This is a genomic window from Amycolatopsis coloradensis, from assembly GCF_037997115.1.
In the GTDB taxonomy this organism is placed as follows: domain Bacteria; phylum Actinomycetota; class Actinomycetes; order Mycobacteriales; family Pseudonocardiaceae; genus Amycolatopsis; species Amycolatopsis coloradensis_A.
Window position 1 is genome coordinate 3,636,818 of sequence record NZ_CP150484.1, and the last position, 54,729, is coordinate 3,691,546.

A 54,729-nucleotide genomic window follows, 5' to 3' on the forward strand; every position below is an offset into this window, starting at 1 on the left:
CGAGGAAGGCGCCGAAGCCGCCGAACGCGCCGGCCACGCCGAGCACGAGACCGGTCAACAGGCCGAGATGGGTGGCGTTCATGAACGTTCTCCTTGTGGTCGGGCGCGAACCGGCGCCGATGGTCACTGGACGCGGGTGGATTCGGTGCTTTCGTCGGTGTCGTCGTCACCAGGGATGTGCACGTCGGACACGTTGATGTTGACCTCGACGACCTCGAGCCCGGTCATCTGCTCGACGGCGCCGATCACGTTGCGGCGCACCGATTTGGCGAGATCCGCGATCGCGACGCCGTATTCGACGACGATCTGCAGGTCGACCGCGGCCTGACGCTCGCCGACCTCGACGGAGACGCCCTGGCCCGCGGACGCGGTGGCACCGGGGATGCGCTCGCGCAGCGCGTTGAACGCCCGCACGGCGCCGCCGCCCAGCGCGTGGACACCGGTGATCTCGCGGGTCGCGAGGCCGGCGACCTTCTGCACGACGGTGTCGGCGATCGTGGTCACGCCCTGCGGGGAGACGAGCGCGCTGTTCTCGGCCGGGGCGGCGGAGTTCGAGTTCGGCTTGGCGGTGGTGGCGGTGTTCGTCATCGCGATCTCCTCGGGTTCGGATTCCGTTGCCTGCGGTGGAAGTTCTTCGCTTCCACACTCCATAGACCCAGCCGCGCGAAGATCGTCACGACCCGATCGTGTGGTCTGGATCTCACCGATCGTGGGTATGTCTTTCGGCCTGGTCCCGCGCGGTGACCAAAGTGGACGAACCGGAGCGCGGGGCGGCGCTGACGTCGTTCCTGCGACGCGACCCGGCCGGAGCCGCTCGGCACACTCGTCGCCGGCGGCCCCGGGCAGTCCGGCGTCGCCATGGTCAAGGACGTCGCGGGTACGTGGCCGGCCGCGGTCCGGAACGGTTCGACCTGGTCGGCTTCGATCACGGGGGATCGGCGGCAGCGAACCGCGGCTGCGCTGCGACACGGAGAGCGAGCCCACTTCGGAGGCGCCCGAGGGGCCGCCGCTGATCGGCGCGGAGGTCCCCGGCACGCGGATCGGGCAGCTTTACGCCGACCGGTTCACGAAGAAGATCCGCGTCATGGTGCTCGACGGCGTCGACAACACCTATCTCGATTGGCGTGCCGACACCGTCGAACAAGCGAAGGGGGTAGAAGACCCCCTGCTCACCCATGCGAAACAGTGCGCCACCAGGACCGGCAAGCCATGCCCTGGCCGGGACGAGTGGAGATCCTCGTCAGCCGGATCCTCGCCAAGCTGGGCTGCGCGAACCGTGTCCAGGCCGCGATCCTCGCCCACGACGCGGGCATCCTGCGCGGCTGAGCGGGCCTCTGGTCTTCACGCGGCTTCTCTGTTAGGAAAGGTTCCTAACTAATGGGAGGCGATGTGCGCGGACGTGGGCTGGCGGCGGCGACGGTTCTGGTGGTCCTGTGCGGTGGCTCGGCCGCCGTCGCGGACACGACAGCGGCGGGGTCCGGGGCGCGCTCGGCACGCAACATCATCTACATCCAGGGCGACGGCCTCGGCCTCGGCCAGCGTGACCTGCTCCGGCTGGCGCTCAAGGGAAAGAACGGCAGGCTGGCGATGGACGGGCTCGCGGTCACCGGCCTCGTGCGGACGTCCTCGGACGACCCCGACGAGATCGTCACCGACTCTGCCGCCGCGGCCACCGCCCTCGCGACCGGGCACAAGACGCGCAACGGCGCTGTCGGGGTGGACGCCCACGGGCGCCCGCTGGAGACAATCCTCGAACGGGCGAAGCGGGCGGGGAAGTCGACCGGCCTCGTGACGACCGCGCAGGTGACCGGCGCGTCGCCCGCGGCCTTCGCGGCACACGTGCCCAGCCGGGACTCGCAGAGCGACATCGCGAAGCAGTACATCGAGAACAGCCGCCCGGACGTTCTGCTCGGCGGAGGCGAGGACTGGTGGTATCCGAAGGGGAACCCCGGGCTCTGGCCGGACAAACCGGGGGAGGAGAGCCGCAGTCCGTACGGCAACCTTGTCGAACGCGCGCAGCGAACGGGCTACACCTATGTGCGTGACGGCGACGAACTGGGGAATACGCGGGCGAACCGGATCCTCGGCCTGTTCGCGAACGAGGACATGGTCGACTACGGACCGGACGGCGTCGGGAAGTACGCGCCGCGGGTGCCGCTCCAGCAGATGGCGCGCAAGGCGCTGGACACCCTCTCGAAGAACCCGCGCGGCTTCTTCCTGTTCCTGGAGGAGGAGGGAACCGACGGGATGTCGCACGAGAACAACGCGCACGGCGTGATCGACGCCGGCCGCGCGCTCGACGACACCGTCGCCGAGGTCATGCGGTTCGTCCGCACGCATCCCGACACGCTGGTGATCATCGGCGGCGACCACGAGACCGGCGGGCTGGCCATCGAGAACTACGACGCCTCCGGCACCGATCCCGACCAGGACGGGCCGTTCGACGTCCCGGGTTCGAAGCTCCGGTTCACTGTGGACTGGACGACCCACGACCACACCGGCTCCGACACCCCGGTCACCGCCGAAGGGCCCGGCTCCACCCGTTTGGGTGGCACGGTCGAGAACACCGACGTCCACTGGGTGATGCGGGCGGCAAGCGGCCTCTGAACCGGAAAAGGCCACCTCCGGCGACGGGAGGTGGCCTTCACGGGCGTCGGGTCAGCCGATGCTTTCGACGACCGCCTCGGCGACCGCCTTCATCGTGGTCCGGCGGTCCATCGCGGTGCGCTGTATCCAGCGGAACGCGTCCGGCTCGGTGAGCCCCTGACGGCTCATCAGCAGCCCCTTGGCGCGGTCGATGACCTTGCGCGTCTCGAGCCGGTCCGTGAGGCCCGCGACCTCGGACTCGAGCGCCTGGAGCTCGGCGAACCGGCTCACGGCCAGCTCGATGGCCGGCACCAGGTCACGTTTGGCGAACGGCTTGACCAGGTACGCCATCGTGCCCGCGTCCCTGGCCCGCTCGACGAGGTCGCGCTGACTGAACGCGGTCAAAATGACGACCGGCGCGATCCGGTCGCCGGTGATCTTGGAGGCGGCCTCGATACCGTCGAGCTTGGGCATCTTGACGTCGAGAATCACCAGGTCGGGCTTCAACTCGGTGGCCAGGTTGATGGCCTGCTCGCCATCCCCGGCCTCACCGACCACCTCATAACCCTCTTCGCGGAGCATCTCGACGAGATCCAGACGGATGAGGGCCTCATCTTCGGCCACGAGCACCCGCCGCTGGGGTGCGGCGACGGCACCGTTGGCCTCGGCAGCCTGCTCGGTCACCGGGGTCCTCCTGAAGGTCGTCGGGCAGTTCGGCTCGCGGTCTGTCCGCGAACCTGAAGCCTACCGGGAACGATCCAGACGGCTAGATGGCGTTCACCACGTCAGACGGTCGTCACACTCCAGGCCCGGCGAACGGCGCGCTCCCGTGATCCCGTAAAGTTCACGGGGCACCGCCCCCGTAGCCCAACTGGCAGAGGCAACGGATTCAAAACCCGTCCAGTGTGAGTTCGAATCTCACCGGGGGCACGCAGAACGACCAGCGAAAACCGGCCCCTCACCAGGCAAAACCAGGTGAGGGGCCGGTGTCGTGTTGTCCGGCTGTATCCGGCTGAAACCGGTGTCCTACGGGTGACCACCCCCATTACGCCCCCAAATTTCGCGGCACGCGGCAGGAGGCGGCGTCATTGGTCCTCGTCCATGCCCTCCGTCCAGCCCAGGGCTTCCTCGATCCGTTGGTGGGCGGCGGATTCCAGCCCGGCGATCACCTTGGCGTAGATCTGGTGCAGCACCGCCACGGAATGCCCGGCCCATTCGGCGCACTGGGTGGACGGAACGCCGCCCGCCAGCCACGTGGACACGCACGCGTGCCGGAGGTCGTACGGTCGCCTGCCCAGGGGTGAGGCGTATTCGGCCTCGGTGAGCACTGCCCGTCGCGCGTTGTCCCAGACCCTCGCGATCGTCGACTCAGCGAGATCTCCACCGACAAGACTCCGGAACAGCCGGCCGTCCGCCGCCACTCCGTGCTCCGCCAGGTGTGCGTGCAGGATCGCGGTGAGCGGCGGAGGAGACGGCACGGTGCGAACCTCGCCTCGCCCGCGCTGCTTGAGCTGCCGACGGTCACGCCGGCCACCGGAATCGGTCCACGCGGCACCGGCGATCGGTGCCGTCTCGGACAGCAGCAGTTCACCCCATCCGCGTTCCGGCAACTGGAGGTCCGGTTTGGACAGCATGGCGGCCTCTTCCGGTCGAAGCGCCGCGTAGTACATGACCGCGAAGAACGCCTTGAGCATCGGGCCGGACGAACGCCGCGGTGCTGTGTCGACCTTCTGCGCCCCGACTGCTGTTAGCAGCTTCCGCGCTTGAGAGGGATTGATGACCACGCGCTTGTCGATCGCTCGCACGGTCTTCGGCGCCGTCCACTTCACCTCGGAGAGACGGTTCGCCGTCACCAGCTTCAACTCGTCGGCGTACTCCAGCATGTTGTGGATGACCGCGCGTTTCCGGCCCACGGTCTTGGCCGCGGCCTGCTTCCCGTCGAGCTTCAAGGAGATCTGGTCGAGGACTTCACGCAGCTTCGCGAGATCGCTCAGCCGCGACGTTGGGAGCGTGTTCGAGGCCACCCACTTGAGCGCGTCCTCAATCTCCGGGGGCTTGGCGTCATCCCGTCTCTTCATGTTGAACGCCCAGCCGGTTAGCGCACGACGGAGAACCTTGTCGTCGGGCATTCCTCGTGTGGTCTTGAGCATGGCCGGTAATGCCGACGCCAGCGCATCGGCATTACCGGCACGTGACTTCGCCGCCGCTCGCGGCCATTTCATGTCGATGTACTTGCACGCGAACGCGAAGAACGGCATGTCTGCCTCGTTGCGCAGCATCGACACGGGCAGCCCTCGCGTGCAATGGAACGCTTCGCCACGTCGAGCGGCGGCCACGAGATCCGAGCGGACGCTTTCGGCGTGCGCGTGTGTGTCGAGCTTCTCGTCGAAGCGTTGTCCGGCGACGAACCACACCACGCGATAGGAGGTCTTGGTCTTTCCCCGCCGTGTCTCGATATTCCAGATTTTGACGTCGTAGCTGGTTTCGCTCATGCGGCCTCCTCGGTGCGACCCTCAAGCCAGCTCTCGAAATCGGAGCGGCGAATGCGGATCTGGTTGTTGGGGAGCTTGATGCAGCGGGGCGCCACCTTCTTCGCCCGCCATTCGTTGAAAGTGGAACGGGCCAGACCGCCGCCAAGCTCGGCGAGCACTTCGGCGATGGTGAGCCACTCGGCGCGTTTCGGATCGCGTGTGCGGGACATCGAAGAGGCCTTTCGTTCAGGCACGCCAAACCGGCCCGTCGGTGGTAGTCCGGCGACCCGTTGCGGCGTGACTTTGTGTGTTCGGTGGCGGGTGCTGCTGGGCGGGGGTACGCACAGAACCCACAAAACCCTCAGAACCTCCGGGGGTGGCGGGTCTGTGCAGATCAGGGGTGGTTTCTGGTGTGTGCTGGCCGCGTCCACAAAACCGTGCACAGAACTTCTGTGTGCGCACAGAACCCCCGGGGCAGGGTCGTGGGACTCGGCCCCGGGGGCGGTTTCGGTGGCTGTCGGTGACGGTCGGTCGGGTTGGTGTTGTGGTGGGCGGCCGGGGGTTTTGTGTGCACACAGAAGTTCTGTGCCAGGTTTTGTGTACTCCTGGGACACCTGCCGGGCGGGCCGTTGACCTGCGCAAACGGGTCGCCCGGGAGGTTGTGAGGGTTTTGTGGGTTCTGTGCGCACCCCCGGTTCTGGTGGGTTGGGTCAGGTGGTGCGGTAGATGGGGTGGCGCCAGTAGTGCGGGCTGGGCGGTCGTCCTCCTTTGCTGGTGCGTTCGGGCTGGGTTTCGGCGGCGACGTGTCCGAGGTCTGCCAGCAGTTCGAGGGCGCGTTTGAATTCGTCGGTTTTCATCTGTTTGGTGCGGATCTTCTGGAATGCCTGGCGGATGGTGAACCGGTCTCCGAGTTCCCAGTCGCGGCGGCTGATGCGGTCGAGGATGCGGCGGGCGATCCGGATGGTGTCGTCTTGGCCGATGTATTCGAGGGTCGCTTGGGCGTGGGTGGCGTAGTACTGGGTGATGCGCCACGCGTTCGCGACGGTGGTGTCGGAGATTTGTGGGTTGTTCCACGCGGTGCGTGGGTATTCGGCGAGGTGGAGCAGGGCGGCGATGCGGGCGGTTTGCCCGGCGAGTTTCCCGGCCCAGTCGGCGATGTCGGCCCATTCCCCGCCCTGGGGGTCGAGCCGCGGTTCGATCTCGGCTTCGATGTCGGCCATGAGGTCGTCGGCGGCCGGGGAGAACTCCAGCGTGACGGGTTCCTCGAAGCCGTGGAGCGCGGTAGCCATGGCGAGCATCTTGGCGGTGTAGGCCTCGGCGACCTCCTGCGGAATCGGGTCGGGCCGGATCTTGCGGCGGCCGGACAACGGGATGGGGCGGGCGAACAGGATCCGGGCGAGGAACCCGTTTCCGCGCAGTTTCGGCGGCAGGTCCTCGATCACGGTGGGCTGGATGGTCAACCCCAACGTGAGTGCGGGGCGGGCGACGTATTCGGAGCGGTCGCCGCGGTCGACCCGGAGTTCGGTTCCGCTGTAGCCCTTGAGGAACACTTCGGCGTTGACGTTGCCGCTGTAGCGTCCGGCGACGATTTCGAAGATGGTGCCCTCATCGGAGAGGACGGCCAGCCTGCCGTCCTGTTGGGCGAGGATGGTGGCGACCTTCTGTGGTGTGACGTCGTCGGCGATCAGCTGGGGCGGGTGCGGGATCGCGATCGCGTCGGCCTGCAACGCGGCGTCGACCGCGTCCGCGATGGCTTCCTCCTGGGCTTGCTGGTCGGTGAGTTCCTCCCCGGTGATCGTGGCGGCTTTCTTCTGGGCTTTGTCGCGGGCGGATTCGGCCATCTGCTGCTGCATCCGCGCGGTCTCGATGCTGTGGCGGGCTTCCTCCCGCAACGTCCGTTCCAGGGTTCGGATGGGTTCGGTCATCAGCGTGAACACCGGGGACTTCCGCGCGGACGGTTCCATGATTACGACGGTGAACAGGGTGGTTTGCTCGGCCCAGCCGTCACGGACCTTGACCATCACCCGGCCCCCGGCCGCCGTCGACAACGTCGCGAGGGCGAGCGCGCCGGGCAGATCGACCGGGGTCTGCATGGTTTCGGCGACCGCGTCGGTGAAGTCCGCCAGCCACCCCGGCAGCGCCTCGCTCGGGAACCGGGACAGCGCGTGCAGGTTCGACAGTGGCGCGGGCCGGTCCGGCCACGGCGAGGCTCCGTCTTCGCTGGCAGGCACAACGGTTCCGGTGGGGGCGGGGCGTCCCGGGAAGTCCCGGATGTTGGTGGCGGGTTCTGCGGACACGACGTACCTCCGCGATCGTTGTGGTGCTGTGGTGCGGGTTCGAGCCGCACCAGGTCATGCGGCGGGCTCCAGCGGCTCGCCGGAGAAGGTTTCGATCAGGGCTGATGCGAGGACTTCGGCCATGGCGGGCGGGACGGCGTTGCCGTAGCCGCGGACCTGTGCGCGTTTGACCTTGCTGGACATCTTGTAGCCGGACGGGAAGCCCATACCGGCGCCGATCTCGTGGGGTTCGAGCATCCGGAAGGTGCACTTGTCCACCGGCGGGCCCTCGCCTCCGAGCAGGGCGTAGCGGTCCTTGGTGGTCAGCGTCCCGATCGGCTGGCCGGTCGAGTGGGTGCCGCCGTTGCCGTAGTAGGACATCAGCAGCGCCAGCTCCCGCCCGTCGGCCGGGGGCCCGACCAGGCCGTGGTGGTTGCCTCCGGCCGACACGGTCGGGATCGGCCCGTCGACCGGGTAGGCGGTCTTGGCGGAGCCGCCGTTGCGCTGGATGGAGATGAACGGCGGCACCACGACCGCGGTCTCCCGGCGGCAGGTCTGCGATCGCATCGGCCGGTCGATGGTGATCGCGGTGCCCACCCCGGCCCGCGCCGCACAGGACACGAGCAGCGGCGGGCACACCAGCCCGTCGGTCTCCCGGGTAGTCCTGGTGGGCAGGGGCTCGTCGACGGAGGTGGCGTGCTGGCGCCAAGTACCTCCGGCCGGGGCCAGCAGCGCGCCCATGTGCCGCTCCAGACCGGCTTCGATCCGGGCCATCGTCTTCGGCGTGAGCGGGTCCGGCCGGCCGCGCTCGTCGACCCGTTCCCCGATCCGCTGCCCCGGGTCCAGGCTCCAGTCGATGATGGTCGACGCGGCCATCACCTCCGGCTCCACGATCTGGTTGCGGCACTTGCGGTGCGGGCACTTGTAGACGTACTGGCCGTTGCGAATGCCGTAGACCCCCATCACGTCACCGGGCTTCTTGAACACCTGCACCGCGGCCACGATCTCGTCACAGGTGCTGCAATAGGCCTTGGGGCGCAGCCACTTGTCCCAGTCCGGGACCCGTCCGAGGCTCTTGTGGCAGTAGCCGAGGAAGAACCGGTTCCGCGACTGCGCGACCTTCCCCAGCGTCGGGCCGGTGACGTGCATGGCGTTGAGCGCGATCACCCAGGTCCGGTAGCCCTCGGCCTCGATCTCGCGGCGCCAGCGCTTGAACTCCGACCACTTCACCACCTGCACCACGTTCTCCACCACGCCACCGAGCACGGGTTTGCCGCGCCGGTTCATCGCGCGCAGGTAGCGCGGGACCTCCTCCATCAGCGCGCGGGCCCGCGCCACCGACGGGTCGAGCGCCTTCGGCCCGGTCTTGGGATCGAACAGGACACCTTGCAGGTTCTGGTCGAAGTCCCGCTTCACGCCGCGCGCGTCCGTCCACGGTGGGCACGCCGGTGAGGCCCAGAAGAAGTCCACGCGCGGGAACCCGCCGATGTCGGCCTTGGCGATGTCCCCGCGGTAGTGGTCCATCCCCGGGTGGTTCAGCCCGTGGGTGGCGATGGCGATCTTGTCGTGGTTCGCCGCGAGGATGCCCTCGGTGCCAGGGACGGCGAGCACGCCGGTGGTGTCGCCGCCGAACCCGGCGAACTCGTGATACGTCGTGAACATCAGCTCTCCTCGGGTCGGCGCGGGCGGGTGTGCAGGTACGGCGGCAGGTCGTCGATGCGGCGGGCAATGAGAGGCGGGATCATCCGGCGAGCTCCCATCCGATGGCGATGTGGTCATGGGTGGACAGGGCGGCGTGCCCGGCGGCGTCGAGGGTGGGTTCGCCGCGCAGGAACTCGTGCAGGTAGGAGTCCGGTTCGAGCCCGGCGCTGTAGAGGCAGGCTTCGCAGGTGCGGTGTGCCTTGGGCAGTTCCGCGTAGCCGGTCTCCCGGCATTCGCGGCAGGTGCGGCGGGCGGCCATCGCCTTCGCCAGCGCCTCCCGCCGGCCAGGGGTCATCGGCCGGACTGGCTTCGCGGCGTCGATGAGGTAGAGGTTGGCGTAGACGGTCTTCCCGGCCTTGCGGCACCGGAAGTACAGGAACGCCACCGGATCCTGACCACCCGGCCGTTTCCCCGACGCGCGCAGCTGGCGACGGGTGGCGAGCAAGTGCCGCGGTGCGGTGTTGCGCGACAGCAACGGTTTCCCGTACAGGCGGCCGCGCGTGTATTCCAAATCGGGCGACCACGGCACCGCCGCGAGCACCCACGGGTATTGACGTGCCATCGCTGTCCTCCCGGCCAGCACGGGCAGGGCCCGCGCAGCGGGTGGCTGCGCGGGCCCTGCAACGAACGACTGAAGGGGGCTACTTGCTGGCCTTGACCTTGGCGGCGATCTCCCGGGCGAGCGTGTTCTTGGTAACGGAGATCGTCTCGCCGCTGACGCTGATCGTGGCCGAGTCGATGGTGCTCTTGAGGTGCCCGGCCGCGCGCTTGCCCGCGATGGCCCACGCCTCAGCGGCGGTGCGCCTGACGCCGCCCTGCGTGGACTTGCTGCCCGTGACGGTCCACTCGAAACGGTTGTTCGCCATGATGGTGATTCCTTCCGGCGTGAGGATTCCGACCACGATCGCGGCCGCGGTGTGTGGGTTGGTGGTGCGATCGGCCCAGGGGGTTCAGGCCGCTTTTCCGGTGACGCGGCGGGGGTTGCGGCTCCCGGCGCGCAGGGAGGTGTCGATGACCCCGAAGTCCTTGGTCATCGATTCGGGGGTGTTCCAGGCGGTGACCGCGGCCTGAAGTTCGGCGCGGGCGTGGGCGACGTCGAGCAGCTCGGCACCGACGAGCTGACCGAGGGCGTAGGCGGCGGTCGACAACGCCCTGTTTCGCTGCCCTGACGGCGCCGCACGGACACGCTCGGCCTCGCCCTGCACCGCGCGTGCCACGTAGGCGGTCGGCGCCGCTACGGGCTTCTTCTTGCGCCCTGAGGCGGCCGTGGAGAGGGTTTTCAGCGAGGCCTGGACCAACCACCCCGGCAGTTCCGGCGGGTCGGTGTCGTCAAACAGCTCATAGGCCCCGTCTTGACGTACCGATCCCGGCGCGAGCGCGTAGCCACCCCAGCCGCGTGTGTCCACATGGGGCGCGATGTGCTTGACCGTGCAGGGAAGACGGCACCCGGGGGGTGTCGCGTACCAGAGCTGGCGGCCGCCGGTCGGGGTTGTGGTGGTCCACGCCTCCGGCAACGGCCCGCCCCGGCGGGCGGCCAGTGCTTGGAGTTCGTCCCAGCCGTCGGGCCCGGCCGGCTCCGCAGGTTTGCGGACGTCGCAGTCGATGACGTGCAGCCCGGACTTTCCGGGATAGACCGCGACGTTGTACGGCTCCCTCGACCACACCCGTTCGATCACCTCGGGGTCGGTGGTGGCCAGGGTTTCCGGGACCACGTGCCCGGCGCCGCACGGCCCTCGTCCCGGACAGCGCTCCTCGCGATGCCAGGCGGGCGGCCACTTCCGGCCCGGCATGATCGGGAACACGAACCACCCTCTGCCAGCCATCGTCAACGCGATGTCGAGGAGCGCGCGCCGTTGGGCGTCGTGCATCGGTCTGCCTCCTTTCGCCAGAACACATCCCGCTCCCAGTCAGGCCAGTCGTGCAGATACACCCCGAACCTCCGGGCCAGCGCGAACATCAGCTCGTCGACCAGCGCTCCGGCACGTCTCATTCCGGTGGCGCGCAGGAACGCGATGATCGGAAGACCGGTGGCGGAGGCGTAGAACTCGCGGTTGTTCCACGCCTCCGCGATCGCCCGGCCACACCTGTGCGCGACGACGGGATCGGCCTCGCGACGTGTGCTCAGCCACGCCGTGATGTCGGCGGCGCGGTATTTCCCCGTCTCACCCATGACCGGTGTTCACCAGCCCAGGTCAGAACGGCGGTTCGTCGGAGAAACCCGCCCCGCCCCCGGCGGGCGCGGCCGGCGCCGTCTCCCACGGCCCCGCACCGTTCCCGCCGCCCTGCGCGGTGGAGCGTTCGGCGCGGATCGCTTTGGCGGGGTGGAACTTCGTCGACACAGCGGCTTCGGTGACCTGCACGTCGAAGCCGTAGCGCTTCTCGCCGGTGGTCTTGTCGTTCCATTCCGACTGCCTGAGTTCTCCGGTGATCAGCAGCCGGTCGCCCTTGTGGCAGTGGTCGGCGATGTTCTCGCCCTGGCGACGCCACACGGTGCAGCGCAGGAACGTCGCCCCCGCGTCCTCCCACTCGCCGGTCTGCTTGTTCAAGCGGCGGTCGTTGGCGGCCAGAGTGAACGAGCACACCCCGGCCCCGGCCGGGGTGAACCGCATCTCGGGTTCGGCCACCAGGGTTCCGGCCATCGTGATCTCGGGAAGTCCAGCCATGACAGTGGTTCTCCTTCGGGTGCGGGCACGAACGCGCCCCGGCCAATCGAGGCCGGGGCGGGAGGTATTCGCGCGCGGTGTGCACGGGTATTCGGTTGTAGACGGAGCCGGTCGGCAGTGTTGGCAGATGAGGACGGATTTCCTATCACCGGGGCAGTCGTCTTTTCGAGTGACGTTTTCGCGCCGAAGGCCCGAAATCCTGATTAGAAGGGTGAGCGCTGACCAGCCCGGTCACCGCACGTTGGAAGGTGGTGTCGTGTGATGGCGTGTGTAGTGGGCCCGGTCCGGCCGCAGGCGGCAGGTTCGGCGGGGGTGCGTCGGGTCAGCAGCGGCGAAGCCTGGAGGCGATCGCGTCGTGCTCGGTCTGGTCGACGGTCATCTGGTAGCGGTGTTTCGTCTCGACCCAGCGGGCGAGGTAGCCGCACTTGTCCTTGCCGGGCAGCCATTTCGCGGGGTCGGAGTCGCCCTTGGACCGGTTCGACTTCGCGGTGACGGCGACCAGCACGCGCGGGTCGTTGGCGTAGCGGGTGCGGTCGGCGCGGGACCAGGTGCGGGTGCCGGAGCGGGCGGCTTCGGCGAGCGGCACCATGTGGTCGACGTCGCGGTGCCCTGGGTTTTGAGGATGTGTTCGCGGGCGTCGCAGGCGCCGGAGACTGGTTGCCAGTGCGGCCAGTCCGCCCGCCGGTACGGGTTGCCGGTGTCCTCGACGGCGACGCGCAGTTTCTCCAGCCGGGCGCGTACCGCGGCCGCGTCGATCTGGGTGGTGCTGCCGGGGCTGACGTCGGCGGCGACGGTGTCGGCGGGACGGGTTCTCGAGTTCTGGCATCCGGTCGGCGTGGCCGCGACGGCGGCGGCGAGGGCGAGGGCGAGGGTGCCGATGGTGCGGGCGATCACGCGGCCACCGCCAGAGCGTCGAGCGCGGCGACGTGCACGGCGCGGGCGGTGTCGATGTCGACCGCGCGCCAGACGATGACCGGGAACGCGCCGTCCTCGCCGGGTGCGGCGCGGCGCATCACCGGGTCGTCCTCACGCCAGGCGTGGGTGTAGGCGAACCACACCAGCCGGAACAGCGCGGCGTCGTCCCGGGTAGGCAGCGGCACCCCGATGTCGAGGGCGATGTCGGCGATGGCGTCGCGGGCGACGTCGGGCCGGGTGAAGCCGACCGCGAACACGCTGCCGTCGTCGAGGACCAGCACGGTGGGATGGCGGATACCCAGGCAGGCGAAAGCATCGGTGGCGGACAGGTCGGGCATGGGCAGGAACATGAAGAACCTCCTTGCGGTGATGGGTTTCGTCGGACCGGCGGGGCGACGGTGGCCTGCCGCCGGTCCGACGGACGGTGTGTGGTGAAGGGCCCGCAGCGGGCCCTATCGGGGACAGCCGGGTCAGATGGAGATCCGGCCGTCGCGGACCAGGACCGGGGCCTGCCGGAGGATCTGCGACCAGCGTGGCGCGATGCGTTTGCAGGCCAGCGAGCGCGCGGTGCTTTCCGAAGGGGGCTTCTTCATGCCGCGTGCGACGTGCTTGAAGTTTCCGATGTCGTAGGAGGCGTGGCCGCGTTTGGCGCGTCCGTGTCCGTTGGCCTTGCGCCAGCGGTCTTCGGCCTCGAACCCGGCCCAGCACCCGACGCTGTACGCCAGCGCCAGCTCCGGGCCCCAGTCCTTCTCGCGGTACGTGAACTTCACGTGGCCTTCGTCGCCCTTGTGCCGGATCTCGGTGATGGTCAGCCCGCCGTCCTTCCAGACCCACGCGTGAGCCAGTTCGTGCACCGCGATCGCGAGCTGGTGCGGGTCTTCCGGGTCGCGTTTCGCCTCGAACAGCAAGACCATGACCAAACCTCCAAACGGTTACGTCGAGTAGCCGCCGGTGATGCACGACAGCGCCCGGCGGGAAGTGAGAAGCGAGTGAGACGGCAAGTGAGGCCGGGAAGGGGAAGTGGAAATCCACTTCCCCTTCCACTTGGCGACCTCACTTGCCCTGATCAGGCACGATGATCGGAAAAGTGGAGAAGTGATGAAGTGGCCCGGCCCCGCGACGGGGCCGGATCGGCCCGGTTTCACGTCCTGGTGAGGGTGTGTCCTGGGCTCACTTCTCCAGTTCGCGCTGTGCGAGCGCTTCGACCACCTGACGGTTACGTACGGTGAGAACTCCGTCTTTGAAGCGGACCGGGACACGGACCTTGTCCAGGGCCTCACGGACCTTCTCCGCGCTCAGCCCGGCGTAGGGCTGGTAGCCAGGGGCCAGTTCACGCAGGCGGGCGCCGACGTCGGTGGCCTTGACGTCGCCCCCGGCCAGCACCTCAGCCACATCCGCCAGCAGATCCCGCACTATCGGGGCCTCGACCTGCGGTTTTCCGGTCTTGGCGCCCCGGATGGCGACGGCGCGGTTGATCACGGTGACGGAGTCGTCACCGTCGATGAAGTGCGTGCGCACGGTCATCGACGGCTGCCCGGGAGGCAGCGGAACCCCTTCCCCGGACACCACCAACGTGCCTTTGTCCAGGCCAGAGCGCAGTTCGTGCGGTGCGGCCCCACCGTCAACGGCCTTGTCCCCGAGAGCCATCCGGGACTGGGACTCGGTTCCCAGCGCCAGCGCCGCGCGGATGTGCGCGCCCTCGCGGACCAGCTTGGGCAGGTTGTCGTTGGTGGGATCCTGGGTTCCCTGCCACAGCACGACGTTCACCGCGCGCCCCTGGTTGTGGATCTTGCGGGCGGCCATGAAGTACCGTGATTTGCTGGTCTGCCCGCCGTAGGGGTTGTTCTGCTCGTCCTTGGCGGGATTCATGAACGCTTGCTGCGCCTCGTCGACCAGCAGCACGATCGGCGCGAACGGCCCGCCGGGTTTGGCCAGCTCACGGGGCACACCGTTGCGGTATTTGTCGCCGTCGAAGGCCATCAGGCGGCGCTCCATCTCCTTCACACCCCACTCCAGCATTTCGGTGGCCTGGATGCAGTGCGCGTCGGTGGGGCCTTCGATCAGTTCCTCGGCGACCGGTTTGAACATCCGCCAGTCACCGATGCCCTTGAGGTCGGCGATGTAGAGCTGCACCGACGGGTCCAGGGCCAGCCACAACGCCAGCGCCCGCAGGGACGCGGTCTTGCCCTGCTTGGACAGGCCGGTGACCAGCAGGTGGCATTGCAGCAGCGCCATGAGCACCGCGTCCCCGCGCAGGTCCATGCCCCACGGGACGCGTCCGGTGTACAGGTCGGCGGTGAGGGTCGGGTCCGTGACCAGCGGAGACGGCCCGATCGGCTTGTCCAGTTCCCCGGAGTCGGCCGCCCACACCCGCACTGTGCGCGGCGCGGGCGGGGTGGTCAGGAACACCTCGTGTTCGTGGCGTCCCATGTTCTCGGCGAACTTCCGCCGCTTGCGCTTGACCTCCTCGGTGTCCACCCCGGACGGCAGGTGGATGTCGAACTCGACACCGCAGCCGGCCAGCCGGATCGGGGACAGCATCGCCGCGCCGCCGTCCTCCATCGCCTCGATTTTCTTGCGTAGCTCGGAAATCCGCAGGTCACGCAGGGCGGTGACCACGATGGACGGGGTGATCACCACGTCGTCGAGGTTGCGCTGCGAGGCCGGGCGGAACAGGTCCGGGACGGCCTGAGAGGTGCGGCCCAGGTTCCACAGCCAGGTCACCACCCCGGCGGTGACGCCGGTGACCAGCAGCGCGCCGTAGGTGATGACGAACCAGACCGCGAACGCGATCGCGTCGACCACCGCGGTGATCGGGCCCAGGAACTCGCCCTTGCCGCCGACCCACAGGATCAGGCCCAGCACCAGCAGCAGCACCGCCGCGCACACGGTGACCGCGCCCGCGGCCTTCGCCAGCTGCCACGGGGACCGGATCCAGTCCATCGCCCGGTCGTGACGGCGCGCTTTCTCCGCCACGTCGCGGGCCTCCCAGTCCGCGAGCTTGTCGTGATCCCCGGCCAGCTCGGCCGCCCGCATCATCCGCTCATAGCGGCTCGATCCGTGCGTGTCGCGCCATCGCTTGAGCGCCACCCCCGCCCCGAGCGTCGGGTAGACCAGCGCGTTGCGGCCGACGAACTTGAGCGTGGACACCGTCCGGTCGTGGGCGACCGCCGTGCGGGTGGTGCGGGCCAGCCACGCGGCCTGTTTGCGGTAGTCGGCGTAGCGCCACTCGCGCTGTGCTTTCTGGTCGGTAAGCAGCCGGTACTCGTACTCGGAGATGATGCGCCCCTCCACGACCTGAGGCGCGGACTCGTCACCGGCCGAGGTGGTGGACTCGTGCTGGTCGGGACAGGTGCGCAGCGGATGCACGGTGGCCAGCTCGCTCGCCGTGGAGACGGACTCCCGCGCGGACTCGGAACCGGTCGCGGCGACGGTCTCGGGCGTGGACTCGGGGCGGTCGTTGTGGTCGGTGGGGTTCATCGCGAATAGCCCTTTCGGTGCGGACTCGTGCAGCACCGGGCAGGACCGAACCCGCACCGGGAGGTGGGGTCGGCCCTGCCCGGTGACTGTGCGGGAGGGTGGTCAGGCATCACCGCCGGACGGGCGGTTCAGGTACTCGTCACGCAGCTGGTTGGCGTACTTCTTCGCGCACTTGAGGGTGCGCATGATCGACGCGCCGTTGCCGGGGTCGAACCCCTCCGGTGGCGACGCGAGCGCCTTCTGAAACTCGGCGCGCAGTGCCGTGATGTCCCGGCGCTTGGGTTCCGGGATCGTCGCCCGCGCCGAGCGTTTCGCCGGAGTGCTCCGCCGAGCCGGGGCGGCCCGGACGGCGGCCGGCTTCTCCGTCGCCGGTTCGGTGGCCGTCACCGCGGTCGCGGCGCCAGGTTCCGGGTCGTCGAGGTCGATGGTCAGCTCCCGGAACGCGGCTAGCAGCCGGGGCAGCGCGCGGACCACGGCCATCGCGACGATGGGCCCGAGGATGTGCAGCACCAGCGACGACACCGTGAACTGCTCCGTGATGCCGGGCAGGTGCGGCCAGGCGTTCATCCCCAGGGTGAGGGACAGGAACACCCACTCGGCGCGGTCGAGGCCCTTGTCGGCCACCTCGTGGCCTCGGGTGGCGAGGTAGGCCTTGCCGCCGACGACCATCAGCAGCGCCAGGCTGCAGAACGGTTCGACCAGCCACGCGAACCACCACGACGGCGACCACTTCGGCGCGCCTTCGGCGGCGAACACCTGGACTCCGGCGGTCGACCAGGCCAGCGCGAGCACCAGCGACACCAGCGCCAGCCTGGTGATCAGCCGGACCATCCGCGCGTCGCGGTAGGCCAGCACCCGCGGGTCCCGGTCGAGCTTCCACAACCTTGCGGCCTCCACGACCGCCTTGCGGCGGGCGCGGACCTTGTCGGAGGTGACCTCGAACGGCGCGTCGTCGTGCTCCAGCGTCAGCAGCTGGTGCGCTTCGGCGTGTTCGGCGATCCGCCGCTGCACTCGCCGCGTCGAGCCGGGCCGCCGACGAACCGGCCCCGCCACCTCGGGGGTGGCGGGGCCGATGTCAGGGATCTTCTCGTCGGGCACGGGCGGATCCGGCGGGGCGGTGGTGGCGGGTTGGGCGGCGACGTCGGCCAGGTGTTTCTCCAGCGCGGCGAGCCCGGCGGAGAACTCCGGGTCCCCGTTGTCCCCGCCGTCGTGGTGGTCGAGGTTCGTCGTGGTCATCGGTGTGCCTCCTTCCGTTCAGGGCTCCCAGCTGTCTCGGCCTGGTCGCCGTCGCCGGTGGCCTGCTGGTCGTGGCCGGGTGGTGCGGTGGGCAACGCGGGCGGGTCGGCGCTGGTGATCGAGGTGCGGGCGGTGCGGGTCGTGCGCCGCAGCCGCAGTTCGCTGGCCACCCACGCCGCTGCACCCGGTGCCGCCAGCAGGCACAGCCACGGCGACCAGACCGCCCCGCCGATCAACGGAGCACCGACGCCGGCCAGCTCCCCGGCGTGCGTGGCCGCCCACGCCACCGCCTTCTCCTGCCTGGTCCGGCAGGTTCGTTCCTGCTCAGCCATGGCGCCACCCCCTTCCCTCGTCCGGCCCGCCGAACGGCGGCTGCGGTTGTTCCGGCGGGACGATCCAGCCCCGCACGACCCCCGTGCGGAACCTCAGCCACCGCCAGGTGTTCCAGGCCAGCCACAGCACGACGGTCCGGACCGGCCAGACCAGCCAGAAACCGTTCAGGATCAGCAGGTCCAGGCCCAGCAGCGCCAGCGCGACGATGAGGTTGCGGCGGATCGCGTAGCCCGCGTCGCCCAGCGCCGTCACGCGCCACGCCTCCACATAGGACAGATAGGGATTACGTCCGAACACGTGCGTGCTCCCAGCTCCCCGCCATCGTGGTGGCGGGGTCGTAGTAGTGGTTGATCGGCCCGCGCGGCGGGGTCGTGATCTGCCGGGTGGTGTAGCCGTCCAGCTCACCGATCACCCCGGCCAGGATCCGCACCAGCAGCACCAGCGGGATCCGGACCAGATGCAGCGTCAGGAACACCGCGAACGCGGCGAACACCTTGCACAGCGCCCAGGTTCCGTTGCGCTCCAGCAGCATCCGCAGCAGCGCCATCGTCGGGTTCAGCGCCAGCGCGTCCGGTGTGGACGGACGCGCGCCACCCGGGGTCATGAGTCCCACCCACCCTTCGGGGTGGCCTCGCGCAGGGCGGTGAGGATCTCGACGGCGCGGCCCGAGGTCACCGGGCGACCGTCCTGGTCGATCGGCCCGGTGTAGCCGGATTCGCGCAAGTCGAAGAACCGGCTGTCCGCCGCGCTTTCGGGCTTCCCGTCGAAACGGCGGCTCCTGTTGGCGGTCATGGTCAGCACTCCTTCCCCGCCACGGCGATCCAGCACTCGATCACCTGGTCCAGCGGCACGCTCGTGTCGAGCTGGTGGGCGTAGTGGGCGGCGAGGTCGCTCTGTACCTCGTCCTTGGTGGTGTGGCCGTCGTTGAGCGCGTACTCGATGTCGTTCACGAGCCGCACGGCAAGGTCGACGGGGATGTCGAAGCGATCCGCGATGGTGGCAGCACTTGATGGTGTGAACACTGGTGTTTCCCTTCCACAGAGCGGATAGCGGGTTCGGGTCAGCGGCGCCGGGGCGGGCGGTTGATGGTGGCGACCTTGGCGCGGCCGCGTTCGACGTCCTGGCGGCCGGTGTAGCGGCCCAGGTGGTCGACGGTGGTGGTGTGGCTGACGCCGGTCGGCAGGCCGTCCGGGCCGATCAGGACGACGTTGATCGTGTCGCCGGGCTGGACAATGCCGGACATGTCGCCGATCGTGCGGGTCACGCGTCCTCACCCGCCAGCAGCGCCAACTCGACGTCGAGGTCGAGGACTTCGCTGCCCTCCGGCACGAGCTGTTCGGCCTCGTCCAGCAGCCGGTCGACGTCGGCGCGCGGCAGGCGCAGGATCGCGTGCCCGGACGGGGAATCCAGCTCCACCAGCACGTGCGAGCCGTGCGCGGTGATCTGGACGTCGCCGTCGCCGACCGGGTCGAGCGTCGCCCCGCCGGCCACCATCGCGTCGGTGAGCAGGGACCGGGCGAACACCCACGGCACCCAGTTGTCGTCGCCGGTGCGCACGGTCAGCGTGACCGCCCACGGGTCATCGACATCGAAAGCAAGATTCGCGCGGGTGGTGGCCAGGACCATCTCCAGGTCCATCGCCATCACCTCAGCCCACGTGGGGACCATCGCGATCGGTAGCATGGGAAACCCTTCCTGTTGATGGCCGCCCTGCTGGGCGGCGTGGGTTGGTGGGAAGGCCCGGCCCGGTGGCGCGTTCTTGGCGGGATGAACCACCGGGCCGGGACCCTGTTCAGCGGGCGGACACGTTGCCGGGTGTGCCGTTCGCTGTGCGGCGAGTTCCGGCTAGCTGTCGAGGATTCGGCTGGTGATGATCCGGCGGCACGTCCCGCTTCCGCAGTGGCCGTATCCGGCGTGGAGCCTCTTGCCCTTGCGGCCACAGCCGCCGTAGCAGACCTTCCGCGACGTGGCGCCCGGATCCACCGGCTTGCTCCGGTCCTTCGCGACGAAGTCGGCGGCCTTGTCCAGCGTGCTGAAGAGACCCATGGCGATTCCTCCTGTACTCGATGTGGGTTGGTGGTGGTGTTTCTCCCGGGGCGCGGCGCGTTCGTGGCGGGATGAACCGCGCCCCAGAGGTGGTGGTGCGACTACGTTCGGTGTGATCAGCCGTGGGGTACGGGCGAGTCGTACTCGTCTCGGGTGGCTCCGCAGCGGCATTCCCAGCGGACGATGGTGGGAGTGATCTGCGACCCGCCGTCGAGGGTGTGCACGTGTTTCGGGTCGTCGGCGTAGGAATTGATCGACACGGGTGAGCGGTCGGGCTTGGTCCAGTTGTTCTTGAACTTTCCGGGCATGGCGCCCTCCTTTCAGGGCAGGGATTGCTGGCTGGAACGGTGTTGGTTCAGCGGCCGACGCCGGTGGCGCGCACGGCGTCGGCGAGGATGTCGGCGTGGTCGAACGCGAACCGGCCACTGCGGGCCATCTGGACGGCGACGTCGAGCGGAATCCAGGACGCGGCGGCAGCGTCGTCGGCGGCGACCGGGGCGGGCATCGTCGGCAGCACCGCGGTGTAGGCGACACCGACGTAGCGGCCGCGTGGGTCCCGGTCCGGGGTGTCGTAGACGTCGACCAGCCGGAGCGGGATCCGGCCGAGGTCAAGGCCGGTTTCCTCGACCGCTTCACGTTTCGCGGCCGCCAGCGCGGTCTCCCCGGCGTCGACGTGCCCGCCCGGGAACGCGGCCTTGCCCTGGTGCGGGTCCCAGCCGCGTTCGATCAGCAGCACGTGCGGCACACCGTTGCGGTGGGCGAACAACACCACATCGGCCGCGTAGAAGACCGGTGCGCGGCGGTCGAGCCGGGTCGCGACCCGACCGGCCAGCGCGGCTGCCCAGTACCTCATCCTCGCCATGATCTGACTCCTTCCATAGTGGACAGTGCGGATTGCTGTGTTGCGGGGCCGGATCAGGCTCCGACCGGGGACGGCGATGTCAGAGTCGACCCGCTTGCCGCAAGACCCAGGAGACGAACTTGGCCTGGGCACTGGGGTTTCGTGAGCCGAGGAAGCCTTGGCGGCTCTTGGTGATGTCGGCGGGACCGAGTCCGGCGTCGTAGGAGTCCGTGATGCTGTTCATCGCCATCACGACCTGGTGCAGCCCCATCCCGGTCTTGGTGATTCCTTCCCGGACGGCCTTGTGGTTACTGTCGAAAACCGGTCGCACGATGTCCTCCTGGTTGTTGGTCAAGGGAGAAGAGCTGGCAGGGATGGGGTTCAGCGATTGGTGCGCCGGTAGGCGTCGGCGATCGCGGTGGCGGTGCGGACCACGCGGTCGGTGTAGCCGCGCTGGTGGAGGTGTGTGGCCAGCGAGTCCAGGACGGCGGCCCGGCCGGCGAGGCTGCCCGGCTTGGCGTAAGTGCTGAGCAGGTAGACCGTCCAGTTGTCGGCCTCCAGCCCGTACCCGCCGAACCGGTAGCTGCGGCCGTGGTCGGCGGCGTGTTCAGCGGTGGCGACCATCCCGGCCAGATCAGCGACCCACAGGTGCCCTTGGATCCGGTCCTGGACTGCGCTGTCGTCCAGCAGCCGGGAGCCGAGCGGGACCAGCTCCGCCAGGTAGTGCTCTTCACCTGCCAGCCAGTTCAGCGCGGCGATCCGGTCGCATCCGGTGCTGGCCCCGGGCAGGTAGTCCGTGGTGATCCGGCTGGATCGGCGGTCAGCGTCCCGGTAGGCGCGGGTCGCGGCCCGGATCGGTTCGTCGCGACGGAAACGGAGTCGCATCACGCCACCGCCCGTCCAGCCGTGGCGGGCACCGTGGCCCCGGCCAGCAGCCCGACCACGTAGGACACGAACGCCTTCTGGGCACAGGGGTGCACCTGGTCGGTCTGAGGATCGCGCAGCGTGGTCCGCAGCCACAGCGTGAGCCGCGCGACCGACCAGCCCTGACGGCGTCGCTTCGCGATCGCGTCCACCAGCTTTTCGACGAACACCGCCCGCACCCGGGGTGCGCGGGTCGCGGCCTGCCGCGCCACCTGGTTCGGCACCACCGCGAGCACCGTCGACACCGGGCGCTGGGACCGCGTCCGGCGGGCCGTGGCCTCGTCGGCCTCGTGCCGGGCCAGCGCCCGGACCTGCGAGGCGACGTCCTGGTAGACCCGGGCGCGGCGGCGCATCACCGGCTCCGACGTGCCCTTGAGCAGGACGCGGGCGTTCGCGGTCAGCTGGCCGGCCAGCCGCTCGAACCGGCGCACCACCAGCGCCTCGACATCGCCGTCGCGCAGCGGCACCACCAGCGGGTTGCCCGCGGCCTGCTCCACCTCGACCTCGACCAGCGCCGCCAGCTGGGCGGCCACGTCCCGGTAGACCGTCGAGCGCAGCGCCACGACCTCGCCGGGCAGCCCGGAGGCCTCCAACACGGTCGCGTTGCGGGTCAGCAGGGCGGCCAGGTCACGGAACCGGGCGGTGATCGTGGTGGCCGGGTCGGCGTATCCAGGCATGGCGGTACCTCCACAACAATGCGAGAAAGCGAGAAATAGCGGGAAAAGTGAGCGGAAAGTCAGCTCAGAAGCTCGTGCGGCGAACGGTCACCAGCAGCGGGATCAGCCGCATGGCCTGCACACCGTGCGGACCGGAAATCTGGGAGCGGAGCGCGGTCTCCGTGGCCTCCAGCCACTCCCGGCACCGCGACGCCGGGGCACTCTTCGGCGGCATCGACGCGAACAGACCAGCGAACGCGGCCGGAACGAACAGGCGGCCCATCACGCCACCTCGCCGAAGTCGTACAGCTCGACGGCCGACGTCGACATGCCCCGGTTAGCGAGCGGGAGCGGGATCACCGGCGCCGGGGTAATCGCCACCTCGAACTCCGCCAGCGAACGCGTCTCGAAGTCGAACTCAGGCAGGTCGAACACCTCATACCCCCAGCCCGCCGGGGCAAAGGAATCCATCGCCAACGCGTCGTAGTCCAGGCCATCCGCCGCGGCCTCGATCTGGCGGCGGGTCGGTCGTGCAGTCCTCATCGGAAGTTCCCTTCGTCGTACTGACATAAAGCAGATTAGAGCGATATATAGCAGTTGTCTCTAGACCGTTAGAGTGATCTAGGTCGGTATGGGTCGGTCCAGATAGGATGTGCGCATGACCGCCAAGTACGAGCAATTCGCGGAGACGATCCGGCGCAGGATTCGCAGCGGTGAGCTGCAACCTGGCGAAATGCTGCCTGGCTACCGCGTCCTCGCGGAGCAGGTGGAGGGGTTCTCGACAGGGACTGTGCAAAAGGCCTTACAGGTCCTGTCGAGTGAGGGCTGGCTGTCGGCGACCCCTGCCGTTGGCTATTTCGTCAACGAGCCCCCGTCAGGGACTCAGGACGCCGTGGACATCGCGAGCGAGCTAGCCGCTCTCAAGGTGATGGTCGGCGAGTTGGCTGAGCGCGTCGGACGACTCGAAGCTGGTGCTACCCATTCCTGAGCGAGCGGAAGAAAGTGACCAGGGAGTCGATCACGCCTTCCCCGCCGTCAATGGCGTCGTTGGCGACGTCTGCGGACTCCCCGGGCGCTTTGAGAACCATCATGATGACCGCGCCGATGATCGCCGCGATAACGAGCTTCTTGAGGATTCCGGCGCCGGTCTTGAAGTTGAAGGGGTTGTTCTTGCTGGACATGTCCGCCTCCTGGCGATTCGGTTGGAGTTCGTTGCTTGCTGTCTGGAATCAGCTTCGCGAACTGCGTCACATGTCGGTGACCTCCGACACATGTCAGTGACACTGGGCCGACAATCCCAACCGACAACGCCGACAAGTACCGACAACGCCGACAAGCAGTGCCACCTGTCAGGGTCGAGGAGTGAGGATCGATGACTCAGCAACGGGAAACCGTGCTGGTTGCGCAGCAAGAACTGGGTCGCGTGCTAGCACATTGGCGCGGCTCTGCTGGCCACGGCCAACACGGCCTGGTCGACTTGCTCAAGCGGGCCGTTCACGACGGCAAGGCGCCGGGCGTGCACCCCTACACCCGATCCTCGCTGGCCAATTTCGAAGCAGGGCGCCAGCGGCCGGACCGACTCTTCTGCGAGTGGGCCGATGTGACGCTCAAGGCGGGAGGACAGATCTTGCTGGCATATGAGGCGATGGAACAGGCCGTCGCGACGTTGCACGAACGCTCACGGCCGGCCGCAACGGCCACCGCGACCGAGTGGCGCCGGGCGGATCACCACGTGGCGCAAGCGCCAGTCGTATCACCGTTAGACGACGTTATTCTCAACGCGTTCGCGGGCTCCGAAACGTCCGGATCAGACGACATGCTGGAGGGTCGGGTGCTGGCTGCGCATCACTCCGCTGCCGAGCAGGACAACGGCCTATCCGTGGTGGTCGTTGGCGGGTTCGCGGGCTCGGGAAAGTCAGAGTTTGCGCGGTTCCTGTCGGCGGCGGCGCGATGGGCGCGACTGAATAAGGACACGATCACGCGCCCGGTTGTCGAACAGCTTCTCATCGCGCTCGGTAGCGACCGTCACGATCGACATTCCGACCTGTACCTCACGAAGGTCAGGCCATGCGAATATCGCGCGCTCATGGACGCGGCCATGGAGAACCTCGACGCAGGGGTCTCGGTGGTACTCGACGCGCCGTTCATCCGGGAGCTGTCCGACGAGGCGTGGATGACCCGGCTGACCAACAACTGCAAGGCGCGTGGGGCCAAGCTGTCGGTGGTCTGGGTGCGCTGCGACGTCGAGTCGATGTACGACTACCTGTCGTACCGAGGCGCTGCGCGCGACGACTGGAAACTCTCGAACTGGCAGGACTACATCGCTACGATCGACCCCGACTTCCGACCCGCCGTCCCGCACTACCTGGTGGACAACCGGCTGAACGCGGCCACCACCCTGGTCGAGCAGGCTGACCGGATCGTGAAGGCGATGCGTCATGGCGAATAGCCGTGGCGTCCTGCTCTACGGTCCGCCGGCCGCGGGGAAGGACACCATCACGGAGCAGCTGCTCACGATCGGCCCATACACCCATTTCCAACGACTCAAGGTCGGATCGGGACGGACCAGCGGCTACCGCATGGGCACGTCCGAGCAGCTGACGGCGCTGCGTGAACGCGGACAGGTCATCTACGAAAACCAGCGCTATGACGCGACCTACGTCATCGACCGGGAAGAGCTGGACACCATCGTGCGCAAGCACGAGCGGGTTCCGGTGCTTCACGTCGGCCAGGTCGACGCCGTCCACGCGGTATGCAGTAGCTACCCGCTGACGTGGACGATCGTGATGGTGTTCTGCCCACGGGGGGAAGCGGAGAAGCGGCTCATCGGGCGGAACGACGCGCGGATCGTCGAGCGCCTGGCGGTGTGGGACGACACGCTCGCCGAAGCTGACCCGACGCTGTTCGACCTGGTCTTGAACACCGCCGCATTCGAGCCCGCACACGCGGCCGGTCTGATCGATTGGTGCCAGCGCCACCGTCGATAGTCCACTCCCAACACCATCACACGCCCCAATTTCCCTTCCGTCACAAGGAAAGGTGAGTTTCGCATGCCTAAGATCCTCGCGAGCTGCGAACCCGACGATCGGACGGTCGTCGACCTTCTGCGTTGCTTCGACGGTGTCGAAGTCTTGCTCTACGACCCGAACGAATCTGCCCTGACCACAGTGCAGCAGCATGCCGACATTCTCGTGGTCCCTTTCCGGGGCAGCCATCGGCCAATTCCGCTGCTCGCGCAGCTACCTCACCTGCAGATGGTGCAGCTGCTGTCCGCCGGAACCGACGAGTGGGCGCCACACGTCCCCGGCGATGTGGTTCTCGCCAGCGCGCGGGGCGGTCACGCGCATTCCGTCTCCGAGTGGGTCCTGTCCGCGGTGCTCTGCCTATATCGCGGCTGGCCCGCCCTGTTGGACTACCAGCGCACGGGAGTGTGGGCGCACCGCAAGGTCGACCCGGAGACGGTCGCCGGAAAGCGGGTCCTCGTCATCGGCGCCGGCCACATCGGCACCGCCTCAGCCGAGCGACTTCGCAAACTCGACGCCACCGCCACACTGGTCGCAAGTACCGCACGGGACGGGGTCCACGGCGCTGCAGACATCCCGAACCTGATCAGCGACCACGACATCATCGTTATCGCGGCGCCACTCACCCCCGAGACACGCCGCCTAGTTGACCAGGACTTCCTGGCGGCAATGCCCGACGGCGCGCTGCTGATCAATGCCGGACGTGGCGAGATCGTCCACACCGACGCGCTTATGGCCGAGTTGCAGAGCGGGCGACTGCGCGCGGCGCTGGACGTCACCGACCCCGAACCCCTGCCAGCGGGTCACCCACTCTTTACCTGCCCCGGCGTCATCATCAGCCCGCACATGTCAAAGAACGTCCCTGGCACTGCACAACGTTGCTGCGAGGTCGCCGTCCAGCAGATCGCGACCTTCATCGAGGGCGGCGTGCCGTCGAACATCGAACGACGCCGCTGAGCACTGTTTGTGCAGATACTGCCAATCTTTTGGCTCAAGGAGCTAGCCCCGCAAGGCAGCCCAGGTCACAGGATGCATAATCGAACACATGTCCGACTCGGTGAGGCCTGCTGGCGAGACCCCCTACGTGCACGCGGTCGAGCCACCCAAGCCGGTGTGGGTCGACTTGCGGGCGGTCTTCCCGGTCGGCGCCCCGCGCGGAGCGGTCCCTGAAGGGCTTGACCTGACCGGGACCGTGCCCGGGACGCTGAGCACGTGGGCGGCTACGGTCACCGGGCATTGGGTCGGATGGGTCACCTTCCCCCTGGGCACGCCCGGCGAGGGGGCCACCTGGCACCACCAGTGGGTCCTGTCGGATGCATTGAACCCACAGTCCGACTGACGGTCAGGGTGCAGCCGACTGCTACTGGGTTCTTTCAAGACGTAACAGCTTGCCTTCGGCTGACGTCTCCTTCTTGGGGGCATGGAGCTAGGGGAGGACGCTTTGACGGCAATCGCATGGACACGGCTCTCAGGAGACGACATCGAGCAGATGGTGGCGGTCATGCTCCTGCGAAAGCATCCGATTGGCCGCCATGTCAAGGCCAACCCTGGTGATGGCGGGATCGATGTATTCATCCCCGACGGCCCTGGCCTCCGGACTGGCGTCAACTATCAGATAAAAAAATTCTCCGAAAAGATTACAAGCACTCAGCAGGCGCAGATCCGAAAGTCGCTGAAGGCTGCTCAAACGACAACCGACGAAGGCTATTTTGTTATTCGCGAGTGTTTCATTACTTGCCCGCTGCTTCCGACGAGCGCCGACTATAAGTGGTTGTCAAGGACCTCGACCGGACTGACATTCGATACCGACTGGTATGGACTGTCTCACATCGAAGGCTTGGTCGCCGAATTTCCGGATGTTGTTGACTATTATCAAAATAACCGTGCGGAGTATTTTAGTCGCATCATCGAGAATGCCTACGATTTCGCGCGTGAAGCCCTTCGGATAAATGGTAAGGGTGAGATCGCGCCACATGAACTAGTGTCCCATCTGGCTCAGTTGCAAAGAATTGCCAATCAAGACCCTCTCTACTCGTACGACTTTGCAACGATGTCATCGCGACCAGATTCGGATGCCCTGCTTGTGTCCAGTAAGCCCGGACTGGTGGCGACGACAATCCAACAGATTGATGACGATCTATATGTTTCGGTTGATCTCTCTGCGAAATTTCCGGATGCTGTTAATATTCGGCCTTGCACGATTACCGTCCGGAGTTCACGGCAGAACGAGGCTGATGAGTCATATGACGACTTCTTGCAATTCGGTACGGCGGCCGAGTTGATCGCAGACGTCAATCTAGATCTTCCGGGCGGACTGGGCGGCGAGTTCTCCAAGGTTAACCTCAAGATTGGTCCCTCTAGGCCTACTTCCGCCAGGACATATAAGTATGAGGTGGTCGACAGTCAAGGGGATGTGCTCTCGGAACTCCTGATTGAGCATGGGATACAAGGAGTGGGGGCACTTCGGACGGGCGCACACATTCGAGGTACAGATTTCCAAAACATAGTCGGCGTCGAATGGCGATTTGACAGATCTGGGGAAAACTCTTCACTCGCCTTCTCGTGTGAGAGCTTTGAAGGACGCCCGCTCCTGGAGGTGTATCAGTCATTCATGTTTCTTGCTTCTCTAAGCAGGGGAGTGATGTTGCGACTTACGGACACGTTGATTCCGCGTCGCGTGATCAGGCATCCACTTGAAGGGTTTGACAGGAGTAACCAGTGGACGGTTGCTGAACCCTTAATGCAAAACCTGCGCAAAATTCAGCAAGTAGTGGATGTGCCTGTGTTAATTCCAGACCTGCTGGAGATTGGCAAAGAAGGAGTCGAATCCATAATTGTCGCCGGACGCTTGCTCGATGGCGAGACGATCGTCGGCACCTGGAATAAGATTGAAACAATCCTCCCGAATGCTGACAATATTGTCAGCACTCCGCAACCAGTTGTACTACGCGCTCCACATGAGGTAAAACTTGGCGATCAGTCTTATGCAATCGGCACCGTCGAGGCGATTCATGATTCTGCAGTCGGTGAAATTATCGAGACTGAGACGGACTTCGTAGTCCGCTTTACTCCAAGCGGCTCTAATTCGATGTCGATTCGTTTGATCGCAGAATTGGACTGAGATTGGGCGCAGCGAGCCCACTTGCGGGGAGGTAGGCGGCACGTTCGTCGGTCCCGAAGATCAGGCAGCCCGGGGCTGACGACGAGTCTGGGGCGGCCGGTCGCCAGTTGACGGTGGCGCTCGTAATGGTCGGGCTGGCCGCTACGGGCGGGGTGACTTACACCTGCTAGAGCGAGTGTTGGCGCGTAGTGAAGCCGCGGTGCATCTTCGTCGTTGAAACTGTCCGGGCCAAACGCGCGGCGCTAGGTCCTCGGTTGGTTGGCTTTGCCCACTGCATGTCCGGTGCGGCACGCTGAGGCACTCGGCGGGAGAGTCCTACCCCCGCCTCGCCCCCAAAATGGAGAGCGGATCGACGTCTTCGCAGGTAGGGGGCTAGTTCCTGGCCGGATTCAAAACCCGTCCAGTGTGAGTTCGAATCTCACCGGGGGCACTCGCAACATCCCCACAAGCTCAGGCGCGGCTTCGCGCTGGAGTTCGTGGGAGGGCGCCACGTCGGTGATCCTTTCCGCTACGTGAGTGATCTCCGGCAGCTGGTCTGCCGGGAGCTTGATCGTGATTGTCGCATGTTCGCCGTCGTCGTGGACCATGATGGCGAGCTGGACGGCTTCGAACAGCGCTTGAAGGTATGGCGCCGGCGCCAACGCGAGGTTCATCGCGAGGTAGGGCAGTGCGTCGATCAGAGGCAGATCGTCTGCCGTCATCTCCTTCGGTGTCGCAGCAAGGTCCGCTTCGTCCAGTTCGGTGATCTTGGCTAGGAGCCGCTTCTCCTCGCCTGCCAGGTTGTTGTAGCTGCCACGCAGCGCGGTGGTGAAGGGGTCGTCTGGGTCGCCTTGCTGCGCCTGTTTCAGGATCGATGCCTGTTGTTTGTCGATCTCGGCCAGCTTTCGCCGGATACGGTCCCGTTCGGCCTCGCGTTCCGTAGCCACGTGATCGTCGACGCGTTCGAGGTCGGCTTCCAGGATCGCCCGGCGGTCAGGGCCGAATACTCGGTCGGCGAACAACTTGGCCACCGCGTCCAGTACAGAGTCCTCGCGAAGGTAGAGGACCTTTTCATGGTCTGCGAATCTGTCCGGACGGCCACGGTTGTTGTTGTTGTTGTTCGGCCTGCAGAGGTAGTACGCCCGGCCGTGGCGTGGATCGCCAAACATCCGTCGTCCGCATTCGTGGAACATCCGTCCCCGGAACAGGTAGGTCCTGACTGTGGCCGGGTGCTTGTTCGTGGGTTCGGTGCCGTCTCGCGAGCCCTGGTTGGACTTCCACCCTGCGTTGATCGCGTCGTACATCCACTTCGGGATCAGCGGCTCGTGCACCGGTGCCGGCGACCAGACCCACTTGATCGGGTCGTTGTGCTTGCCTCGGCGCGATCGCGTGGCGCGTCGATTGAAGACCTGGTAGCCGGTGTACTTGGGGTTCCGCAGGATGTCGTACACGCTGGATCGTCCCCAGACGCCGCGTGCACGTCGCTTGCCCGGAGGCTCGGGAGGCGGGTACTTGTCCAGGTCCGCGTTCAGCCGGTCGGCGATCGTGTCGCAGCCGAGGCGCTCGTAGTACCGCCACAACGCGATCTGAGTGACTGTCTCGCCTTTGAGGTCGTCAGGTTCGAGTCGTGACTTCGTGTAGCCCTTGGCCGCCTTCGCTGGGTTCGGATGCTTGAACACTTTCGCTTTGTAGCCATGGCACGGCTTGCCGATGTTCCAGCCTTCGCGCACATGGGTGCAGAGGCCGCCCCAGGACTGTTCGAGGGTGTTGAGGACCTCGTACTCGGCTACCGACTGGTTGATCCGGCGTTGCAGGATGCGTTGAGCGCTGCTGCCGGAGTCCGTGATCGGCTCGTTCGAGCCGAACAGCGGCACGTCGTTTCGCTCGAGCTCGCGCTCGACCGACAAGCCTTCGAAGGCCCGCCGGGCGACCCGTGCGATGTTCTCGCAGATGACGACGTCGAACCGGCGTTTCGGGCTGGCGGCCTCGGTCAGGAGTTCGGTGATGCCGCCGTCTCGCGCGATCGGGATGTCGAATCGTTCGTAGTTCTCGCCGCGTCCGCGGGACGCGAGGTCCATGCGTCCAGACTCGACGTCGTAGAAGTGCGCGACGATCACCCAGGATTCGGGGATGGCGGCCTTGGAGTTGCCGAGCTGACGCAGGATGGATTGGCGGGGATCCTGCTGGTCCTCAGTGGAGGTTCGCGCGAGGAAGGCGACACGGACTTCGTTGCGGAGGAGAGCGGTGGGCATGCCCAGCGGCGACACCGCGTAGTCCGACAGGCCCGAGGGACCTGATACCGGAATCTGCGTCATGCGGCCATCTGGTGTCGACAGCAGAGCCGGTGCGGCCGCGGTCAACTCGTCAGGTGAAATCATGCGGGATCGCCGTCCTCAGGTAATCCGCTGTGGGCGCTTTCGCGTGCCCAGCGCAAGAGATCAGTGGTGGCGGCGGCAAGTCGTTTCCGAACCATTTCGGCTTCGGTTCCATGGACTCGGTCAATGTGCCCGGAAAAGGTGCGATCAATGCCGCGCTTTCTCGGTTGGGCGTAGCACCACGCGGGCGCTCCGAACGGAGACGCTGGTTCGCTTACCTCGTCGCCGGATGCTTGCCTCATCAGCCCTCCGAGACCGCGATCCCGGCGGCCAACGCGGTAGCGAGACCTGCGCTGGAGCGGGTCTCGCTGGTCTCGCGGCCAGTCTCGCCGGACCGAAGATGTCTCTGAAGACACGTGCATTACAGGCGCCGAACAATTCATCGGCGTAGAACTCTGCTATTTGCGCCCGCGATGAAATCTCGAGGTGACGTCGAGAGCAGTCCCTCTCCCGGACGACGCAACTTTGAGACGTCGCATCCGGTGGGGAACGCCGCATGGCGGTAGTTCAACCATCGACGGCTTAGCTGCCAGCCTGACGTCGCCTAGGCAGCTCTGGCTAACGGCGAGACCTTGTCGCCGTTAGGGAGACCTGTCGAAAGGATCCCTGGAGACTCCACCGCCGAGTGCATGCAGGCCCGAATGTCGCCAACAGAGGGGCGCAAGGCCCCGCACGCCCCAGGTCTCGTCAGCTTTCGGAGAGTCGAGACCGTAGTCGATGTTGATCTCGGGGAGGTGATCAAGTCTCGCTCGAACTGCGTCGTGTTCCCGCCGTGGCGGCCACGGAGCATCATCCTGTACGCCCGAACGAGTGACATACCTACTTGCCCCAGCCCAGGGCAAGCATCTGGGCCAGGGAAAGGGCGAGGGGTGGGTTCGAGCCTCGTGGCGATCTTGTCGCCGCTCGAAAGGACCCGCGATGTCCGCCTTCGCACCTGCCTGCAGCCCGCTCACCGCGCTCCAGCGACAGCTGACTCGCCGTAAGTCGCTCGAAAGGTTCGACGCAGCATTGAGCTCTTGGTCAGAGGACGACCCGGCGCTGGCCGGTGTCAGTTCACATAGCCGGCTTACTGAGGTTCTGGACAGCCGCGACTACGACCATCGCGACGAAGTCCTGTACGCCTTGCTGCAGCGGGCCTCTATCGACGGCAACGGAGGATCCGTTGCAGCGGAACTCGTACTGAACGCCATGGTGGCCGCCGTGCCCGGCATCGTCGCCAGGGTCATTCGCGCGAGCCGGGCCGCGGTCGGGACTTTCGGCGCTCGCCGTGGGGTGACCGGAGGTGGCGTCTCTCTGAACGAAACGAACGCCGATATCCAGGCCGCTGTCATCGGGCATCTGTGGGAGCAGATTCGTTGTTACCCCCTTCGTCGACGTCACCACGTCGCCGCCAACCTGGTCTTTGACACCCAACGGTCAGCTCTTCGAGCTTCGGCGTCGCCGCGCGAGGAGCTCTATCAGTGCATTATCCAGGACAACACGCCACTTTGGTACCACGGTGTAATTCTCCGGTACTCCAACAAAGGGCAGGGTCTGTACGACATACACGACTTCGGCGGTTTTCAGATCTGGGCAACACTCTGGGGCGGTGGCGTGTCGTACCAGATCGACCGGTGGAACGTCGGCTGGTGCTAGGGCTGCGTAGGGGACTCTCCGGCGTTCAACGCCGGAAAGTCCCCCTCGGCCACGGGAAGATGCACTTTGGCAACGGTCGGCCTTGGGAGCGCAGCGCTACCTCTCTGGCGAAGTTGCTCTGAGAGGGGAGCGAAGGCAAACGGCTGGCGGTGGCCGCATTAACATATGAGTCTCGATGGCCTGATGCTGGCCTGGCTGCGAACCCGCTGGTTAAGAGCCAGCGACACTGTGTGTCGGATGGTGTCGAGTGATGCCGAACAAGACCTTTTCATCTGGTCACAGCGTGTCCGCGGTGTCGGGGTGTGTCGCTTGGTGTCGGACTGTTTCGGACCTCTCGGGCTCGTCTCGGGCTCGCGAATGCCGGGTTCTGTCGCTTAATCCAGCCGCTGATCTGCACCTGGGGCGAGGGTTACCGTCTCGACCCACCACTGGAAGACCTCATCGCCTACGAGATGAAGCAGTTCGATGCGAACTTCACCCGGATCTCGCGGCTGCTGAGCGGGACAGTCGATCCGCACTTCGCCCGCGGCCCGAAAGACGAGTGGATCACCAGCGTCCACGACCAGATCAACGGCGTGCGAGCCGGGATGAAGATGCTCACGATGCTGCGGCCGCCGCCGGAGGCCGAGCCGGATGAGGGACGCCGGAAACCCCGGCCGAGCAGGCCATGACCACATCGCGCCACCGGCAATGCTATTGCGATGTCCGGTGGGGTAACAGGGGGGCACCGGTTCGTTCAGCGTGGTCCATCTACTGCTGTGCCACGCTTGTTCGGCGGGAATACGATCACTGTGCCGATCATGCAGGCTGTTCGCCCAACTCGACCTTGATGCTGGAGCCGATCTCCCGCGATGCTAGGGCGGAGGATGTTCCGTGGAGTGGTCCGATGGGCGCGCGTGCTGGCGAAGCTGCCAGGTTCCGGTGTCTGGCGGCCCGGACATGGGCGTCTACTCCCCCGCGAACCCGGCCGTCTCCTGCTGGAGCTCTTGCGTGTACTTCTGCGTGGTCGCCGGCGAATCCGATTGCTAGCGTGACCTGACGGGGTTCCGTGTTCACGAAGACTCTCGGAAAGAGGGTGGCAGCTGTGCAAAACAAGTTCGCTCTTTTGCCTGCCGTGATGGGGCTGTTCCGTCACTTCTGTTCACCGGAACCGGGACAGCCGCTGCCGTATCCGCGGATGACTGTCAACACTACAGTTTGTTGGGGCCGAGGCAGCCGGGTCAGGTCGCCGTTCTGTGCATGAGGATCAGTCCTTACCGCGACACCGCCAAGTATGCGGCCCATTGGACGGTCACGAGCGCGACGCTCAACACCAAGGTTCTGGGCTATTTCGATAATAAGCTACTCAATCTCAGTACGAGTTATTCCTGGTGGACGTTCGACAAGGTCGTCACGGTCGGCGCTTGCGTGAACAACGAGTGTGGCACCTGGGTGGACGTCTGGAGGAATGGCTATTGAGGGGCAAACGAACATGGCGCGTTCGCCTATCCTGCAGTGAAAACCTTTGTGGCACGCCTGGCTGGACACAAGAGGCACATTTCCGGATGGCAGTTTCCGACTGCGTCCTTCGCGCGGTTTCGCGAGGGGGTCGTGAGTGGCGAGCGAGGTTGGAACCCGAAACGCCACACGTGTCCCCTTGCGGAGCTGTACATTCAGGTAGTAATGGCTTTTGCAACACGCCACCTCTGCGTTACCCCTCAATGGATCCCCGATCCCAGAGGATTCCTTCCGTGGTTCTGCAGGTGTTTCCTCATGGTGGTCGCGGTTGTTCTCCTGTTAAGTGGAACGAAGTCGCGGTGCCGTTCGACCGGAGGAGTTGCTATGGCGTTACGGATCAAGGAATTCCCCCGTCGTCCGGCGGGAGGCGAACGGGAAACGGTGACCGTCGATCTCGACGTGAGTGAGTCCGGCGGGATCCGCCCCGTGTCCCGGCACACCATCCAGGATGTCCTTCTCGGACACATCACCTGGGAGGAGCTGACGGTCGCCGCAGCGCCGCGACTTCGTGCGTCGCGGATCGCGGAATCGGCATGAAGCCGTCGATGGTGATCATCGTCGTTAGGAAGAACCGGATTCCGGTCGCATAGCAGGGAGGCGAGTTTGGAGCCCACTCGGCCGCGGGCAGGTCTCGGTCGCATACTGGAGGACTTGGGCAGCACGCTGGTGGAACTCGTTTGCGGCGACCCGGCAGGTTCCCCCGAGATCGGCGGCGTCGTCATCTACGACCCGCGTGACGAACTGACGCTTCCGCACAGCGCCCTCGTACTGGGCGTCGGCGTGCACGATCGCGCCCAGATCGCCGGTCTGCTCGCCCAGCTGGGTGAACACGGCGCGTCGGCGCTTCTGGTGCGGTCCCCGGTGCGGGCCGACTCGGTGATCAAGGAAGCGTCACGGCGGTCCGGTGTCGCGCTGCTCGGACTGGCACCGGGAGCGTCCTGGGACCAGCTGGCCGCGATGATCCGGTCGCTGGTCGACGACGGTGATCGAGGGGAGATCGAGCGGGAAACCCTTGGCGGGCTGCCTTCGGGTGATTTGTTCGCCCTCGCTAACGCGGTTTCCGCGCTGGTCGGCGCCCCGGTCACCATCGAGGACCGGGGTTGCCGCGTCCTGGCCTTCTCCTGCGGGCAGGAGGAGACCGATACCTCACGTATCGCGACCATCCTCGGCAGGAAGGTGCCGGCACGGCTCGCGAGAAGCCTTGAGGAGGGCGGCATTCTCCAAGAGGTCTATCGCAGCAGCCAGCCGGTGTACATCCGGGCCCTGCCAGTCGACGAGTCGGTGCTCTCCTCGCCGCGGGTCGCGATGGTGGTCCGGGCGGGGGACGAGGTGCTCGGGTCGATCTGGGCGGCCGTGCGCGCACCACTGTCGGAGGAGCAGGGCGCCGCGCTCCGTGACGCGGCGAAACTCGTGGCACTGCACATGATGTGGCTGCGGACCGGAAGTGACGTCGAACGCCGCTTGCGGGCCGGGCTCGTCGGCACCGCGCTGGAAGGCGGTTCCGGGGCGGCTGAGGCGGCGCGCAGGCTGGGGCTGGCGGCGCACCCCTGCGTGGTGCTCGCCTTCGCGCTCGCCGCCGTCCCCGGCGACGAGGCGCAGTACATCGCGGAACGGCAGCAGGTCGTCGACGCACTCGCGCTGCATCTGGGGGCAGTGCATCCCCGAGCGGCCACGGCTTTGGTCGGCGATGTCATCTACGCCGTCCTGCCCGTTCCCGGCGATGACGAGGCGGCGGAGGACCGCGCGGTGCGGATCGCGGTGGACTTTCGCAACCGGCTCGGCGAGCGGTTGAGCGTGCTCGTCGGCGTCGGGCCCAGCACGCTCGGCGGCATTTCGCTGGCCAGGTCGCGCGCGGGGGCCGATCGCGCGCTGCGTGCGCTCCGTGAAGGGGTCGGCGGCCGTACGGTCGCGCGTACCTGCGACGTGCTCAGCGAGATTCTGCTGCTGGAGATGGCCGATCTGATCGAGGAGCATGACGACACTCCCGCAGGGCCGGTCGCGCGGCTGCGTGCCTACGACGGTGCGCACAATACGCATCTCGTGGAGACGCTCGACGCCTGGCTCGACGCGTTCGGCGACATCCCGGCAGCGGCCAACGAGATCTTCGTGCATCCCAATACTTTCCGATACCGGCTGCGCAGGCTGGCGGAGATCAGCGGGCTCGACATCGCTGATCCGGAGGCCCGGTTCGCCGCGATGCTCCAGCTGCGCTTGTGGCGGCACACGCGCTAGCGGAGCGAAGGGGTCGCCACCGGCATCGAGCCTCGCTCGAAGGTGGTACGTCGGCATCCGCCGTCGCTCGGCCAGAGCGCGGCCGGAGGCGGTGCGACTCGAAAGGCCGGAGTGGCCGGGCTTTCTGCCACGGGGAGAAGGCCGAGGCGGATCGCCGCACGGGTCAGCGCCTGGATACGGGCACGATGCTCCCGGAGCCACGCGGCGGGATCACCCATCGCGGAATCGCCGGTGCCGAGCGCGGCCACCGCCCGCCGGACGGCCACCGCGTACCGGCTGTACAGCCGCGCCACTGCCTTCCTGGACAGGTCGTCGGAGCAGGCTTCCGCCGCGACCGCCAGCCGCACCAGGCCCGCCATCCGGTACGCGTCGCCGTCACGCTCGAGCAGATAGGCGTCCGCCAGGCGATCGAGCACGTCTTCCGCTTCGTCGTCGGAGAGTTCGCCCAGTGCCGCCGCCATCCACGGCACATAGGACGGCGCGTCCGCGATCGCGAGCGCGGCGACGAGCCGTCCGTCCCGTTCGCCGAGCGCCCGGTACGCGGACACCGGCTCGTTCCGCAACTGCGGGTCGCCGGCCGACAGCTCCGCGAGGCGGCAGCCAGGGTCGCGCAGCCGGGCGACCAGCCGGGTGACCGTCCATTGTGGCCTGCTCGACAAGCGGGCGGCCGCCGCCTGCAGGGCGAGGGGGTGGTGATCGCACAACGCCGCCAGCTCGTCGAGTGCGTCGTCCCGGGTGCCGATCAGCTTGTGTAACAACTCGGCAGAATCTTCAGGGTGCAGTGGTCCGATGTGGACTACCGTATCCGGCATGCCGTGCAGGCGTTCGCCGGTGGTGACGACCATGGCGCAACCCGGCGCCGCCGGTAGCAAGGCCCTCAGCTGTTCTTTGTCGGAGGCGTTGTCCACGAGCAGCAGCACCCGGCGGTCGCGCAGCGACGACCGGTAGTGCGCGGCGGCCTCGTCGGCCGAGTGTGGTGCCACGGAGGTGCCGACGTCGAGCGCGCGCAGTACGCGCATGATCGCTTCTTTCGCCGACAGCCCGGCGAGATCGAGGTAGACCTGACCGTCCGGGAACGCTTCGGCGACCCGGTGGCACGCGTGCACGGCCAAGGCGGTCTTGCCGATCCCGCGTTGCCCCGTCAGCACCACGAGCGAAGGCCTCGCGAGTCCGGGGCGTGCCACCGCGTCGATGACCCGCGCCAGTTCGGAGGAGCGGCCGGTGAAATGCGGGACGTCCGGGGGAAGCTGAGCGGGCGACAGCCGTGACTCGGTCTTGGCGCGTTTCGGGGTGAGCAGTTCCTCGCTGGAGCACAGAATCGCCCCGTGCAGGTCTCGCAACCGCGCGGCGGGTTCCAGACCGTGGAGGGCGAGAAGGTGCTGGCGATAGCCCTGATAGACCTCCAGTGCCTCGACCTGGCGTCCGAGTCGGTAGTGCGCGGTCATCAGCAGAGCGATGAAGCGATCCTGCAGCGGATGCTCCGCCACCAGCTTCGCGAGCTCGCCGACCACCGACGCTTCGGCGCCGATCGCCAGCTCAGCTTCGAACCGTTCGGCCAGGACGGCCAGCCGCAACTCATCGAGCCGCACCCGTTCCGGCTCGGCGAAGCCCGCGCAGGTGTTGTCGAGCGGGGCGCCGCGCCAAAGCTCGAGCGATTCCCGGAGCAGCCGTGCTCCTTGCTCGTACCGTTCCTCGGCGTTGGCCGCCCGCCCCTGCGCGACGAGCCGCTCGAACTCGGTCAGATCGAGCCAGATCGTCTTCGGTTCGATGACATAGCCCCGGGATCTCGTCTGCAGGACTTCCTTGTGCCCGTCGCATCTGAGCACCTTCCGCAGCGTCGCGACATAGGAATGCACCAGTGCCTGGGCCGTTTTCGGGGGTTCTTCCGGCCACAGCGCGTCGATGATCCGGGAAACCGACAGCGGTTGCCCGCCGGAGAGGAGCAACGCGGCCAGCACGGTCCTCGGCTTCGCGCCGCCCAGTGGCAGCGCCGCGTCTTCCTTCCAGGCCTCGATCGCTCCCAGCAGACGGAATTTCATCGGTGCTCATCCTGTCGTCGCGCGCTTGTCGCTTCGGCTTCATATTCTTCAGTGTCGAGGTGAGCGAAGGCGTTGTGGCGGAAGCCGAATCGGGCAAGTGCGTTTGGTGCCTGGAAACGAAGACACGCGAGACATCCGCGGCGGCGGCACCTGGGTGCCCGGAATGTCTCGCGTGCCGTTTCACCATGCGGCGGGGGTGGCCGCACGTGAACCGAGTGTGCCCGAGAGGCCTGGAAGAAACCTGGGAGGTCAGCTGGGAACGGAGATCCGATCGCGACGCCGGCCAACCACGCGCCAGCCGACCACCAGCACGATGACGATGGCGGGCATCGAGTAGAAGGCGATCTTCTCCGCGCCGTCGGAGAAACCCATCAGCACGATCACCAGTACCAGGAAACCCAAGGTCGCCCAGCCGGTGTAGGGCGCTCCCGGCATCCTGAACCGAGGGCGTTCCAGTTCTCCGCGAAGTGAGGCTTGCCGTAGCCGCATCTGGCAGACGATGAGTGTGGCCCAAGTGGACACCACGCCGAACGAGGCGATCGCGGTGGTGATGTCGAACGCCTGTTTCGGCACCAGATAGTTGAGAATGACACCGAGGACGTAGGCGGAGCAGGTGAAGAGGATCCCGCCGTAGGGGACGTGGTGTTTGTTCATCCGTCCGGCGAATTCGGGTGCTTCGCCCTTTTCGGAGAGCGCGCGCAGGATCCGGCCGGTGGAGTAGAGACCGGAGTTGCAGGAGGACAGCGCGGCGGTCAGCACGATCGCGTTCATGACGTCACCGACGGCCGGGATGCCGAGCCTGGTGAAGACCGTGACGAACGGGCTCTCGCCCGAGCTGTAGAACGGCCACGGCACGAGCATCGCCAGCAGCAGGACCGAACCGACGTAGAACACGCCGATCCGCCAGACGACACTGTTGACCGCCTTGGGAACGACCTTCCCAGGTTCCTGGGTCTCCCCGGCGGTGATGCCCACGAGTTCGATGCCGGCGTAGGCGAAGATGACCGCCTGCAAGGTCATCAGGGTGATCCCGAAGCCCGCGGGGAAGAACCCGTCATGGGCGATCAGGTTGTGCGCTCCTGCCGTCGTTTCCCCGATCTGCGCGCTCGTGAGCACGAGGCCGAGACCGACGACGAGGAACACGACGATCGCGAGGACCTTTACCAGTGAAAACCAGAACTCCAGCTCGCCGAACAGCTTGACACTCAACAGGTTCACCAGCAGCAGCACACCGAGCGCGGCCAGCGCGGTGACCCATTGCGGAATGTCGGGCAGCCACTTGTGCACGTAGATGGCCACCGCCGTGATCTCCGCGATCCCGGTCGTCGCCCAATAGAGCCAGTACATCCAGCCGGAGGCGAAACCGGCCCACGGGCCGATGAACTTGCGCGCGTAGGTGACGAAACTGCCTGAACTCGGTTGGTACAGCACGAGTTCGCCTAGTGCGCGCATGACGAAGTAGCCCGCGACCCCGCACAGAGCGTACGAGAGGAGCAGTGATGGGCCCGCCTGCTGGAGTTTTCCGCCGGCGCCGAGGAAAAGCCCGACTCCGATCGCACCGCCGATGGCGATCATCTGTACCTGGCGGCCGCTCAATGCTTTGGTGTAGTCGCGGTCCGAGGAAGAACTCATATGTCAGTCCTGTGGGTTCGATGGCTCGGGAAGCGCGGATGGCCGCTTCCGCTGCGACGGATGTCACAGCGCGAGAAGTCATTTTGCTCACGGAGCCTGCAAAGAACCTGCAGCCGATCAGTCCGCTCAGTGGGCGTCCGGCCGCGGCCAACGCAGGCCCACGACGTACTCGCACGCGAGGCTTTCGCCGGACGGCCCGCGCAGCCGGTGCTGTCCGAGTCCCGGTAGCGCCTCGGTGATCCTGACCGGCACGGAGCCGGCCAGTTCCTGCTGCAGGACCGCGAGCGAGACCGCACTGCGGAGATCGGCCCACAGCGGTTTCGCGGTGAAGTCGTCGATCCGGCGGCAGAACACTTCCGCCGGGATACCGTGTTCGCGCCGCCAGCGATGGGCTCGCAGCACCGTCTCGCTCTCGTGTTCTCCCTTGACCGGCAACGGAAGTCGGTCCACGTGGCACAGCCAGTTCGCTCGTTCGACGACCGTGCGGCCCACGGTTTTCCGCGGCCGCGCGATGACCTCCGACTCTCCGGGCCGCAGGCTGGTCAGCTGCCGGTCCCCGAACTCGTGCGGTGCCACCCAGGGGTTGGCGAGGATGGTCAGCAGCCGGGGGAGCCCGCTGCTCAGATGCGGCGGGATCAGGCCGAGGTAGGCAAGGCCGAACGGTCTGCCGTCGGGGCCGAGCAGTTCCAGCACGCCGCGGTCCGCGTCGTGGATCAGCGTGGCGCGTTCCAGCGGGAGATCCCCGGGCCTGGCGGGCATCCCTTCGCCAGGGACGATCAGCGCGGGCAGACGGCCCGCGGCGGTGTACTGGGCCGTCGTGCACGCGCGGCTGTTGACCAGTTCATAGCGGGCGATTCCCGGCCACATAGCGGAAGACCACTCGCCCAGGGCATCGGAAAGCGGGTCGCCGAGTACGTCGGTGAACCTGCTGACCATCCCGCCGACGCCGTCGCAGAGCTGGTTCACCACCGGCACCCGGCCCTCTTCGGTGTCCGCTTCCTGGAAGAGCACGGCGACCGACGGCGGAGCGCTGGTCCGGCCGACCGGGAGGTCTGCCCGGCGGGTGGCGTCCGCCCGGCTCCTGTCGCGTGAAAAGGCTTGGGACAGCGGCAGGGAGGCTCGGTCTTCGACGGTGAGCGCGGCGAGGAAGCCGAACAAGTCTGTGCAACGGCCGCCGCGGCCGAACCGGGAGACGAACGCTTCGAGCAGGAAGTCGTAGAGGTGGCTGCGGAACAGATGCGGCCGCAGCTCCGACGCGTAAGCGCTCAGTTCCCCTCCCAGTTCAGCGTCGAGCGGATCCGGCACGCCGAACCCGGTCGCGGCGTCTTCGTAGACGAGGTCGGGTGTCCACATCCGGATGCCGCTCGCCGCCCGCCACTCCGCCTGTGTCTCCTTCGCGGCGGCGATCGTCGCCGTTCGCTCGGGCAGCGCGGCGTCGGCCAGCCTGTTGATGGACCGGTGCAGGCGGTGCAGGCGGACTGGCATCGGGTGACCTTCGGCGGCCGACAGCGTGTCGGCAAGCCCTTGGAGCGGATCACCGGTGCCCGGCGAGCAGACGACCGGGTGGATCCAGCCGCTGTCGAGCATGCGCAGGTACCTTGCCCATGAGTCACGTCCGCCCATCAGCTCGCGGAGTTCGGCGAAGGTGTGGTCCCGCTCATTGTCCGCCTGGAACAGCCAGGCGGGCGCGGCGGCGTCGTGGCCGGTGAACGGCGACAACCATGACATGGGTCCTTGGCCTCCGGCCTCGGTGAGCAGGACGAAGCCACCGGGACGGACGCTCGTGTGCGCGGCCACGCGGTACCGCAGCAGTGGCGCGAGTTCTCGGTCGCGGGCGGCGGCCCGCAAGGCCAGCTGGGCCAGCGCCGCTCCGGAGTAGCTGCGGGATCCCGTGCCGGCGACGCCTGGCATCGACACGGTCGTCAGCCGGGAGTAGGGGCTGGTCTTGACGGCGGTCCGGGTGACGTAGGAGTACAGCGTGCGCAGGTTGCGGTTGTCCAGTTTGCCTTCCCGCGCCTTGCCCAAGCCGTGTCGCGTCCATTCCGGCGCGGCCAGGGCGAGTGAGCGGACGAACGGCTCGTGGTCCAGTTGCGCGACCAGCGTCGCGCGCGCCTGTTCACTATCGAGGGCGACGGATGAAGCCAGCTCCCGCCGCAACTCCGCGGTTTCCTCGGTCCTCCGGTGGTAGGCCGCGAGCAGCTTGAGGGCGTCCGCTGGCAGGTGGTTCGAGAGGTCGTCGGCGTCCGCGGGCAGCGTGGCGCTTTGGAACGCGGCACGTTTCACGGCCAGCGCCACCCGGCGCAACGCCGGAGTGGTGTCGAGCGCCGGCACCAGCTCGTAGCAGACGTCCGCCAGCGACGCGCCGATCGACGCCTGCTCCTCGGCCAGCTTTTCCGCGCGCCGCAACAGTTTCTCGGTCCGGCCGCCGACCAGCGTGCACGTCCGCGCCGACAGGCCGCCGACCCGTGCGAGCGTCCACGGGGAGAAGGCGGCGGAAGTGTCCGGTGCCACCGTGACGGCGAAGTGCTGGTGCGTGGTCATCCGGCTACCTCCGTACGTATGCCCAGGCCTGCGGCCAGCCGCTCCCATGACCGGTCCGCCGACCCCGGCGGGTCGCAGCCGGGACAGCCGTGGACGGGAATCACCCGGTGCTTGCCGTAGGTGCCGTGCACCAGGTCGATCTCGTGGATGTCGGCCGTCTCGCCGTCGTCGGTGAAGGCCCGCGTGACGGCGTGGAGCAAGGCGATCGCGAGCTTGCCGTGTTCAGGCAGGAACGCGTGTTCTTCGGCCGGGGCCGGCAAAGCGGAAAGCCGGGCACGCTGGGAATGCTGACGGCGCCGCTTGCCTGCGCAGTCCGGGCAGGGGCCGGTGCCCGCTCCCGTCACCGGCCCGCAGTACAACGTCGTTCCGTCCAGCACGAGAGGCAGCCACGGCAGGCGGAGGGCTCCGGCTCGTGCCGCGACTGTCTCGAAAAGGCCGAGTCGCGCGGTCTGGGTCACGCCTGCCAGCAACCGCAATCTTCCGGTGCGGCGGTCGTCGAGTCCGCCGAGCACCCGCTCGCCGAACGCGCCCGCGCCGTACAGCCACAGTCCGGCACCGTGCGGGGTGGTGTGGATGACGGGGTTCACGATGTTCCGTCCGCCGGGGCGAAAGCCCAGGCCTGGATACGGAAATCCGCGTCGCTCACGATCCGATCGGCGGCGATCGTCCGGAAGGCGTAACCAACGGTGTTGGCGTGGGATCTGGCCACCTCACCGGCCGACCCGGTCGCGAGCAGCGCGCGACGCCACAGATGGACGCCGCCCTCACGGATCGCTTCCAGGCCGCCGGAGACCAACACCGTCGCGGGAGGGGCCGTCAACTCGTCGGCGATCTTCACAGCGTGGAAGGCGCCTTCGCGGAATTCGTACCAACCGGTGTCGAGCCCGTCGACGTCGCGGGCGGCGACGGTGAACCGGAGCACGTCCGAGTCCGGCGTGGCGGCGTCGAGGATCCATCCTATCGCGTCCGCGGTCAGCCTGCCGTCGACCAGCCGGACCTCCCACATACCGCGGCCGCGCGGCCGAGGGCCGGAAGCGCGCGGCAGCGGTGCGGCGGCGAGTTCGGCGCGCAGCAGATCCGAGAGCGCGGCCTGGCTTTCAGGTGCGTACGGGTGCGTGCTCATCGTTCGTCTCCCGATTCCCGGTCCAGTACCACGATTTCGAGCAGTGTCTCGGCGTGCGGGAGCAGGCCGAGCGCGTCGCCGAGGTCACCGAGGGATCCGCTGAGACCGTCCCGCGCGCGCAGGCCCAGGTCGGCGGCGACCGCGAGCAGCCGCTGTACGGCGGCGCCGGTGTGCAAGAGGCCATCGCGGACCGTCGTCCCGTTCGAATGGGCGGGCACCGTCACCGATACCGCGATCACGGCGAAAGCGTCGTCGGCGTGCTCTCGGCGCCACCGGGTCACGTCCGCGACCCCGGCGAGGTCGATGAGCCCCGCCTTCTCCGGGAGATAAAGGTGCGCCCGGTCCTTCTCACCGAGCACATAGGCGTTGAGCGATCGGTCGACGCCACCGGGGAAGGCCGCGTCCAGCAGCCGCGTCAGTTCCTGGCCGTCCACCGGTTCGATTGCCGCCGGATCGGGTTCGGGGGCGAGAAGGAACTGCGGCAGCTGACCGTCCGGAATGGACTGACGGGCGACGTGATCCAGCGCGAGGCAGAGGGATTCTCCGTCGCCCGGCCGGGGTGCGCGTGGGCGACGGCGATAGGAGCCGTTGGCCGCGTCGAATTCGGCGACCGCCGACATGGAGACCGGACGTCCGGCGCCGCTCAGCAGATTGATGATCTCGAGCGCGGCGAAACCGAGGGCGGCGTCCCGTCCCGGCGAGGCGAGGGCAGCGGCAGCCGGGGGCGGGTTGACCGGCCACCAGTCGGCGTAGCGCAGTTCGTCACGCGGGGCGAACCGCGGACCGACCTCCGCTCCGCCCTCATGGACGAGCACCCGGAGCCACGGGACGCCCGCGGCGGTGAGCTCACGATCGAGCGCGGCGAGTTCGACCATGGGCTCCTCGCCGTTCAGCACGACGAGGACGAGATCGGAATCCGTGCATCCGGCCCGGTCCACGACTTCGCCCCGCACACCGTCGAGGGCGAGCAGTTCGCCGAGCTCAGCGGTGAGGACTGGATCGCCGGTGAGTTTCACCCGGGTTCCCCGGCGGTCACCGGAATCCGCGTCTCGTACCTTGGCGGTCGCCGTGCCGGACCGGGCTAGCCAACGTCCGGAGTGGTCGCCGGGAACCGGCCCGGAACAGATAAGGTCGCGGGAGCGCGCGAGAGCGTGCACCGCGTCCACGGTCTTCACCGGCAGGCCGAGCAATTCGGCTATCGCGGACGTGTCGCGGGTCCCGTCCATCGCACGCAGCACGGCGGGCAGGACGGTGTGCGCCGCCTTGCCGCCGAACACCTGCGGCTGGGCGGCGCCGAAGGCCAGCGAGCCGGTGCGTGTCGGGATGAGGGAGATACCGGGCAGCAGGCAGGGAAACCCGGTACCCGGCCCGGATTCGGCCTCGCGCAGCGCTTCGGCGGCGGTGGTCCGCTGGACGGTCGTGATCATGCCGTCGCCTCCATCGCGTCCAGGATGATCCCGCGCAGCCGGGCGAAAGTCCGCTGCTCGGGAGGAACGGGGGACTGTGACCGGGCGTTCCCGTGCACCCCGAGCAGCACCGAGCTCGTCGCTTCGCCGAGATGCGGCTGCACCAGCACCACCCTGGGCTCGGCCGCGTCGCCGTCGAGCATCCGTCCGGTCAGCCCGCACACTATGGCGACCGTGGCGCCGAGGTACCCGGCCGGTTCGCCCTCGGGATGGTCGTCGAAATGGTCGTGCACCAAGCCGAGGTCGGTATGCGCGCCCATCCGCTGGGCACGCCTCCGGTAGTAGCAGTCGACGGTCGCCTCGGCGCGCGGGCCGAGCAGCGGCCCGACCCGGGTCGTCAAACCTTCGGCGACGACGGGCAGCAGCGTCTTGCCGTGCCGGAGCACCGCACTGTCCACAGCGGACTCGAGCCGCCGCACCGGGCGGCTCCAGGCGAAGACGATCCGCTCGTACTCGGCGATCAGGGCGTCCAGCGACCCGAGGTCGGGCCAGCCGCCGAGCCGGTGCGCGGTCGCGTCCGGTCGCGCCGAACGCAGTCTGGTGGCCACCGCCGCGCCGAAGTCGTCGTCGTGCAGTACGAGGACGCTCACGATGTCTCCTCTCTTCGGTCCCGTCTCAGGCGATGGGTTGCGGCCAGGGGTTGAGGTCGGCTTCGTCGTGCACTGGGTACCCCATCGCCGCCGGGGCGGTGTAGAGCCGGGGATGCGCGAGGAACTGGGCCTTGCGGACGAACGACATCGGCTGCAGTCCCGGCACGATCGCCTTGACCGCGGTCATCCCGACCGCGGCGGCCTCGTCGGTGGTCAGGTCGACCACGTACGCGTCCGTGCCCGCCGCCGTCAGCCGGTCCGACAGCCAGCGCAACGACTCCGCCGAATTCCCGGCGGGCGGGGCGGGCAGCGCCGACAGCGGCCGCTTGCGCGTGCCGGAGAGCAGGAACTCGAAGGCTTCCGAACGGTCGGCGTGCGCGGTGAACAGCGCGCCGTCCATCGTGCGATAGCAGTCCTCGGCGCTTTCGGGGGCACTGCCGATCTGGGGCAGGAAGGAGATGTGGCAGGACAGGACCTCCCGGAACGCGTTCACGGCGGCCTGCACCGGATCCATGTTCGAGGCACAGATCGCCACGTGCTTCACGGCCGTGCTTCGCCGGTCGACCCGGACCGCGAAGATCGACGGCACGCCGACGTCCGTGGTGGCGTCGAAAAGCCGGACGTCGACGTACGGATGACGCTCGTAGGCGGCGACGAGCTCCTGCAGCTCGGGGCCGCCGATGTCGACCTCGATCTCCGGCAGCGGCAGCCGCTGGTGCCAGGTGAGCGCGGTGGCGTCCCGCTCGATCACCTCGACGAGCCCCTTGACGATCGACAGCGCCGGATCGGAGTGCACGGCGCAGCCGGTCGAGATCGGGTTGGCGATGTTCTCCTCGGCGGCGGGGATGTAGAACAGGTAGACCAGCGGTGCCGGTACCCACATGGGCTTCCCGTCGCGCAGCCGGACACCGCGTACCCAGTTGCGGGGTACGTCCTTCGCGGCGAGCTGGGTGTGCTGCCCGGGAAGCGCCAGTTCGGTTTCCGACAGCCGGGGCAGGGTGTCCAGGTCGAGTGCTTCGTCACCGAGTTCGAGCGCGGTCGCCCAGCGCATGTCCGCCGGGTCGTGCACGGTCGAGCAGTAGCGTTCCAGCGCCTCGGCCACCGCGACGGCTTTGGCGAGCTCGACGTCGAAACCGCCGCCGCTGCCGTCCATCGCCTCCGGCGCCGACCGGGACCACTGGGCATAGCGGCGGATCGCGGGCACGGCGGCCTTTCCATCGCCCAGGTAGGCGGACGCGATGGGCATGACCCCCGAGCCGGGCGGAAAGGGTAGCAGCGCAGGTTCGGCGACGAGGCCGAGTGAGTTGTCCACGAGCGGCGCGAGCCGGTCGGGGAGTGGGATGGGCGACGTCATCGTGGTAACCCTTCCGCCGTACGGTTGCCGGCTTTCATCGCAACGGATCCGCCCAGTCGCCGTCGTTGAGATCGCCCGGCGCGATGAGCGTGCCGTTGATCCGCACGGAGGGCGTGCCCGCGATGGTGGGACGCACGGCGGCGGTGGTCTCCTGCAACGAGGCCGCGAACGTGCCCCCGCGCAGGCACTCCGCGACGCCGCTCGTGGCGCCCGCCTCCGCGGCGAACCTGATCAGCTCCTCGTCGGTGCGGTCGGCTTCGCCGTGTTCCTTCGGCTGGTTGTCCGGCGACATCAGGTGTCCATGCAGCCGACCGAAGGAGGTGCCGTCAGCTTGGCTGGCGCACAGCATGGCCGAGGCCGCCCTGGTGGAGTAGTCGCCGGATTTCGACTTGTCGTCCAGGAAGGTCAGCACGTGGTAGTCGACCTTCGCCCTGCCTTCGTCGATCGCTTTGGCGAGTAGCTGACCGAAGCGGTGCTCGAACCTGGCGCAGTACGGGCACAGTGGATCCTCGTAAACGTCCACTTTGTTCGGTGCGTCCGCCGCGCCCAGCGAGATGACACCGGGGGAGCTGATCCTGGCCGCTGTCCGCGGCGGACCGTAGCCGTCGGCTTCGGCGCTGCTGTTCCGTAGCTGAAGGTACAGGCCACCGCCGACGACGACCGCGATGACCAGCACGATGATCGCCTTGACCGCAGGCGTGGTCTTACGCCGCGCGGGCGGTTTGGTCTGGGTCATGTCGTCTCCCGGTCTTGGGCTCGCAGGCCCGCGTCGATGGCGGTGCTCGACGCGGGCCCGCGAAGTGAGGGGGTCAGAAGAGTTCGCCGGCCAGCTTGTAGAGGGTCGTGCCGACGAGGCCGAAGATCAGCAGCGTGTAGGCGAGGCAGGCGACGCCGTATCCCCAGAACAACGTCCGTTCACCGGCGGTGGACCGGCGCAGGGCGCTGGGCAGCGGCCTGCGCAACACCCGATGCAGCACGTAGGTCATCGCGCGGCTGCGCAGGTTCAGCTTGCCGAGCGCGTTCTCGAGTACCTGCTGTCCATCGGTCGGCAGCATGGGATTGAAGTTCATCACCATCATCACGGTCTGGAACATCAGTATGGTGCCCAGCAACCCAGGGTCACCGGTTCCGGTGAGCAGCAGGGTGGCCGTCGTGCCGAGCACGATGCCGTCGAAGGCGGGACCGGCGAGCAGGATCGCGATCCGGGGCCAGCGCCCCCGCAGGCGAACGGCGTCGGACCGGTCGACGTAGCCGATCGGCATCACGTAAAGCCACAGCGCGACACCGACTTCGCGGGCGGGCACACCGTAGTAGCGGCACAGCACACCGTGGCTCGTTTCGTGCAACAAGGTTTGCGGGATCATGATGAGGTACACCACCCAGATCGCCGAAAGGTCAGGCGTGATCGGGTGGAGGATCAGCGTCAGCACCGCGGCCAGCAGGCCCGTCGCGCCGAGCAACCCGATCGCGCCGAGCGCCATCCCGCCCACGCGGCCGCGGAAGGGCCGGGCGATGGCGGCGAACACGCGATCGGCGCGTTCGGTGGAGATGGGCAGCCGCGCGTGCGGCATCTTGATCTGGGAGCGGGCCACCCGGGTGGTGATCCCGTCGGTGGCCGGAACCACGCCGTCGAGCAGCTCGAGCCTGGCGAGGTCGTGGACCAAGAGGCGTAACGCCTCGTCGACCTTGTCGAGCGGGGCGCCGCTGCGCCGGGCCAGCCCGTCGAGCAGCTTGTCGTAGCGGACACCCGCGGTGAGCTGGGGGACCAGCTGGCAGGTGCCGTTGCTGACGAAGGTGTACTTGCCGCTCGCCTCGTCGAACAGCATCGAGCGGCCGTCCGCGCCGGTGAGCAGTTCGACACCGGGGTTGAGCCGGAGGACGTCGTCCTCGGCGGGCCACCGCGCGTCAGCGACCACGGACGCCGTAGCGGCGGTCTGCGCGCCGGGGGTGGGCGGTTCGACGGTGGTGGACATGGTGACCCTCCGGGACTTCGAGGCTGATGGGAAAGGGAAAGGGCGGGTGGCCGGTGGGCGTGTGGGCCGTGCCGGCCACCCAAACCGTCAGGGGCAGGAAGAACCGGCGGAGCTTCCGCAGGCGGCGCAAAGAATCGGTGTGCTGGCGGTACCCGCGCAGGCCCCGGTCGACATGGTGCAGTCGGCCGCCGTGTTGTTCGCGGGTTCTTCGGCCCAGAGTTCCAGGTCCGCCTCTGCGGTCTTGAGGTTCGTGTCCATAATTTGCTCCTGTCTCCTCAGATTCCGGCGATTCGAGATACGAAAAGAACACGAGGTGGGTGGCCGGTGGGGACGTGGGCCGTGCCGGCCACCCACCCGTTTCACCGCGATCGGCGACTAAAGCACACTCAGCACGTGGTCGAGGCGCAGCCCGCGCTGGCGATCGACCCGGCGGTCGAGGGGGCCGTGCTGAAGCTGGATGTGGTGGCGGCGCATCCCTTGCAGCAGTCGGCGGCGACGGTGGTCGCGTTGTCTTCGACCCACAGATCCAGTGCGTTGTCGGAGTTCAGCTCGATGTCCATTTGTTCTCCTTCGGGTAGTTAAGCCGGCGAGACCGGCCACAGGTTTGTCCGGAAAGTTTCAGCAGCCGGTGCTGCCGGTGCTGGCGGAACTGGCGGAACTGGCCGTGCTGCCGAAGCTGCTCGCGCTACCGGCGGTGGCGGCAGAGTTGGTGCAGCAACCGTCCGCGGCGATGTTCGCCCCGCTCTCTTCCGCCCACAGGTCGAGCGTCAGATCCTGTTCGGTGGCGATGATTTCCATTTCTGTCTCCTGTCTTGACTGAAAATCAGGTGTTTTCAGCGGTCAGCACGCACAGGCGGCGCTGGCGAAAGTAGACGCAGAACTCGGGCAGCTGACGGTGCCCACGGTGCCCGCGCTCGTGGCGCAGCAATAGCCGGCAGCGGTTTCGGTGTCGGACTCTTCTGCCCAAAGGTCCAGTTGTTCCTGTGGTTCGACGGAGCCGATTTCCATTTGTTTCTCCAGGGGAGACGAGTGGTTTGGTCAGAGCGTTACGGGCACTCGGTGCTGGCGGTTCCGGCACTGAGGATGGGGCTGCTCAGGGTGGAGGCGGTTCCCTTGCAGCAGTCGGCCGCAATGGTGTCCACGCTTTCCTCGGCCCACAGGTCGAGAGTGCTCGTGGCGGTTTCTTCCATAACGGAACTCTTTCTGTTCTCTGGGTTTCGGTGATCGCACCCTAGGGTCGGAAAGCCGGTGATCATCGCCACGAAGAGTGGCAATTTCGATGGGGTGCTGGAATTATTGTAAGTGTGTGCCCGGGGGTAATCAACGAGCGTTCGCCGGGAAAAGATGCAGCTTCCTGCGCGGCTAATGCATTTAATTACCGGAATCCCGAATATGGCGCGGTGCCGACGGCGAACGTGAACAACGGCACCTCCTCGCGAAGGTCGAGGCGCCCGTGCGCGGTGAGCGCGTGCGGGATCAGCCCGGCGAATCCGCAGGCTTCCCGGCCGGTGGCGAGTGCGCCGAGCCAGACCTCGTTGACCGCAGCGGATCCCCTGGCCAGCAGGATCCGGTAGCCGTGTGCCCCGAGTTCGTGCACGGCGTGCGGAGTACGTCCGACCACGACCCCGATCGCCGCGGCGCCGGCGAATTCCGCCTGCAGCACCATCTGGTCGACCGGATGGTCCGCTGGCAGTTCCGCGACCTCGCTGAAACCTCGGGCCGGATCGAACCGGTGGAAGCCTGGCGTCAATCCGGTCACCCGCTGCGCCAGGATCAGGTAGCCGAGCCTTCCGGTGCCGGGTTCGCTCCAGCCGAGGCTGCCTGCCCGGTCCGCCCGGCGCAGCAGAACCGCGAGCTCCTCGCCGTCGATGTCGCCGGGCCCGTAGACACGGCCGCCATGCCGGTTGGTCAAGGCCATGGCGTAGGCCGCCGGCGACCAGGACGCGCCGCCCAGCCTGCCGAGGGCGGGCGGGGCCGGCTGCTCCTGCAGCTCCCGGACGAACTCCGTCATCACCTCTTCCCGCGACCCGATGGGCCTGGAAACAAGGAAGTCGAGTCCACTGTCGACACGGGCGTCCGTGGTGAAGGCGGACCCTGTGCCGGCCTGTGCTGCGGGCGCGTCGTTCGCCGGGTCGATCCGGACGATTTCGGTCACAGGGTCCTTCGCCGGGTCGAGTCCGAGCAGCCGGGCCACGTCCTCGAAGCGGACCTTGCCGATCCGTTGCGCGGACAGACCGACGAGGCGGCAGGTTTCACCGAGCTGGTGCAGAGAGACCCCGGCGTCCATATGGATGACGCGGGTGGCGAACGGACCGTACTTCGCGGCGACCCGGCTCAGCGCGCCCGCGCTGACGACCACGGCGGGCGCCCCGGGCGCGGCGTTGTCGAGCCAGTTCGTGCTCTCGTCGTCGAACGGTGCCACCGCGACCAGTTCATGGGTGAACGGGTCGTAGTGCCACCAGCCGGTGGGCAGCCCGCCGACGTCGCGGATGGCGAGGTAGGCCTGCGGCGAGCCCAGGTTGCCGCCGGTCGCGTGGTAGCGGTGCACATGCCGGTCGCCACGGTCTGCGCCGCCGGGCTGCAGGCCGAAGGCCGTGCGGACGGCCAGCACGAGCCGGTCGATTTCCACTGCCGCCGCCGCCGTGGCCAAGGCGGCGAGATCGACGACATTGACCTTGGGAAGCGGGAGCCGGGCCGACGGCGAGTAGATCTTGTGGTCGTACTGTTTGGCGGTGTTCGCGGGCACGTAGTGCATGAGGTGGCCCTTGGGCGAAGCCTGGTCCTTCGGCGGGAAGCGGACCATCTCGTCGAAGGTGATCGCGAGCGAATGTGTCCGGCCATCGTGCTGGGGCAGCGTCGCGATCGGTCCCGGCGCGACCGCGAGTTCGGTCGTTTCGCCGGTGTTCAGGTCGATGCGCAGCGCCGTGTTGAGGGTCTCGCCGTTGCCCATTCTCGAAACCGCGTTGGTGATCTCGGTGGCCAGTACCGCCAGCGCGACGGAGCGGACGGCGTCCGCGGCATCGCCGGGTTCGGCTTCGGTTTCGGGTGCGGAGGCCGCACCGAGTTCCCATCGGGCGAGAGTCAACCCGATCCTGGCGTCGAACCGCGGCCCCAGCTCCAGCAGGCTTCCGGTCAGCGCGGCCCGAAGCCACGTCCCACCGCGTTCGTCGACGAGACGGTCGAGTTCGGCCAGCCAGGTGGGAGTCCGCACCTCGCCGGTCAGGCCGATGACGAGGGTGACGTCGTCGGGGATCCAGGCGGGGTCGAGGCGGTCCTCCGGCCGTACCGGAATGGCCTCGGTCGTGACCGAGTTCGCGACGAGCAGTTCCGTGAGTTCCGTGAGTTCCGTGGCGAGGTCTCGGGGTGCCACGACCGCGACTCGTGCCGAGCGCAGTTCCCGCCAAGCCCGGTGGCCGCTCCGGTGCACCCGGGACGAGTCGATGTGGCGGGTCAGCCACAGTGGCACGGGTTCCGCGGGAACGGCCGGGTCGAGGCCTTCTTCGACGAGGCCGCGGGTGTAGAGCAGGGAAACGATGGTCACCACGTCGGCTTCACCGATGCCGGCCGTGGCGGCGATCTCGGCGTAGGTCCGGTTCCCGTCCAGCAGGCCGAGAACCCGGGGCAGGAGGGTGACGCTGGCCTTGCCGGAGAAGACCTGCCGGGCGGCGGCGCCCTCGACGAGGTATCCCGACGGCAGTGGGACCTCGACCAGGCCGGGGAGTTTCCGTGCCCTGGTGGGAAGGGTGAACTGGGGGTCGGTCGCGACCGCGTGCCCCATGCGAGTGGCGGCGATCCGGTCCGGGGTGGTCGTGGCTGGGCTCACCTGGCTGCTCCTTCGGTGACGGCGTCCGGCGCGGGAATGTCCTGTGCGAGTTCGCGGGCCAGCGGAAGCAAGGCCCGCCACGACCGGTCTTCGGCCGGCACGGGGGCCGCGGATCTGGCGTTGCCGTGCACGCCGGTGAGCCGGTGACGGCCGATCCGGGGCGAGTTGCCACTGAAGAAGGCGACCTGCTGCAGGTCGCTCAGGTTCCCTTCGGCGAGCCGGTGGATCACGGCGGTGGCCCACGACGACGCCGAAGCGACGAGCGACGGCAGGAAACCGACCGAGTGGCGGTGCTCGACCTCGTCGTAGGCCGCCTGCAGTTCGGGCGAACCGGTGGTGGTGTGGTGCTGGAGGGTGCGGCGGTAGTGGCAGTCCATGGTCGCGTGCGCGCCGGGGCCCAGCACCGGCCCGACCCGGACCGCCTGGTGGCTCGCGACCACCGGGATCAAGAACGCGTCACGGGCCAAGGCGAGCCGGTCCGCTTCCCGTTCGAACCGGGGCGCGGGCTGGTTGAGCGCGAGCACCAGGATGCTTCGCGCGGGAACCTCGTCGGGCGACGGAAGGCCGGGGGTGGCCGAGGTCGTCACCGAAGGCAGGGCGCCGAGCCGTTCCGCCACCGCGGTACCGAAGCCTTCGTCGTGCAGAACGAGCACTTCACGTGAGCCGGGCATTTGAGTCTCCTTTCGGAAGGTGATGGCGGTGCTCAGGCGAAGGGCTGGGGCCAGGGGTTCAGGTCTTCGAGCCGTCGGACCGGATACCCGCACGCCGCGGGTGCGGCATAGAGGCGTGGGCTGGCGAGGAACTGGGCCCGGTGGGTGAAGGAGAGTGGCTGCAGACCGGGCACGATGGCCTTGACGGCGGTGAATCCCGCTTCCCGTGATTCGTCGCAACCGATGTCGACGGCGAAGACGTCCAGGCGGGAATCCCGCATCCGGGTGAGCAGCTCGGTCAGGTACCGCTTCGGGGTGCTGTCCGTGATCGCGGAGCGGATTCCGGACAGCGGGACAGTGTCGCCCGCCCGGTCCGGGCCGACGAGGAAGTCGAAGGCCTCGGCGTGCTCGGGCAGACCCATGTACAGCGCGCCGCCGAAAGTGTTGCGGATCGTGCCGGGGTCGGTCGGCGCCGCACCCTGGTGGTCGAGCGCGAGGCGGCAGCTGATGGCCTCCCGGACCGCGTTGGCCGCGGCCTTGCCCGGGTCGGGGTTGATCCCGCAGCCCAACACATGGCGCAGCCGTGTCGAGTGGTGCTCCTGGTAGACCGCGTAGACGGTCGGAACGCCGAGGTCGAGGGTCGCGTCGAACAGCCGCATCGAGACGCCGGGGTCGGCGTCGAACCGTGCCAGCAGCCGCTTCAGCTCCGGAGAGGCTTCGTCGACCTCGATCTCGGGCAGCGGGAGCCGCTGCCGCCAGACGATGGAGATGGCGTCGCGTTCGATCACCTCGAGCAACCCGTTGAGCAGCGCTTGCCACGGGTCGGTGTGGATGGCGCAGCCGGTGCTGTTGGGCGCGGCGAGCTGCTGATCACCGGGTTCGTCGAAATAGAGCCAGACCAGCTCGGCGGGAATCCAGGTGAGCCGGGCGTCGGCCAGCCGCACCCCACGCACCCAGGCGCGGGACCGATCTTTGCGCGCCGGCCTGACCTTATGCCGGGCGTCGGCCAGTTCCCGGTCCGAAAGCCGGGGCAAGGTGTCCAGATCGAGTGCTTCGGCCCCCAGCTCGTCGGCGGTCGCGGTGATCACCTGATCCCGGCTGTACACGGCCGAGCAGTACCGCTCCAGTGCCTCGGCGGCGGCCACCCATTCGGCGAGGGTGGCGTCAAAACCACCGCCCGCGCCGTCGAGACCGGTCGCCGGCCTGCCGGTCCGCTCCGCGAAGGCGGCGACCTCCGGCAGGACCCAGCGCAGGTCGCCGGTGGCCGAGCTGGCGATCGGCAGGCCGGGGATCCCTTCCGGTACCGGCAATCTCAACGGCGGCGAGATCGGGCCGAACAGGCCCGTGAGCGGAGTCAATCGTTCGCGCAGCGCGGCGGCCGCGAGAGCCGGGGCCGTGGTATCGGCCGGTGCGAGGTTCAGCATGTCGACCAACTCTTTCCGTCACACCTGTGAGGAGTCTGTATTCGATTACCGCGGTGTGGAACCAGCCGATCGTCTGCTTCTGACCGGCTTTGCTAGCGGCCCATCGAGCGAGTAAGCGCTTTCT

General features: G+C 67.7%; 62 protein-coding genes and 1 tRNA gene (1 of these 63 running past the window's edge). 13 read left to right on the forward strand and 50 right to left on the reverse strand.

What is annotated here, in order from left to right; genetic code table 11:
• Positions 1–82: the start of a hypothetical protein gene (locus LCL61_RS17415; protein ID WP_005154991.1), read on the reverse strand. It extends 95 nt beyond the left edge of the window; 82 of the gene's 177 nt are visible here — the first part of the coding sequence; its start codon is at positions 80–82; its stop codon lies off the left edge, out of view.
• Positions 83–123: 41 nt separating this feature from the next.
• Complete coding sequence (locus LCL61_RS17420; protein WP_340687781.1) at positions 124–588, reverse strand: Asp23/Gls24 family envelope stress response protein; 465 nt, start codon at positions 586–588, stop codon at positions 124–126.
• 801 nt (positions 589–1,389) lie between these two features.
• On the opposite strand from LCL61_RS17420, the gene LCL61_RS17425 reads away from it, so the two are divergent.
• Positions 1,390–2,607, forward strand: coding sequence for an alkaline phosphatase (locus LCL61_RS17425; RefSeq protein WP_340687782.1), 1,218 nt, complete (start codon positions 1,390–1,392; stop codon positions 2,605–2,607).
• Positions 2,608–2,658: 51 nt separating this feature from the next.
• Here the strand turns inward: LCL61_RS17425 and LCL61_RS17430 are convergent, their stop codons facing one another.
• Positions 2,659–3,270: an ANTAR domain-containing response regulator gene (locus tag LCL61_RS17430; protein WP_005157321.1), complete on the reverse strand. Its 612-nt coding sequence runs from the start codon at positions 3,268–3,270 to the stop codon at positions 2,659–2,661.
• A 172-nt stretch (positions 3,271–3,442) separates the two neighbouring features.
• Between LCL61_RS17430 and LCL61_RS17435 the strand changes: the two genes are divergently transcribed.
• Positions 3,443–3,516, forward strand: a tRNA-Leu gene (locus tag LCL61_RS17435).
• A 155-nt stretch (positions 3,517–3,671) separates the two neighbouring features.
• On the opposite strand, the gene LCL61_RS17440 is transcribed toward LCL61_RS17435, so the two are convergent.
• From LCL61_RS17440 to LCL61_RS17580, 29 genes are all read right to left on the reverse strand, one after another.
• Positions 3,672–5,078, reverse strand: coding sequence for an integrase (locus tag LCL61_RS17440; RefSeq protein WP_340687783.1), 1,407 nt, complete (start codon positions 5,076–5,078; stop codon positions 3,672–3,674).
• Entirely contained in the window at positions 5,075–5,287 is a 213-nt protein-coding gene (locus LCL61_RS17445) for a helix-turn-helix transcriptional regulator (protein WP_340687784.1), read from the reverse strand. The genes LCL61_RS17440 and LCL61_RS17445 overlap by 4 nt, the downstream gene beginning before the upstream one ends.
• A 480-nt stretch (positions 5,288–5,767) precedes the next feature.
• Positions 5,768–7,354 carry a YfjI family protein gene (locus LCL61_RS17450; protein ID WP_340687785.1) on the reverse strand — a complete coding sequence of 529 codons (1,587 nt, stop codon included), beginning with the start codon at positions 7,352–7,354 and terminating at the stop codon, positions 5,768–5,770.
• Between the two features lie 54 nt (positions 7,355–7,408).
• Complete coding sequence (locus LCL61_RS17455) at positions 7,409–8,995, reverse strand: DNA cytosine methyltransferase (protein ID WP_340687786.1); 1,587 nt, start codon at positions 8,993–8,995, stop codon at positions 7,409–7,411.
• A gap of 79 nt (positions 8,996–9,074) precedes the next feature.
• Entirely contained in the window at positions 9,075–9,596 is a 522-nt protein-coding gene (locus LCL61_RS17460) for an RRQRL motif-containing zinc-binding protein (protein WP_340687787.1), read from the reverse strand.
• Positions 9,597–9,675: 79 nt separating this feature from the next.
• Complete coding sequence (locus LCL61_RS17465) at positions 9,676–9,900, reverse strand: hypothetical protein (RefSeq protein WP_340687788.1); 225 nt, start codon at positions 9,898–9,900, stop codon at positions 9,676–9,678.
• Between the two features lie 84 nt (positions 9,901–9,984).
• Positions 9,985–10,902, reverse strand: a complete 918-nt coding sequence (locus tag LCL61_RS17470) for a bifunctional DNA primase/polymerase (RefSeq protein ID WP_340687789.1) — start codon at positions 10,900–10,902, stop codon at positions 9,985–9,987.
• Positions 10,860–11,204: a hypothetical protein gene (locus LCL61_RS17475; RefSeq protein WP_340687790.1), complete on the reverse strand. Its 345-nt coding sequence runs from the start codon at positions 11,202–11,204 to the stop codon at positions 10,860–10,862. Before LCL61_RS17475 ends, LCL61_RS17470 begins: the two co-directional genes overlap by 43 nt.
• Before the next feature lie 22 nt (positions 11,205–11,226).
• Positions 11,227–11,697 (reverse strand): single-stranded DNA-binding protein, encoded by a 471-nt coding sequence (ssb, locus tag LCL61_RS17480; protein ID WP_340687791.1) that lies wholly within the window; start codon positions 11,695–11,697, stop codon positions 11,227–11,229.
• 322 nt (positions 11,698–12,019) lie between these two features.
• Complete coding sequence (locus LCL61_RS17485; RefSeq protein ID WP_340687792.1) at positions 12,020–12,286, reverse strand: GmrSD restriction endonuclease domain-containing protein; 267 nt, start codon at positions 12,284–12,286, stop codon at positions 12,020–12,022.
• 301 nt (positions 12,287–12,587) lie between these two features.
• Positions 12,588–12,962, reverse strand: coding sequence for a hypothetical protein (locus tag LCL61_RS17490; RefSeq protein ID WP_340687793.1), 375 nt, complete (start codon positions 12,960–12,962; stop codon positions 12,588–12,590).
• 120 nt (positions 12,963–13,082) lie between these two features.
• On the reverse strand, positions 13,083–13,526 hold the full coding sequence (locus LCL61_RS17495; protein WP_340687794.1) for a hypothetical protein: 444 nt from the start codon (positions 13,524–13,526) through the stop codon (positions 13,083–13,085).
• 256 nt (positions 13,527–13,782) lie between these two features.
• Entirely contained in the window at positions 13,783–16,092 is a 2,310-nt protein-coding gene (locus tag LCL61_RS17500) for an FtsK/SpoIIIE domain-containing protein (RefSeq protein WP_340687795.1), read from the reverse strand.
• Positions 16,093–16,194: 102 nt separating this feature from the next.
• Positions 16,195–17,328, reverse strand: a complete 1,134-nt coding sequence (locus tag LCL61_RS17505) for a conjugal transfer protein TraI (RefSeq protein WP_340687796.1) — start codon at positions 17,326–17,328, stop codon at positions 16,195–16,197.
• Positions 17,325–17,660 (reverse strand): conjugal transfer protein TraH, encoded by a 336-nt coding sequence (locus LCL61_RS17510; protein WP_340687797.1) that lies wholly within the window; start codon positions 17,658–17,660, stop codon positions 17,325–17,327. The genes LCL61_RS17505 and LCL61_RS17510 overlap by 4 nt, the downstream gene beginning before the upstream one ends.
• Positions 17,653–17,958, reverse strand: coding sequence for a hypothetical protein (locus LCL61_RS17515; protein ID WP_340687798.1), 306 nt, complete (start codon positions 17,956–17,958; stop codon positions 17,653–17,655). Before LCL61_RS17515 ends, LCL61_RS17510 begins: the two co-directional genes overlap by 8 nt.
• The gene (locus LCL61_RS17520) at positions 17,945–18,265 is read right to left on the reverse strand and encodes a hypothetical protein (protein WP_340687799.1); all 321 of its coding nucleotides are present in this window, start codon (positions 18,263–18,265) and stop codon (positions 17,945–17,947) included. The genes LCL61_RS17515 and LCL61_RS17520 overlap by 14 nt, the downstream gene beginning before the upstream one ends.
• Positions 18,262–18,453, reverse strand: a complete 192-nt coding sequence (locus tag LCL61_RS17525) for a hypothetical protein (protein WP_340687800.1) — start codon at positions 18,451–18,453, stop codon at positions 18,262–18,264. Before LCL61_RS17525 ends, LCL61_RS17520 begins: the two co-directional genes overlap by 4 nt.
• Before the next feature lie 2 nt (positions 18,454–18,455).
• Positions 18,456–18,683, reverse strand: a complete 228-nt coding sequence (locus LCL61_RS17530) for a hypothetical protein (RefSeq protein ID WP_340687801.1) — start codon at positions 18,681–18,683, stop codon at positions 18,456–18,458.
• A gap of 38 nt (positions 18,684–18,721) precedes the next feature.
• Positions 18,722–18,925 carry a hypothetical protein gene (locus tag LCL61_RS17535; protein ID WP_340687802.1) on the reverse strand — a complete coding sequence of 68 codons (204 nt, stop codon included), beginning with the start codon at positions 18,923–18,925 and terminating at the stop codon, positions 18,722–18,724.
• Entirely contained in the window at positions 18,922–19,299 is a 378-nt protein-coding gene (locus LCL61_RS17540; RefSeq protein WP_340687803.1) for an SsgA family sporulation/cell division regulator, read from the reverse strand. Before LCL61_RS17540 ends, LCL61_RS17535 begins: the two co-directional genes overlap by 4 nt.
• Positions 19,300–19,506: 207 nt before the next feature.
• Positions 19,507–19,707, reverse strand: coding sequence for a hypothetical protein (locus LCL61_RS17545; RefSeq protein WP_340687804.1), 201 nt, complete (start codon positions 19,705–19,707; stop codon positions 19,507–19,509).
• A gap of 116 nt (positions 19,708–19,823) precedes the next feature.
• Positions 19,824–20,015, reverse strand: coding sequence for a hypothetical protein (locus LCL61_RS17550; protein ID WP_340687805.1), 192 nt, complete (start codon positions 20,013–20,015; stop codon positions 19,824–19,826).
• A gap of 47 nt (positions 20,016–20,062) precedes the next feature.
• Complete coding sequence (locus LCL61_RS17555) at positions 20,063–20,569, reverse strand: NUDIX hydrolase (RefSeq protein WP_340687806.1); 507 nt, start codon at positions 20,567–20,569, stop codon at positions 20,063–20,065.
• 79 nt (positions 20,570–20,648) lie between these two features.
• Entirely contained in the window at positions 20,649–20,879 is a 231-nt protein-coding gene (locus LCL61_RS17560) for a hypothetical protein (protein ID WP_340687807.1), read from the reverse strand.
• Between the two features lie 50 nt (positions 20,880–20,929).
• Positions 20,930–21,433: a hypothetical protein gene (locus tag LCL61_RS17565; protein WP_340687808.1), complete on the reverse strand. Its 504-nt coding sequence runs from the start codon at positions 21,431–21,433 to the stop codon at positions 20,930–20,932.
• Positions 21,433–22,149 carry a hypothetical protein gene (locus LCL61_RS17570; protein ID WP_340687809.1) on the reverse strand — a complete coding sequence of 239 codons (717 nt, stop codon included), beginning with the start codon at positions 22,147–22,149 and terminating at the stop codon, positions 21,433–21,435. Before LCL61_RS17570 ends, LCL61_RS17565 begins: the two co-directional genes overlap by 1 nt.
• Positions 22,150–22,213: 64 nt before the next feature.
• The gene (locus LCL61_RS17575) at positions 22,214–22,411 is read right to left on the reverse strand and encodes a hypothetical protein (protein WP_340687810.1); all 198 of its coding nucleotides are present in this window, start codon (positions 22,409–22,411) and stop codon (positions 22,214–22,216) included.
• Complete coding sequence (locus LCL61_RS17580) at positions 22,411–22,671, reverse strand: hypothetical protein (protein ID WP_340687811.1); 261 nt, start codon at positions 22,669–22,671, stop codon at positions 22,411–22,413. The genes LCL61_RS17575 and LCL61_RS17580 overlap by 1 nt, the downstream gene beginning before the upstream one ends.
• 115 nt (positions 22,672–22,786) lie before the next feature.
• On the opposite strand from LCL61_RS17580, the gene LCL61_RS17585 reads away from it, so the two are divergent.
• Positions 22,787–23,116, forward strand: coding sequence for a winged helix-turn-helix domain-containing protein (locus LCL61_RS17585; RefSeq protein WP_340687812.1), 330 nt, complete (start codon positions 22,787–22,789; stop codon positions 23,114–23,116).
• Here the strand turns inward: LCL61_RS17585 and LCL61_RS17590 are convergent.
• Positions 23,103–23,309 (reverse strand): hypothetical protein, encoded by a 207-nt coding sequence (locus tag LCL61_RS17590; protein ID WP_340687813.1) that lies wholly within the window; start codon positions 23,307–23,309, stop codon positions 23,103–23,105. The two genes, LCL61_RS17585 and LCL61_RS17590, sit on opposite strands and share 14 nt — an antisense overlap.
• Positions 23,310–23,500: 191 nt before the next feature.
• On the opposite strand from LCL61_RS17590, the gene LCL61_RS17595 reads away from it, so the two are divergent.
• The 5 genes from LCL61_RS17595 (at position 23,501) to LCL61_RS17615 (ending at position 28,272) form a co-directional block, all read left to right on the forward strand.
• A complete protein-coding gene (locus LCL61_RS17595; protein ID WP_340687814.1) occupies positions 23,501–24,577 on the forward strand; it encodes an AAA family ATPase in 1,077 nt (358 codons plus the stop codon).
• Positions 24,567–25,115, forward strand: coding sequence for a kinase (locus LCL61_RS17600; protein WP_340687815.1), 549 nt, complete (start codon positions 24,567–24,569; stop codon positions 25,113–25,115). The genes LCL61_RS17595 and LCL61_RS17600 overlap by 11 nt, the downstream gene beginning before the upstream one ends.
• A 63-nt stretch (positions 25,116–25,178) precedes the next feature.
• Entirely contained in the window at positions 25,179–26,108 is a 930-nt protein-coding gene (locus tag LCL61_RS17605; protein WP_340687816.1) for an NAD(P)-dependent oxidoreductase, read from the forward strand.
• An 88-nt stretch (positions 26,109–26,196) separates the two neighbouring features.
• Positions 26,197–26,490 carry a hypothetical protein gene (locus tag LCL61_RS17610; protein WP_340687817.1) on the forward strand — a complete coding sequence of 98 codons (294 nt, stop codon included), beginning with the start codon at positions 26,197–26,199 and terminating at the stop codon, positions 26,488–26,490.
• Positions 26,491–26,592: 102 nt separating this feature from the next.
• Entirely contained in the window at positions 26,593–28,272 is a 1,680-nt protein-coding gene (locus LCL61_RS17615) for a hypothetical protein (protein ID WP_340687818.1), read from the forward strand.
• A 389-nt stretch (positions 28,273–28,661) separates the two neighbouring features.
• Here LCL61_RS17615 and LCL61_RS17620 read toward each other — a convergent pair whose 3' ends face one another.
• Positions 28,662–30,611 (reverse strand): recombinase family protein, encoded by a 1,950-nt coding sequence (locus LCL61_RS17620; RefSeq protein WP_340687819.1) that lies wholly within the window; start codon positions 30,609–30,611, stop codon positions 28,662–28,664.
• Positions 30,612–31,544: 933 nt separating this feature from the next.
• On the opposite strand from LCL61_RS17620, the gene LCL61_RS17625 reads away from it, so the two are divergent.
• The 5 genes from LCL61_RS17625 (at position 31,545) to LCL61_RS17645 (ending at position 35,990) form a co-directional block, all read left to right on the forward strand.
• Positions 31,545–32,261: a hypothetical protein gene (locus LCL61_RS17625; protein ID WP_340687820.1), complete on the forward strand. Its 717-nt coding sequence runs from the start codon at positions 31,545–31,547 to the stop codon at positions 32,259–32,261.
• A gap of 452 nt (positions 32,262–32,713) precedes the next feature.
• Positions 32,714–32,932 (forward strand): hypothetical protein, encoded by a 219-nt coding sequence (locus tag LCL61_RS17630; RefSeq protein ID WP_340687821.1) that lies wholly within the window; start codon positions 32,714–32,716, stop codon positions 32,930–32,932.
• 568 nt (positions 32,933–33,500) lie between these two features.
• Positions 33,501–33,719, forward strand: a complete 219-nt coding sequence (locus LCL61_RS17635) for a hypothetical protein (protein ID WP_340687822.1) — start codon at positions 33,501–33,503, stop codon at positions 33,717–33,719.
• A gap of 363 nt (positions 33,720–34,082) precedes the next feature.
• Entirely contained in the window at positions 34,083–34,295 is a 213-nt protein-coding gene (locus tag LCL61_RS17640) for a hypothetical protein (RefSeq protein ID WP_340687823.1), read from the forward strand.
• Positions 34,296–34,400: 105 nt separating this feature from the next.
• Positions 34,401–35,990, forward strand: a complete 1,590-nt coding sequence (locus LCL61_RS17645) for a PucR family transcriptional regulator (protein ID WP_340688616.1) — start codon at positions 34,401–34,403, stop codon at positions 35,988–35,990.
• Here the strand turns inward: LCL61_RS17645 and LCL61_RS17650 are convergent.
• The 16 genes from LCL61_RS17650 to LCL61_RS17725 all read right to left on the reverse strand — a co-directional run bounded on the left by LCL61_RS17650 (position 35,987) and on the right by LCL61_RS17725 (position 54,605).
• Positions 35,987–38,029 (reverse strand): AfsR/SARP family transcriptional regulator, encoded by a 2,043-nt coding sequence (locus LCL61_RS17650; protein ID WP_340687824.1) that lies wholly within the window; start codon positions 38,027–38,029, stop codon positions 35,987–35,989. The two genes, LCL61_RS17645 and LCL61_RS17650, sit on opposite strands and share 4 nt — an antisense overlap.
• A gap of 249 nt (positions 38,030–38,278) precedes the next feature.
• A complete protein-coding gene (locus tag LCL61_RS17655) occupies positions 38,279–39,661 on the reverse strand; it encodes an amino acid permease (RefSeq protein WP_340687825.1) in 1,383 nt (460 codons plus the stop codon).
• Positions 39,662–39,787: 126 nt separating this feature from the next.
• Complete coding sequence (locus LCL61_RS17660; protein WP_340687826.1) at positions 39,788–42,202, reverse strand: hypothetical protein; 2,415 nt, start codon at positions 42,200–42,202, stop codon at positions 39,788–39,790.
• Positions 42,199–42,789 (reverse strand): TOMM precursor leader peptide-binding protein, encoded by a 591-nt coding sequence (locus LCL61_RS17665; RefSeq protein ID WP_340687827.1) that lies wholly within the window; start codon positions 42,787–42,789, stop codon positions 42,199–42,201. Before LCL61_RS17665 ends, LCL61_RS17660 begins: the two co-directional genes overlap by 4 nt.
• Complete coding sequence (locus LCL61_RS17670; protein ID WP_340687828.1) at positions 42,786–43,325, reverse strand: hypothetical protein; 540 nt, start codon at positions 43,323–43,325, stop codon at positions 42,786–42,788. Before LCL61_RS17670 ends, LCL61_RS17665 begins: the two co-directional genes overlap by 4 nt.
• Positions 43,322–44,752, reverse strand: coding sequence for a hypothetical protein (locus LCL61_RS17675; RefSeq protein WP_340687829.1), 1,431 nt, complete (start codon positions 44,750–44,752; stop codon positions 43,322–43,324). Before LCL61_RS17675 ends, LCL61_RS17670 begins: the two co-directional genes overlap by 4 nt.
• Positions 44,749–45,381, reverse strand: coding sequence for a hypothetical protein (locus LCL61_RS17680; RefSeq protein ID WP_340687830.1), 633 nt, complete (start codon positions 45,379–45,381; stop codon positions 44,749–44,751). The genes LCL61_RS17675 and LCL61_RS17680 overlap by 4 nt, the downstream gene beginning before the upstream one ends.
• Positions 45,382–45,406: 25 nt before the next feature.
• Positions 45,407–46,735 carry a YcaO-like family protein gene (locus tag LCL61_RS17685; RefSeq protein WP_340687831.1) on the reverse strand — a complete coding sequence of 443 codons (1,329 nt, stop codon included), beginning with the start codon at positions 46,733–46,735 and terminating at the stop codon, positions 45,407–45,409.
• Positions 46,736–46,769: 34 nt separating this feature from the next.
• Positions 46,770–47,471 (reverse strand): DsbA family protein, encoded by a 702-nt coding sequence (locus LCL61_RS17690; protein WP_340687832.1) that lies wholly within the window; start codon positions 47,469–47,471, stop codon positions 46,770–46,772.
• Between the two features lie 73 nt (positions 47,472–47,544).
• Positions 47,545–48,708 (reverse strand): hypothetical protein, encoded by a 1,164-nt coding sequence (locus tag LCL61_RS17695; protein WP_340687833.1) that lies wholly within the window; start codon positions 48,706–48,708, stop codon positions 47,545–47,547.
• 87 nt (positions 48,709–48,795) lie between these two features.
• Positions 48,796–48,966, reverse strand: coding sequence for a hypothetical protein (locus LCL61_RS17700; protein WP_340687834.1), 171 nt, complete (start codon positions 48,964–48,966; stop codon positions 48,796–48,798).
• A 128-nt stretch (positions 48,967–49,094) separates the two neighbouring features.
• Complete coding sequence (locus LCL61_RS17705; RefSeq protein ID WP_161630717.1) at positions 49,095–49,268, reverse strand: hypothetical protein; 174 nt, start codon at positions 49,266–49,268, stop codon at positions 49,095–49,097.
• 58 nt (positions 49,269–49,326) lie between these two features.
• The gene (locus LCL61_RS17710; RefSeq protein WP_039923942.1) at positions 49,327–49,506 is read right to left on the reverse strand and encodes a hypothetical protein; all 180 of its coding nucleotides are present in this window, start codon (positions 49,504–49,506) and stop codon (positions 49,327–49,329) included.
• 577 nt (positions 49,507–50,083) lie between these two features.
• A complete protein-coding gene (locus LCL61_RS17715; protein ID WP_340687835.1) occupies positions 50,084–52,531 on the reverse strand; it encodes a hypothetical protein in 2,448 nt (815 codons plus the stop codon).
• A complete protein-coding gene (locus tag LCL61_RS17720; RefSeq protein ID WP_340687836.1) occupies positions 52,528–53,202 on the reverse strand; it encodes a hypothetical protein in 675 nt (224 codons plus the stop codon). The genes LCL61_RS17715 and LCL61_RS17720 overlap by 4 nt, the downstream gene beginning before the upstream one ends.
• A 32-nt stretch (positions 53,203–53,234) precedes the next feature.
• Entirely contained in the window at positions 53,235–54,605 is a 1,371-nt protein-coding gene (locus LCL61_RS17725; protein WP_340687837.1) for a YcaO-like family protein, read from the reverse strand.
• Between the last annotated feature and the right edge of the window lie 124 nt (positions 54,606–54,729).

Excerpts from the sequence above, each read along its gene's own strand:
- LCL61_RS17420 (WP_340687781.1), bottom strand. The coding sequence starts at position 588 with ATGACGAACACCGCCACCACCGCCAAGCCGAACTCGAACTCCGCCGCC.
- LCL61_RS17440 (WP_340687783.1), bottom strand. The coding sequence starts at position 5,078 with ATGAGCGAAACCAGCTACGACGTCAAAATCTGGAATATCGAGACACGG.
- LCL61_RS17445 (WP_340687784.1), bottom strand. The coding sequence starts at position 5,287 with ATGTCCCGCACACGCGATCCGAAACGCGCCGAGTGGCTCACCATCGCC.
- LCL61_RS17455 (WP_340687786.1), bottom strand. The coding sequence starts at position 8,995 with ATGTTCACGACGTATCACGAGTTCGCCGGGTTCGGCGGCGACACCACC.
- LCL61_RS17460 (WP_340687787.1), bottom strand. The coding sequence starts at position 9,596 with ATGGCACGTCAATACCCGTGGGTGCTCGCGGCGGTGCCGTGGTCGCCC.
- LCL61_RS17465 (WP_340687788.1), bottom strand. The coding sequence starts at position 9,900 with ATGGCGAACAACCGTTTCGAGTGGACCGTCACGGGCAGCAAGTCCACG.
- LCL61_RS17470 (WP_340687789.1), bottom strand. The coding sequence starts at position 10,902 with ATGCACGACGCCCAACGGCGCGCGCTCCTCGACATCGCGTTGACGATG.
- LCL61_RS17475 (WP_340687790.1), bottom strand. The coding sequence starts at position 11,204 with ATGGGTGAGACGGGGAAATACCGCGCCGCCGACATCACGGCGTGGCTG.
- ssb (WP_340687791.1), bottom strand. The coding sequence starts at position 11,697 with ATGGCTGGACTTCCCGAGATCACGATGGCCGGAACCCTGGTGGCCGAA.
- LCL61_RS17485 (WP_340687792.1), bottom strand. The coding sequence starts at position 12,286 with ATGGTGCCGCTCGCCGAAGCCGCCCGCTCCGGCACCCGCACCTGGTCC.
- LCL61_RS17490 (WP_340687793.1), bottom strand. The coding sequence starts at position 12,962 with ATGTTCCTGCCCATGCCCGACCTGTCCGCCACCGATGCTTTCGCCTGC.
- LCL61_RS17495 (WP_340687794.1), bottom strand. The coding sequence starts at position 13,526 with ATGGTCTTGCTGTTCGAGGCGAAACGCGACCCGGAAGACCCGCACCAG.
- LCL61_RS17500 (WP_340687795.1), bottom strand. The coding sequence starts at position 16,092 with ATGAACCCCACCGACCACAACGACCGCCCCGAGTCCACGCCCGAGACC.
- LCL61_RS17505 (WP_340687796.1), bottom strand. The coding sequence starts at position 17,328 with ATGACCACGACGAACCTCGACCACCACGACGGCGGGGACAACGGGGAC.
- LCL61_RS17510 (WP_340687797.1), bottom strand. The coding sequence starts at position 17,660 with ATGGCTGAGCAGGAACGAACCTGCCGGACCAGGCAGGAGAAGGCGGTG.
- LCL61_RS17520 (WP_340687799.1), bottom strand. The coding sequence starts at position 18,265 with ATGACCCCGGGTGGCGCGCGTCCGTCCACACCGGACGCGCTGGCGCTG.
- LCL61_RS17525 (WP_340687800.1), bottom strand. The coding sequence starts at position 18,453 with ATGACCGCCAACAGGAGCCGCCGTTTCGACGGGAAGCCCGAAAGCGCG.
- LCL61_RS17540 (WP_340687803.1), bottom strand. The coding sequence starts at position 19,299 with ATGGACCTGGAGATGGTCCTGGCCACCACCCGCGCGAATCTTGCTTTC.
- LCL61_RS17545 (WP_340687804.1), bottom strand. The coding sequence starts at position 19,707 with ATGGGTCTCTTCAGCACGCTGGACAAGGCCGCCGACTTCGTCGCGAAG.
- LCL61_RS17550 (WP_340687805.1), bottom strand. The coding sequence starts at position 20,015 with ATGCCCGGAAAGTTCAAGAACAACTGGACCAAGCCCGACCGCTCACCC.
- LCL61_RS17555 (WP_340687806.1), bottom strand. The coding sequence starts at position 20,569 with ATGGCGAGGATGAGGTACTGGGCAGCCGCGCTGGCCGGTCGGGTCGCG.
- LCL61_RS17565 (WP_340687808.1), bottom strand. The coding sequence starts at position 21,433 with ATGCGACTCCGTTTCCGTCGCGACGAACCGATCCGGGCCGCGACCCGC.
- LCL61_RS17570 (WP_340687809.1), bottom strand. The coding sequence starts at position 22,149 with ATGCCTGGATACGCCGACCCGGCCACCACGATCACCGCCCGGTTCCGT.
- LCL61_RS17575 (WP_340687810.1), bottom strand. The coding sequence starts at position 22,411 with ATGGGCCGCCTGTTCGTTCCGGCCGCGTTCGCTGGTCTGTTCGCGTCG.
- LCL61_RS17580 (WP_340687811.1), bottom strand. The coding sequence starts at position 22,671 with ATGAGGACTGCACGACCGACCCGCCGCCAGATCGAGGCCGCGGCGGAT.
- LCL61_RS17585 (WP_340687812.1), top strand. The coding sequence starts at position 22,787 with ATGACCGCCAAGTACGAGCAATTCGCGGAGACGATCCGGCGCAGGATT.
- LCL61_RS17590 (WP_340687813.1), bottom strand. The coding sequence starts at position 23,309 with ATGTCCAGCAAGAACAACCCCTTCAACTTCAAGACCGGCGCCGGAATC.
- LCL61_RS17595 (WP_340687814.1), top strand. The coding sequence starts at position 23,501 with ATGACTCAGCAACGGGAAACCGTGCTGGTTGCGCAGCAAGAACTGGGT.
- LCL61_RS17600 (WP_340687815.1), top strand. The coding sequence starts at position 24,567 with ATGGCGAATAGCCGTGGCGTCCTGCTCTACGGTCCGCCGGCCGCGGGG.
- LCL61_RS17605 (WP_340687816.1), top strand. The coding sequence starts at position 25,179 with ATGCCTAAGATCCTCGCGAGCTGCGAACCCGACGATCGGACGGTCGTC.
- LCL61_RS17610 (WP_340687817.1), top strand. The coding sequence starts at position 26,197 with ATGTCCGACTCGGTGAGGCCTGCTGGCGAGACCCCCTACGTGCACGCG.
- LCL61_RS17625 (WP_340687820.1), top strand. The coding sequence starts at position 31,545 with ATGTCCGCCTTCGCACCTGCCTGCAGCCCGCTCACCGCGCTCCAGCGA.
- LCL61_RS17630 (WP_340687821.1), top strand. The coding sequence starts at position 32,714 with ATGAAGCAGTTCGATGCGAACTTCACCCGGATCTCGCGGCTGCTGAGC.
- LCL61_RS17635 (WP_340687822.1), top strand. The coding sequence starts at position 33,501 with ATGAGGATCAGTCCTTACCGCGACACCGCCAAGTATGCGGCCCATTGG.
- LCL61_RS17640 (WP_340687823.1), top strand. The coding sequence starts at position 34,083 with ATGGCGTTACGGATCAAGGAATTCCCCCGTCGTCCGGCGGGAGGCGAA.
- LCL61_RS17650 (WP_340687824.1), bottom strand. The coding sequence starts at position 38,029 with ATGAAATTCCGTCTGCTGGGAGCGATCGAGGCCTGGAAGGAAGACGCG.
- LCL61_RS17655 (WP_340687825.1), bottom strand. The coding sequence starts at position 39,661 with ATGAGTTCTTCCTCGGACCGCGACTACACCAAAGCATTGAGCGGCCGC.
- LCL61_RS17660 (WP_340687826.1), bottom strand. The coding sequence starts at position 42,202 with ATGACCACGCACCAGCACTTCGCCGTCACGGTGGCACCGGACACTTCC.
- LCL61_RS17670 (WP_340687828.1), bottom strand. The coding sequence starts at position 43,325 with ATGAGCACGCACCCGTACGCACCTGAAAGCCAGGCCGCGCTCTCGGAT.
- LCL61_RS17675 (WP_340687829.1), bottom strand. The coding sequence starts at position 44,752 with ATGATCACGACCGTCCAGCGGACCACCGCCGCCGAAGCGCTGCGCGAG.
- LCL61_RS17685 (WP_340687831.1), bottom strand. The coding sequence starts at position 46,735 with ATGACGTCGCCCATCCCACTCCCCGACCGGCTCGCGCCGCTCGTGGAC.
- LCL61_RS17690 (WP_340687832.1), bottom strand. The coding sequence starts at position 47,471 with ATGACCCAGACCAAACCGCCCGCGCGGCGTAAGACCACGCCTGCGGTC.
- LCL61_RS17695 (WP_340687833.1), bottom strand. The coding sequence starts at position 48,708 with ATGTCCACCACCGTCGAACCGCCCACCCCCGGCGCGCAGACCGCCGCT.
- LCL61_RS17700 (WP_340687834.1), bottom strand. The coding sequence starts at position 48,966 with ATGGACACGAACCTCAAGACCGCAGAGGCGGACCTGGAACTCTGGGCC.
- LCL61_RS17705 (WP_161630717.1), bottom strand. The coding sequence starts at position 49,268 with ATGGACATCGAGCTGAACTCCGACAACGCACTGGATCTGTGGGTCGAA.
- LCL61_RS17710 (WP_039923942.1), bottom strand. The coding sequence starts at position 49,506 with ATGGAAATCATCGCCACCGAACAGGATCTGACGCTCGACCTGTGGGCG.
- LCL61_RS17720 (WP_340687836.1), bottom strand. The coding sequence starts at position 53,202 with ATGCCCGGCTCACGTGAAGTGCTCGTTCTGCACGACGAAGGCTTCGGT.
- LCL61_RS17725 (WP_340687837.1), bottom strand. The coding sequence starts at position 54,605 with ATGCTGAACCTCGCACCGGCCGATACCACGGCCCCGGCTCTCGCGGCC.